A 55,461-nucleotide genomic window follows, 5' to 3' on the forward strand; every position below is an offset into this window, starting at 1 on the left:
TCGACGAGCTGGTGCCGGGGCGGGGGAGTCCGCCGTGATCCGCGCAGGCGGTGTCGCCCAGGGCGCCGCGCGAGCCGTCGGCCCCCGCGGGCGCCCGCTTCCGCAGCGTGCGTGCGTGCGATCGGTCGCTCGATGCCACCCTGAGGATCGGCGGCAGCAGCTCGCCGGCTACCACTGGCTTGCATCCGGGCGGAGGAGCAGCTCGCTCATCACGACGCGTGCAGGCCGCCTGACGACGTAGCCGACGGCGTCTGCGATGTCCTCTGGTACGAGTCAGGGGGAGGGAGCGTCACAGACGGCCTCGGAGTCGACGAGATGGACACGTGCCCCATCTGCACTCGGATCGACGTGCGTGTTCCGTTGCGCTCCGAGCGGGGGTGCGCTGACACCGCGCGGGCGCGATCATCAGAGTCGTGCGCCAGGCAGCCGCTGCCCAGGACCCTGCACCACGCGACGTCGCGGACCAGCCCCCCACCGCAGGTACCGCGCCCGGCCAGGCAGACGATGTCGCTGGTGGCAGTTCGACGCCGTGCTGGCGCCGCTGGCACGGGGCCGCTGGCACGGGGCCGCTGGCACGGGGCCGCTGGCACGGGGCCAACGTCTGCACGATCGTCGTGCTACCGGTGGACCTCGTCGCCGCGGCCGAGCAGCAGGGCAAGCACCGGCTCGAGGGGTGCGTGGAGGACGTCGGCGGTTGCTCGTCCCGATCGAGTCCGCCCGGACGGCGCGAACGCGAGCCAGGCGGATCGATGCCTCGTCCGGCAGCTGCTGTGACCGCCGCACGTGCCGCAGGTGTCGTTCTGCGCCCCCGCCGTTCGTCCTAGCAGTGACACCGGCGACCGGCGCCGGTGCGGGAAGGACACCATGACCCTGTACGCAGCCATCATCTACAGCACCGACGTCGACTGGTCCGCTCGGGAGCAGGCGGGCGAGATGGCCGAGTACGCCGCCTTCAGCACCACGGCCGCTGCCGTGCTGCGCGGCGGCGCCGCGCTCTACCCGACCGCGACCGCCACGACGGTCCGGGTCACCGGCGGCAAGGGCGGCGAAGTGCTCAGCACCGACGGCCCCTACGCGGAGACCAAGGAGGTCCTCACCGGCTTCTTCCTGCTCGAGTGCGCCGACCTCGACGCAGCGCTCGCGCTCGCCGCGCAGATCCCCGCCGCATGGAACGGTGCGGTCGAGGTCCGTCCCGTCATCCCGATGGGACAGCCGTCCTGACCGCCGACACGCACGCCGCCCTCGTCGCGCTCGTCCGCGACGAGGGCCGGCGCGTCATGGCCACCCTCGTGCGCACGACCGGGTCGTGGGAGCTGGCCGAGGACGCCGTCCAGGACGCTGCGCTCCGGGCGCTGGAGACGTGGTCCCGGGACGGCATCCCGGCAGAGCCACGCGCGTGGCTCACCCTCACAGCCCGCCGTCGAGCGCTGGACGTGCTGCGGCGCGAGGCGGCCCGCACCGGCAAGCAGCAGGAGGCGGTGACGCTCATGGACCAGCGCGGCACCGCGGAGGACCTGCCCGGCTCCGTCGTCCGCGACGACCTGCTGCGTCTGATCTTCACCTGCTGCCATCCGGCACTGTCGCCGCAGACGCAGGTCGCCCTCGCGCTGCGCACGCTCGCTGGTCTCAGCACCGCGGAGACCGCGCGGGCGCTCCTCGTGCCCGAGCAGGTCATGGCCAAGCGCCTGACCCGCGCCAAGCAGAAGATCCGCGACGCGGCCATCCCCTACCGCGTGCCCCCCGACGCCGAGCTGCCAGCCCGGCTCCGTGGCGTCGGGGCGACGGTCTACCTGATGTTCAACGAAGGCTGGGCACCGGGCGCCGGCGACACCGTCGTGCGGCCGGACCTGCTCGACGAGGCGGTGCGCCTGGCCCGGCTGCTGCACGAACTCATGCCCGACGAGCCCACCGCCACCGGGCTGCTGGCCCTGCTGCTCCTGCTCGACGCACGACGCGCCAGCCGCGCCGGACCGGACGGCTCCCCGCTGCTGCTGCGCGAGCAGGACCGCGCACTCTGGGACCGGGCGCTCGTGGACGAAGGCATGGCACTGCTCGGCGACGGGCTGCGTCGCACCCCGGAGCGTCCCGACCCCTACGTCGTGCAGGCAGCGATCGCAGCGTGCCACGTCCTGGCACCTCACCCGCAGGCGACGGACTGGCGGGCGATCTGCTCCTGGTACGACGTGCTGCTCACCGTGCAGGACGTACCCGCCGTGCGGCTGGCCCGGGCCGTCGCGCTCGCCGAGCGCGACGGTCCGGCAGCTGGGCTCGCGGCCCTCGAGCACGTGCGCGGCCTGGAGCGCACAGCCGCTCTGCACGCCGCACGCGCCGAGCTCCTGCTGCAGTGCGGGCACGGCCCGGCCGCCGTCGCGGCCTACGACCGCGCCCTCGCACTGCCGGCGTCCGGCCCCCAGGCCAAGCACCTCCAGGGCCGGCGCGCCGCCGCACAGGCGGCCTCGCAGTAGCGCAGGCACGAGCAGCCACGGCGCGCGTGCGCAGCGCGGCACCCCTGCAACACCCTGCAGTACCGCGGTGGGGGCGGCTACGCTCTCCCGTTCTGCAGGGGCCCGCGTCCGTCGCTAAGGATGGACGTCACGCGTGCGCGCGCCATGGCGCTTCCTTCAGGCGTCCGATGGTCCCAGCGCGCGAACGGGCGAGCACCAGGACCGCGCACGCGACGTACGCGAGGATCGCGGCGAGGCCGCCGACGTGAGCCTCCTGGTCGACCAGGACGGCGGTGCCGGTCAGGATCGAGAAGTCGAACAACCCGTGGATGACCGAGTTGGCCCAGTTGCCGCCTGCGACGCGCCGCACCAGGTAGAAGAAGTAGCCGGCGAAGCTGACGGCTATGGGCTGGGGGATGCCTTGCGCTCCGCGCGACCCGAGCGCATTGACGATGTGCACCGCGCCGGACAGGGCGCTGGACCACAGCGCCACTGAGCCTCCTGCCAGGCCGTGGTTGCGCAAGGTCGTCACACCGATGCCGCGGAACATCCCCTCCTCGCCCCAGCCGACCAGCTGGATGGCGACGAGCAGCGCGAGCACGGAGGCGACGGTCTTGTCCCTGAGCGAGGCGTCGTCGACCGCGAGGGCGGTGCAGGCCAGGAAGATCGCCGGGACAGCCCAGACCCACCGCCGCACCGGCCGGTCCCGCCGAGGCGATCTCCTCGGGGTCGACGTCGACCCCGACGCCGACGCGGGGCGCCTCGCCGCCCTCCTGCTGGCCGTCCACCGCGGGATCGAGGCCCTCCCCGAGGCGGGGCGTCGACGAGGACTCCCTGGCGGGGATCGCGCAGACCGCCCTGGCCGCTCTCCCGCGACCGTCAGGGCGGAGGCGCTCGCAGCGGGCCCGACCGGGCGCGTACGAGGCCGTCTCCCGGGAGTAGGCACGGGACGGCGCGAGCGGCCCCGGCGGGAGGGTCGCTCGTGCGGCTCCTCACAAGAACGGGCCGAAGATCAGCGTGACCTGGGCGGCCGCGCGCTCGGGGTCCTGGGCCGCGATCGCCTCGACGAGCTCGTGGTGGGCCTCGCGGCCGAGGTCCTCGTCGCCGCCCTCCTCGTCGCGCATGTGCTGGGCGAACACGTCGAGCATGCTCAAGTAGAGGTCCAGGTAGAGCGGGTTGCGCGTCGCGGCGACGACCGCGGCGTGCAGGGCCAGGTCCGCGCCGGCCCTGGCCCGGGGGTCCGGGGAGGACCAGCTCGCGGCGCGGCGGTCCCGCAGCTCGCGCAGGAGCTCGACGTCGGCCTCGGTGCGCCGGAGCGCCGCCAGCGAGGCCGCGGTGCGGTCCAGGGCGAGCCTCAGCTCGAGGTAGTGCTGGCGGGTGCCGCCGCCCAGCTGGCGCTCCAGCGGCCCGGCCAGCTCCGAGGCGGAGATGACGAAGGTCCCCCGGCCCTGCTCGCGCCGCAGCAGGCCGGCGTGGACCAGGGACTGCACGGCCTCGCGCACGGTGTTGCGGCCCGCGCCCGACAGGGTGACCAGCTCGGCCTCGACGGGGATCCGGCTGCCGACCGGCCACCGGCCCGAGACCACCTCGTCGCGGAAGCGGGCCGCCACCAGGTCGATCAGGCCTCCTCGACGCAGCGGCTCCGGCACGCTAGCCTCCCGATTCATCCCATCATCCGACCTATGTCATCGGAGTCTAGGTGCACGCTCCACCAGCGCAGGCCGTCCAGCCGGGGCTCCGCCGCCCGGCCGTCTGGGCCGGTATCGCCATCGCCCTCACCGCGGTGAACCTGCGGACGGCGGTGACCGGGTTCAGCCCGCTGCTGGAGACCATCGGGGCTGACCTCGGCTTCGGGGTGGCGGTGGCCGGACTCCTCGGGACCGTGCCGGCGGCCTCCTTCGCCGTCTTCGGCCTGCTCGCCCCGGTGGTGACGGGGCGGTTCGGGCTGGAGCGCACCGCCACCGCGGCGCTCGGCCTCACCGCCGTGTCCCTGCTGCTGCGCGCCCTGTCGTCCGGGGCGCCCGTGCTCGTGCTGTCCACCGTGCTGGCCCTGGCGGGCATCGGCGCGGTGAACGTGGTGATCGTGCCGCTGGTCAAGGCCTGGTTCCCGGACCGCATCGCCGTGTGGACCTCCGCGTACCTGCTCCTGCTGCAGACCGGCCAGTTCGTCGCCCCGCTCATGGCGGTGCCGGTCGCCGACGCCGGCGGGTGGCGCCTGTCCGTGGGCCTGTGGGCTGTCCCTGCTGCTCTCGCCGCCGCCGTCTGGCTCGTCCTGGCCGCGCGCACCTCCGCCGACCACCACGGGCCCACGGCGTCCCCGACCCGCAGCGCGAGGCGGCAGGTCCTGAGGTCGCCGGTCGTCTGGGGGCTCGTGGTCCTGTTCGCGATGATGGCGCTGTCCAACTACACGATCATCACCTGGCTGCCGGCCGTGCTCACCGACGCCGGTGGCAGCCCGGGGCTCGGCGGCACCATGGTCGCGCTGTACTCGGTCTGGGGCGTCGCCGCCGCGCTGGTGGTCCCGCAGGTGGCCGACCGGATGGCGAACCCGTTCCCCGCGGTCGTGCTGTGCTCGGCCGCCCTGGTGGCCGGCTACGTCGGTCTGGAGCGGGCGCCGATGAGCGCCACCTGGGTCTGGGTCTGCGCGCTCGGCATCGGCGTCAGCACCTTCCCGCTGTGCCTGACGTTGATCAACCGCCGTACGCGCAGCCCGCACTACGCGTCGGCGGTCTCGGGCTTCGTCCAGGGCACCGGCTACGGGCTGGCGTGCCTCGGCCCGATCGGCCTCGGCCTCCTGCGCGAGGCCACCGGGTCGTGGTCCGCGCCGCTGTGGACCCTCGTCGCGACCGTCGTGCCCACCCTGGTCGCAGGCTGGTACGCCTGCCGCCCGGGGCTCGTCGACGACGCCGTGGCCGACCCGGCCCGCACGCCCGCGGCCGCACCTCCGCCGGCGCCCTCGTCCTCGAGGTGACGGGACGGGTCGTGCGGTGGCGTCAGCCGCGGGCGCGCAGCATGCGCGGGTCGGGCACGTGCCGCGACCTCCCGAGCGACCTCCCGAGCAGGTAGCCGGCGGCGGTGAGCAGGGCCACCGCCGTCAGGAGCGCGTGCGCCTCGAGCCCGATCGCGTACGTCAGCAGCCAGTAGCAGGGCAGCAGGAGCACGGCCACCACGGCCGCGAAGCGCGCGTGCGCGGCCGCCCGGCGCAGGGCGTCGCGCGAGGTACGGCTGGCCGCCCGCCCCCGCGCCGGCCGGTGGCACCAGCCCGCGAGCAGGGCCAGGGTCGCCGTGAGCAGGCCCAGCAGGAGCAGCGACGGCTCGAGCGGCCCGCGCTCCACCCCCGCGCGGGGACCGGCACGGCGTCTCGCGCCAGCCCCGTCGCCAACCGCAGGTGCATCGCGGGCGATCCGTCGCCCGTGCTGCTCAGCACGGTCCGCGCCTGCCCCGGCTGCCACCGCAGGAGCGCGTCGCCGTCCGCGACGAGCAGGGAGCGGCCCTGCCAGGCCAGGGGCAGGGTGCCGTCCGGCGGACCCAGCAGCGACGGGACCCCCGCACCGCCGCCGTCGCGCAGCAGCGCGGGAGTGCCGGGCTCGCCCTGGGCGTACGGCGACGCCGGTGCGGCGGTCATCGCGAGCGTGCCACCGTCACGGGACCAGCCCGCCGGGGCGACCCGCCACCCCTCCGGCAGCCGAGCGCTCGCGAGCAGGGCGCCGTCGGGCGCGTGCACCGCCAACCGCCCTGCGCGGGACACGGCGATGCGGCCGTCCGCGGCGACGGCCGCCGAGCCCGCCCCGACCGCGAGCGCGGTCTGCGCGCCGGTCGCGGTGTCCACCACGCGCGTCGCGTCGGGCGACGCCACGACGAGGGCACGGCTGTCGGTCGACCAGGCCAGCAGCCGCGGTCCCCCGTCGTCGGGCAGGCGGACACCGGGGAGGCTGCCGACCGACCCGTCCCGCAGGTCGTGCACCCGTACCCCGCCGTCCGCGGTCAGCGCGAGCGAGGCCCCGTCGGGGGAGAGCAGCGGCGGCCATTCCGGGCGCAGGGCGCCCGGCAGCGGGACGCGCCGGGCGGTCGTCCCGTCCGCCCCCAGGACGACGGCGAACTCCTCCCCGTCCTCGTCCCCGTCGACGTACGAGACCAGCGCCGGCCCGGCCGGGCTGGCCGAGACGGCGGCGGGCCGGGGCTCCCAGCCGGGCAGGTCGGTGAGGAGGGCGGGCCGGCCGTCGGCGCTGGACGGGCCGCCGAGGAGGCCCCGCCGCTCGAGCACCGCCGCGCCGAGCAGCGTGGCGGCGAGCAGGAGCGCGACGGCGGCCAGGGCGCCGAGCCGGGCGACCGGGTCGGTCACGAGCAGGCCGCGGGCGCGCGAGCGGACCGCGGCACGGAGCAGGTCGGCGGTCTCCGCCGCGCTCGGGCGGGCCCGGCCCGGGGCGGCGCAGGCCAGCAGGACCCCGAGCATCTCCTCGCCGCGCACCGCGCGCTCCGGGGCCGGCAGCAGGCGCAGCAGCAGCCGGTAGCGCCGCTCCAGCCGGGCCGCCGCGTCCGGCCGGCCCGCCGGGCTCACGCGGCGCCCTCCGCGGCAGACCCCCGCCGCCGCAGCCTGCGCAGCGCCGCCTCCGCCTGCCGCCGTGACCGCAGGGCCTCGGCCTCGAGGCGCTCGGCCCCGAGCCCCGTCAGCCGGTAGTAGCGCCGGAGCCGCGAGTCGACGACCTCCTCGCGGTCCACCGCCACCAGGCCCTCACCGGCCAGGCGGTCCAGCGCGCCGTACAGCGTCCCCACCCGCAGCCGCACGCTCCCGCGGGACAGCTCGCCGACCTCCTGCAGCACGGCGTAGCCGTGCATCGGGCCCCCGGCCAGGGCGCTGAGGATGAGGAAGGACGGCTCCTGGAGCCGGTCGCTCGGCATGGTCGCGAACATACTCCGGTCACCGGAGCATCGGCAACGGCCATCGAGGCGAGCTCGACCCTGACGCGCCAGCGCCGTCCACGGAGCCCCTGCTCCCCACCGGGCGCGCCGGGCTCAGCGCCGGCGGCGGGGTGAGGCGGAGCGGGGCGGCAGCGAGCGCATGTGGTCGCGCACGGGCGTGAGCAGGTCGGACAGGGCCCGCGCGTCCTCCCGCGGCAGGGGCTCGAACAGCTGCCGGCGCACGACCTCGGTGTGCCCGGGGAGCACCTGCGCCAGGCGCTCGCGCCCCGCGTCGGTGATGGTCACCGTCACCCCGCGCTCGTCGTCGGCGGAGGGGGCGCGGGTGACGAGGCCGGCCCGCTCGAGCAGCCCCGCCTGGTACGTCAGCCCGCTGCGGCTGTAGACGACGCCGTCGGCCAGGTCGGTCATCCGGGCGCTCCCGTCGGGCGCGTCGAGGCCGAGGCGCGCGAGCAGCTGGAACTGCACCCAGCTCAGGTCGCCGGCCTCGCGCAGCTGCTGCTCGACCGCGTGCCGCAGCAGGCCCGCGACCTCCATGAGCGCGAAGTACGCGCCCAGCTGGACGGGGTCGAGGTCGGCGCGGCGCTCCGGCATGCGCCCACCCTACCCGGTGCTGCGACTTCGAAGGGCTTGCTCAGAGTTCGAAGTAGCGCTAAGGTCCGTAGTGCTTCGGATCCGAAGCAACGGTCCACGAGGAGAGGCACCAGCGATGAAGGCAGTGCGGTTCCACGAGTACGGCGACCCGGGCGTCCTGCGTTACGAGGACGTGGACGTCCCGGTCCCCGGACCCGGCCAGGTGCGGGTGCGCGTCGCCGGGACGTCCTTCAACGGCGTCGACGGCAACATCCGGGCCGGCCTCATGCAGGGGCCGATGCCCCTGACCCTCCCGCACGTCCCGGGCGTCGACGTGGCGGGGACGGTCGACGCGCTCGGCGAGGGGGTCACCGGCCTGACCGTGGGCGACGACGTGGTCGGCTTCCTCCCCTTCGTCGCCGACGGCGCCGCGGCGGAGCACGTGCTCGTCGCCGCCGACGGCCTGGCCCGGGCGCCCCGGAGCATCCCGCTCGCCGACGCCGCCGCGCTGCCCGTGGTGGGCCTCACCGCGTGGCAGGCCCTCGTCGACCACGCCCGGCTCCAGCCCGGGCAGCGGGTCCTCGTCAACGGCGCCGGTGGTGCCGTGGGCGGCTACGCCGTCCAGTTGGCGAAGGCGGCGGGTGCCCACGTGGTCGCCACCGCCAGCCCCCGCAGCGCCGACCGGGTCCGGGCCGCCGGCGCCGACGAGGTCGTGGACCGCACGGCCACCGACGTCGCGGCGGTCGTCGAGCCGGTCGACGTCCTGCTCAACCTCGCGCCGATCGACCCCGAGCGGTTCACCGAGCTCGCCGGGCTCGTGCGGGACGGCGGCGTCGTCGTCAGCACCACGGTGTGGATGCCCGCCCCGGGCGACGAGCGCCGCGGCGTCCGCGCCGTCGACCTCTACGTCCGCAGCGACGTCGACCAGCTCGACGAGCTCGTGGCGCGGGTCGACCGGGGGGAGCTGACCGTCGACGTCGCCGAGCGCGTCCCGCTGGCCGAGCTCGCCCGGCTCCACGAGCGCGCGGCGGCGGGGGAGGTCTCGGGCAAGGTGGTGGTCGTCGTCGAGGAGCGCTGAGCCGACGTGGGGAGCGCTACCCCGTGGCGCCCGCGGAGGCTCCCCGGGCGGTCTCCCGGTGGTGGGCCAGGTGCCCGCCCAGGAAGCCCGCACCCGCCACGACGAGGTTGCCGGCGACGGCCAGGGTCGTCCCGAGCCGGTGCCTCCGGCGCAGCCGCGCGACGAGCGAGCCCGTGAAGAGGAGGACCGCGGCGTCCATGCCGAGCCCGTGGACGGCGCCGAGGCGACGCGCCGCCCCGGTGGTCTCGGCCCAGTCGGCAGCACCCGCCAGAGCCGTGGGCACGGAAGCCAGCACGCCGACACCCGTGAGGAGTACCGCGCCGTGACGCGACGCGGGTCCGCCGGCGAGGTCGAGCAGCGACGTGCCGAGCCAGCACCCGGCGGTCACGTCGGTCAGCGACGGGTGCAGGGGGTGGCCGAGCGCGTCGGTGTGCAGCGGGCTGCGCCGCACCCGCGCGATCAGCGGGCCGTAGGCCAGATCCTGCGCGCGGGCGACGCGCTCGGACAGAGGGCTCTCGCCGACGGCGCGGACGGCGCGTCGGGGAAGCGTGCTCGACGTCACGGCGCTGACGGTACGCCCGACGCCGCGCGGCGGAAAGCGCTATCGGAGTCAGCGTGCCGGCTAGCCCGGTCCGGGCGACGGTGCAGGGGTGACGGTCTACCCGTACGGGTCCGTCACCTCCCGCAGCCGGGTGAGCGTGCGGCGCAGCTCGGCGGTCGCGGCCCGGCCCAGGTGGCGCGTCCACTCTGCCTCGACCTCCTCCTCGACCCGCTGCGCCACCTCGACGGCGGCGCGCCCGCGCTCGGCGACCACCACGAGGCGGGCGCGCGCGTCCGTGGGGTCGGGGACGCGCCGCACGTACCCGGCCCGCTCGAGCTGGTCGACGAGGAAGCCGGCGGTCTGCTTGGTGACCCGCGCCTGCTCGGCCAGCTCGGTGAGCCGCGTCCCCTGCGTCCCGACGCGGGCGAACACCCGCCCCTGGGCCGCGGTCACGTCGTCGTACCCCTCCGCGGCCAGGGCGTCGAGCACCCGCGCCTCCATCGCGCGGTGGGCGAGGAAGCAGAGCAACCCCAGGTTGGGCTGCCGCTCCTCGCCCTGCGCCGCCCGCTGCTCCTCTGCCACCCGCACCCCTTGACGTCGTCAGAGGGTCGAACCACTGTGGTACGAGGATCGTACTTCCCTGGCTCGACGGAGGAGGCGTCCCATGGACGTCGACGAGGTGTGGCGCACGACGTTCAAGCAGCGGCTGGCCCTGGCCGACCTGCTCGACGACCTGGCTCCCGGCGAGTGGGAGGAGGCGTCCCTGTGCCGGGGGTGGCGCGTGCGTGACGTGGCGGCCCACCTGACGCTGGCGCAGATGCGGCCGCTGCCCGCCGCGCTCGCCCTCCTGCGGGCACGCGGCAGCTTCGACCGGATGGTCCACGACACGGCGGTCGCGCGCGCGGCGCTCCCACCCGGGGAGCTGACCCGGCGCCTGCGCGCCACGACGGCCTCGCGCGCGAAAGCGCCCGGCATCAGCCACCTCGAGCCGATGCTCGACGCCCTCGTGCACGGCCAGGACGTCGCTGTCCCCCTGGGGCGCGAGCACCCCGTGCCCGCCCTCGCCGGCGCCGTCGCGGCCGAGCGGGTCTGGGCGATGGGCTGGCCCTTCCACGCCCGACGGCGGCTGCGGGGGTTCCGCCTGGCCGCGACCGACGCCCCGTGGGCGGCGGGGGAGGGGGAGCTCGTCGAGGGCCCGGTCGGCGCGCTCCTGCTCGTCCTCACCGGCCGCCCGGCGGGAGCGACCGGGCTGCGCGGCCCCGGCGCGGCGGAGCTGCGGGCGCGGCTCGCGCCGGTCGGGGCCGCCGCGGGGGGCTGACCCGGGCAGCCCGGTCCGTGAGCCGTCAGCCGCCCGTCGCCGGCCGCGGCCTCACGGACGAGCCGCGCGACGACGTCGCGCCGCGAGACCGTCACCGCGCGCGAGGCGTCCACCTCGACGACGCGGGGCTGGGCTCAGGGGGCGATGACGAGCTCGGCGACGCGGTCGCCGTCGAGGGTGAAGCGGAAGCCGAGGTCGACGACGCCGCCGGGGAAGTCGCCCTGCAGGCGCTGGGTCACGAGCCAGTGGGCGTCATCGCGCCGCGCGGCGAGGAGCCTGGTGGTGTAGGTGAACCCGGCCCCGGCGCGGGAGAGGAAGCGGCGCACCTCCTCGGTCCCCCGGTAGGTCGCGCCGTCGTCGACGACGACGGCGTCGGGCGCGAACGCGCGCAGGGCGGTGTCGGTGTCGCGGGCGGCGTGCGCGGCGAGGTATGCGCGGATCGCGGCCGGGAGCTCGTCGTGCGGGGTGCTGGTCGTCGAGGTCATGCCCCGAGGCTGCGCGCTGCGGGCGCGGGAGGGTCAAGCACAGGACCCTCCCCCGGGGGGAGGGGTGGAAGCATGGCCGCATGATGTCGATCGGTGAGTTCTCCCGAGTGACGCACCTGAGCGTGCGGACCCTGCGCCGCTACCACGACGCGGGCCTGCTGGAGCCGGCGCTCGTGGACGGCGCCAGCGGCTACCGCTACTACGGCGCGGAGCAAATCCCCACCGCGCAGGTGATCCACCGCCTGCGCGAGCTCGACGTACCGCTGGCCGACGTGCGGCGCATCCTCGGCTCGCCCGACCCGGGCAGGCGGGCCGCGCTCGTGGCGGAGCACCTGCAGCGGCTCGAGGCGGAGCTCGACCGCACCCGCGCCGCCGTGGCCTCCCTGCGCCGGCTCCTGGCGCCGGAGCCGCCGCCGCTCGAGGTCGAGCTGCGCGCGGTGCCCGCGGCGACGGTGGCCGCGGTCGAGGACGACGTGGCGCACGAGGACGTCCTCAGCTGGTACGCCGGCGCCATGGCCGAGCTCGATGCCGCGGTCGGGTCGGCGGGGGTGCCCGGCGGGCTCTACGACGGCGCGCTGTTCGAGGAGGGCCGCGGGCACGTCCTGGTGTACCGGCCGACGCCAGAGCCACCGCGCCGGGGCCGGGTCCACCCGGTGACCCTGCCGGCCGTCGAGCTCGCCGTCACCACGCACGCGGGCGAGCACGACGACATCGACGTCACGTACGGCCAGCTCGGCGCGTGGGTGAGCGCGAACGCCCTCGCGGTCGTGGGTCCCGTGCGGGAGCGCTACCTCGCGGGGCCGCGGGACACGGCGGACCCGGCCGCCTGGCGCACCGAGATCGGGTGGCCCGTCTTCCGCGTCGGCGGACCCGCCTGACCCCGCGTCAGCGGCCCCGGAACACCGGCCGCCGCTTCTCCTGGAACGCGGCGAACCCCTCGCGGTAGTCCTCCGTCGCGCCGGCGCGACGCTGCGCCTCCGCCTCCAGCGCCAGCACCTCGGCGAGCGAGGGCGAGTCGTCGCGGACCCGGGCCAGCAAGCGCTTGCTCGCGGTGTACGCCAGGGTCGGCCCGGCGGCGAGGGTCCGCGCGGTGGCGAGCGCTTCCCCGTACGCCGTCCCGGTCGGGACGACGCGGTTGGCCAGCCCCCACGCCGCGGCCTCGGTGCCGTCGAGCAGCCGGCCGGTGTAGACGAGCTCGAGGGTGCGCGGGCGGCCGATGCGCTCGGCGAGCAGGAGGTGCGCGCCGCTGTCCAGGACCGCGCCGATCCGGCCGAACGGTGAGCCGAACCGCGCCCCCTCCGCGGCCACGACGAGGTCGCAGGCCAGCGCGAGCCCCAGCCCCACGCCCAGCGCGGGCCCCTCGACCGCGGCGACGGTCGGCACCGGCAGCCCGGCCAGCCGCTCGACGACCGGGTTGACGACGTGGGCCAGCACGTCGCCGGCGTCCTCGGCGAGCGGGTCGACCCCGGCGATGTCGCGGCCGGCGCAGAAAGCGCCGCCGGAGCCGGTGAGGACCAGGGCGCGCACCTCGCCCGTACGGCCCGCGACCTCGTCGACGAGGCCGCGCAGCGCCGAGGTGGAGGCGTCGTCGAGCGCGCCACGGCGCTCGGGCCGGTCGATGGTGAGGACGGCGACCGCGCCGTCGACGTTCAGGGAGACGGTGCCCACCGGGCTCACGCAGCCTCGAGCAGGACCGCGATGCCCTGCCCCACGCCGATGCACATGGTCGCGACGGCCCGCCGCCCGCCCTGCCGGCGCAGCTGCCAGGCCGCGGTCAGCACGAGGCGCGCGCCGCTCGCGCCGAGCGGGTGGCCGAGGGCGATGCCGCCGCCCTGCGGGTTGACGTGCCCGGCGTCGTCGGGGATCCCGAGGCGGCGCAGCACGGCGAGCACCTGCGCGGCGAAGGCCTCGTTCAGCTCGAGGAGGTCCAGGTCCGCGACCTGCAGCCCCCGGCGGTCGAGGAGCTTGCGGGTCGCCGGCTCGGGCCCGAGGCCCATGAGGCGCGGCTCGACCCCGGCGACTGCCGCCCCGGAGACCCGGGCGAGGGGCTCGAGCCCGTACCGGCGCACCGCGTCCTCGGACGCGACGAGCAGGGCCGCGGCACCGTCGTTGATCCCGGAGGTGTTGCCCGCGGTGACGGTGCCGCCGGCCCGGAAGGCCGGGCGCAGCGCCGCGAGCGCCTCGAGGGACGTCTCGCGCGGCTGCTCGTCCCGGTCGACCACGACGTCGCCCCCCTTCCCGGGCACCTTCACCGGCACGATCTCCTCGGCGAGCAGGTCCCGGCTCGCCGCCGCGCGCTGCTGCGAGCGCAGGGCGTACGCGTCCTGGTCCTCGCGCGACACCCCGTCGAGCTCGGCGACGTTCTCCGCGGTCTCGCCCATGGAGTCGGTGCCGTACGCCGCCTCCATCGCCGGGTTCACGAAGCGCCAGCCGAGCGTCGTGTCGTGCACCTCGACCGCGCGGCCGTACGCCCGCTCCTGCTTGCCCATGACGAACGGGGCGCGGCTCATGCTCTCGACCCCGCCGGCGACGACGAGGTCGGCCTCGCCGGCGGCGACCGCGCGCGCGGCGGTGGCCACCGCGTCGGCGCCCGAGCCGCAGAGCCGGTTCACCGTGCTGCCCGGGACGGTGACGGGCAGCCCGGCGAGCAGGACCGCCATGCGCGCCACGTCGCGGTTGTCCTCGCCGGCCTGGTTGGCGCAGCCCAGCACCACGTCGTCCAGCGCTGCCGGGTCCAGCGACGGGTGCCGCTCCAGCAGGGCCCGCAGCGCGTGCGCCGCGAGGTCGTCGGGCCGCACCGCCGCCAGCGCGCCGCCGTAGCGGCCGATGGGGGTGCGGACCCCGTCCACCAGGTACGCCGTCCCGCTCATGCCCCGCCCTCCCGCCGCAGGGCGCGGCTGCGCCCGCGGAGCTCGGCGACCACGCGGCCGCCGCTCGTCACCCGCACGTCGTACAGCCCGCCGCGCCCGCGCAGCACCCGCTCCTGCGCCTCGGCGACCAGCTCGTCACCAGGCCGCGACGGCTCCAGGAACTCGATGTCGCCGCCGGAGGCCACCGTGTCGCGGCCCCCGCTGTTGCAGGCGTAGGCGAACGCGGTGTCGGCGAGCAGGAACACGTAGCCGCCGTGGGTCAGCCCGTGCCCGTTCGCCATCGTCGGCACGACGCGCATGCGGGTCGTCGCGGTGCCCGGCCCGACGGCCAGCAGCTCGATGCCGAGGTCGTGGGCGACCGCGTCGGCGTCGTGCAGGCGCTGCACGCTCGCCTCCGCCAGGGCCTGGTCCTCGGTGACCGGCACGCGCACCCCCTGCCCGGGCCGACGCGCGCCCGACCGTCCGTTCGGTCCGGTGTACCTGCCCGTCGCCCCCCGGGTCAAGGCGGGGCGTGCCATCCTCCCCGCCATGGCACCCGAGCGCCCCCGCACGCCGTACGACGCCGCGTCCCTCGTCGCGCTGGCGGCGGACGTCTTCACCCGGCGCGGGTACGACGGCACGAGCATCAGCGACCTCGCCCGCGCGGCCGGCCTCACCAAGTCGTCGATCTACCACCACGTCGAGGGCAAGGAGCACCTGCTCCGCCTCGCCCTGGAGCGCGCGCTCGACCCGCTCTTCGCGGTGCTCGACGAGCCGCAGGCCCGCGAGGGGGCCGCCCTCGCGCGGCTCGAGCACGTCCTGCGCCGGCAGGTCGAGGTCCTCGTGCGCGAGCTGCCGTACGTGACGCTGCTCCTGCGGGTCCGCGGCAACACCGAGACCGAGCGCTGGGCGCTGCAGCGCCGGCGCGAGTTCGACGCCGTCGTCGCCGGCCTCGCCCGCGAGGCGGCGGCCGAGGGCGACCTGCGCTCGGACCTGGACGCCGCCCTCGTCGCCCGGCTCGTCGCGGGCATGACCAACTCGGTCGTGGAGTGGTACCGCCCCGCCGGCCAGCGCGCCGAGCGCGGCACCCGTCCCGGCGTCCAGCACCTCGCCGACACCGTCGTGCACCTCGCCCTGGACGGCTGGCGGGCCCGGTAGCGCCCTCCGCGCACGATCGCGGCGGGGAGGGGGTGGTCGCGGCCGGGCAGGTGCGTGGTCGTGGCCGGGGAGGCGCGTGGTCGCGGCCGGGGAGGCGCATGATCACGGCGGAGGAGGGACACCCCGCGGCGATCATGCGCTCGTGGTGCTCCGGCGGCCCTCCCCGGCGCGGCGGCGGGTTGACGGCGGGCGGGGGTGGCGGCACCCTGGGACCGAACGATCGTTCGGTCGCTGAGGAGGGTCCGTGGACGACGCGCAGCGGGACGACGCGCAGCTGCTGGAGCGCTTCGAGGCGATGGTCGCGGCGGACGAGCGGGTCGAGCCCAGGGACTGGATGCCGGAGGCGTACCGCAGGACGCTGGTGCGTCAGATCGCCCAGCACGCGCACTCGGAGATCATCGGCATGCAGCCCGAGGGGAACTGGGTGACCCGCGCGCCGAGCCTGCGCCGCAAGGCGATCCTGCTGGCCAAGGTGCAGGACGAGGCGGGGCACGGGCTCTACCTCTACAGCGCCGCCGAGACCCTCGGCGTCGACCGCGCGGAGCTGCTCGACCTGCTGCACGCCGGGAGGCAGAAGTACTCCTCGATCTTCAACTACCCGACGCTCACGTGGGCCGACATGGGCGCCATCGGCTGGCTGGTGGACGGGGCGGCGATCGTCAACCAGGTGCCGATCACGCGGTGCTCGTACGGCCCCTACGCCCGCGCCATGGTCCGCATCTGCAAGGAGGAGTCCTTCCACCAGCGGCAGGGCTTCGAGGTCCTCCACCACCTGTCGCACGGCACGCCCGAGCAGCACGCGATGGCGCAGGACGCCGTCGACCGCTGGTGGTGGCCGTCGCTCATGATGTTCGGCCCGCCGGACGACCGGTCGCCGAACAGCGCGCGGTCGATGGCCTGGCGCATCAAGCGGTTCAGCAACGACGAGCTGCGCCAGCGGTTCGTGGACATGGCCGTGCCGCAGGCGCAGGCGCTCGGGCTCACGCTGCCCGACCCCGACCTGCGGTGGGACGAGGAGGCCGGCCACTGGCGGTACGGCCCCATCGACTGGGACGAGTTCGCCCGCGTCCTCACCGGCGACGGGCCGTGCAACGCCCAGCGGCTCGAGCACCGGGTGCGCGCGCACGAGGACGGTGCCTGGGTGCGCGAGGCCGCGACGGCGTACGCCCAGAAGCAGGCCGCGCGGGCCCGGGCGGCGGCATGAGCACCCCGGAGGTGCGGGCCGAGGGCGGGCACGGCGCGGTGCCGGTGGACGGCGTCGCGACGGGCGCGCAGGCGCCGACGCCGGCGTCGCGGCGCGACTGGCCGCTGTGGGAGGTCTTCGTGCGCGGGCGCCGCGGCCTGGCCCATACGCACGTCGGCAGCCTGCACGCCCCCGACGCGCCGATGGCGCTGCGCAACGCCCGCGACCTCTACACCCGGCGGCAGGAGGGCGTGTCGCTCTGGGTCGTCCCGTCCGCGTCGGTCACGGCGTCGAGCCCGGACGAGCGCGACCCGTTCTTCGCGCCGGCCGCGGACAAGCCGTACCGGCACCCGACCTTCTACGAGGTGCCAGACGGGGTGCAGCACCTGTGAGCGCGGCGGTGGTGACGGCCGAGGTCGCGTACGTCCTGCGCCTCGCCGACGACGCGCTCGTCCTCGCCCAGCGCCTGGCCGGCCAGCTCACCCGGGCGCCGCAGCTCGAGGAGGACGTCGCGCTGTCGAACATCGCGCTCGACCTGCTCGGGCAGGCGCGCCCCCTGCTCACCCGCGCGGGCGAGCTGGAGGGTGCCGGGCGGAGCGAGGACGACCTCGCGTACCTCCGCGAGGAGAGGGCTTTCCTCAACTGCCAGCTCGTCGAGGTGCCGGAGCGCGACTTCGCCGAGACCATCGCCCGGCAGCTGCTGTTCTCCTGCTACCAGCTCCCGCTCTACCGCGTCCTCGCGACGAGCACCGACGAGGTGGTGGCGGGCGTGGCGGAGAAGGGCGCGAAGGAGGTCGACTACCACCGCGACCACGCCGTGCAGTGGACGCTCCGGCTGGGCGACGGCACCGACGAGAGCCACCGGCGGATGCAGGCGGCCCTGGAGCGGCTGTGGCCGTACGCGGACGAGCTGTTCGAGAGCGACGACGTGACCCGCGCGGCGGCCGCGAGCGGCCTCGGCGTCGACCCGGCCGGGCTGCGCGCCGGCTGGGACGCCGACGTCGACGCCGTCCTCGCGGAGGCGACGCTGACCCGCCCGCAGCCGGTGCGCCGGGCGACGGGTGGCCGGCGGGGTGTGCACACCGAGGCGATGGGCTACCTGCTCGCGGAGATGCAGCACCTGCACCGCTCGCACCCGGGGGCGACGTGGTGACGGTCGCGGCGCTCGACGTCGAGCGTGCCCGCGCGGTCGCCGGCGGCGTGCCCGACCCCGAGGTGCCCGTGCTGACCATCGCCGACCTCGGCGTCCTGCGCGCCGTCGAGGAGGACGGCGGGCGCCTGCGGGTGACCGTGACGCCCACCTACTCCGGCTGCCCGGCCATGGACGCCATCCGCGACGACGTGGTGCGCGCGCTCGCCGCCGAGGGCTTCGGCGACGTCGAGGTCGTCACGGTGCTGAGCCCGGCCTGGACGACGGCGTGGATGAGCGACGAGGGGCGGCGCAAGCTGGCCGCGTACGGCATCGCCCCGCCGCAGCGGCGCGCGGACGGTCCCGTCCTCGTCGCGCTGTCCGTGCGCTGCCCCCAGTGCGGCTCCCCCCGCACCCGCGAGCTGGCCCGCTTCGGCTCGACCTCGTGCAAGGCGCTGCGGCAGTGCGAGGACTGCCGCGAGCCGTTCGACCACTTCAAGGACCACTGAGTGGGCGCCCCGACGACGACCGCCCGGCGCCCGCGCCTGGCGTTCCACCCGCTGCGGGTCTCCGAGGTCGAGCGGCTCACCGACGACGCCGTGGCGGTCTCCTTCGAGGTCCCCGAGGAGCTGAGGGGGGCGTACGACTTCGTGCCCGGCCAGCACCTGACGCTGCGGCGGGAGATCGACGGCGAGGAGGTGCGGCGCAGCTACTCGATCTGCGCCCCCGCGGGGCAGGGCCGGCTGCGGGTGGCGGTGCGGCGCCTCGACGGCGGCGCGTTCAGCGAGTGGGCCACCCGCGACCTGCGCGCCGGCGACGTGCTGGACGTCATGACGCCCGCGGGCCGCTTCGGGGTGCCGTTCGTGCCGGGGCGGGCCCGCCACTACGCCGCCGTGGCGGCGGGCAGCGGCATCACGCCCGTCATCAGCCTGGTCGAGACCGCGCTGGCGGTGGAGGCGGGCAGCCGCTTCACGCTGGTCTACGGCAACCGGACGACGGCCAGCGTGATGTTCCTCGAGGAGCTCGCGGACCTCAAGGACCGCCACCCGGACCGGCTCCAGGTCGTGCACGTGCTCTCGCGCGAGCCCCGGGACGCCCCGCTGCTGTCCGGCCGGGTCGACGCCGACAAGCTGCGGCTGCTGCTCGGCGAGGTCGTGGACCCGGCGGGCGTCGACGCGTGGTTCCTCTGCGGACCCGCCGGCATGGTGGAGCAGGCCCGCACGGCGCTGTCTGCGGCCGGCGTCCCGGACGGCGCCGTGCACCACGAGCTGTTCCACGTGGCCGGCGCGGGGCCCGCGACGCGCCGGGAGCGGTCCGACGCACCCGCGGGGGCGCGCAGCACCGTCACCGCGGTGCTCGACGGGCGCAGCACGACGCTGGAGCTGGCCGAGGAGGGCGAGCCGGTGCTCGACGCGGTCCTGCGCGTGCGGGCCGACGCCCCCTTCGCCTGCCGCGGCGGCGTCTGCGGCACCTGCCGGGCGCGGGTCGTCGAGGGCACGGTGCGGATGGAGCGCTCGTACGCGCTCGAGGAGTCCGAGGCGGCGGCCGGCTACGTGCTCACCTGCCAGTCCCACCCGACGAGCGAGCGGGTCGTCGTGGACTTCGACCAGTGAGCGGCGCGCTGCACGTCGACGTGCGCGAGGACCGCGTCGTCGCGACCATCGACCGGCCCGAGACCCGCAACGCCATCGACGCCGGGCTCGTGGCCGAGCTCCACGAGCTCTGCCGCCTGCTCGAGGACGAGCCGCGCCCGCTCGTCCTCGCCGGTGGCGACGGGGTCTTCGTGTCGGGCGCCGACATCCGCCAGCTGCGGGAGCGGCGGCGCGACGACGCCCTGCGCGGCATCAACTCGGGCCTGTTCGACCGGCTCGCCCGGCTGCCCCTGCCCACGGTGGCGGCGGTGGACGGCCACGCCCTCGGCGGCGGTGCGGAGCTCGCGTACGCCTGCGACTTCCGCGTCGCCACGCCCCGCACCCGCTTCGGCAACCCCGAGGCCGGGCTCGGCATCCTCGCCGCGGCGGGCGCGACCTGGCGGCTGCGCGACCTCGTCGGCGAGCCGCTGGCCAAGGAGGTGCTCCTCGCGGGCCGCGTGCTGGACGCGCAGGAGTGCCTGGCCGCGCACCTCGTCACCGAGGTCGTCGAGCCCGCCGACCTGCTCCCCGCGGCGCACCGCCTCGTCGACCGCGTGCTGCGCAGCGACCTGCTGGCCCTGCGCCTGACCAAGCTCGCCCTGCGGGTGCCCGCCGGGGCGCACCCCGCGTTCGACGACGTGGCGCAGGCCGTGCTCTTCGAGACCGAGGAGAAGGAGCGGCGGATGACGGCGTTCCTCGAGCGCAGGTCCCGCCCGTGAGCGGGCTGCCGGAGCGCACCGGGGTGCTCGGCGGCGGGCGGATGGGCTCGGGGATCGCCCACGCCCTGCTGCTCGCCGGCTCGCACGTCGTCGTCGCCGAGTCCGACGAGGCGCGGGCGGCCGCGGCGCGCGAGCGGGTGGCCGACGCCGTAGGGGCGAGCGAGCGCCGCGGCACCCTCCCGGAGCCGGTGGACGCCGTGCTCGCCCGCCTCACCACCGGCACGGGCGCCGCGGCGCTCGCGGGGTGCGGCCTCGTCGTCGAGGCCGTCCCGGAGGACCCCGCGCTCAAGGCGCAGGTCCTCGCGGCGCTGGACGCGGTCCTGGCGGACGACGCCGTCCTGGCGACCAACACGTCCTCCCTCGGCGTCGGCGAGCTGGCAGCCGCTCTCCGCCCGGACCGCGCTTTCCTCGGGCTGCACTTCTTCAACCCCGTGCCCGCCAGCGCCCTCGTCGAGGTCGTCGCGGGCCCCGGCACCGGCGACGCGCTCGTCGAGCGGGCCCGCGGGTGGGTCGAGGCCCTGGGCAAGACCGCCGTGGTGGTCCGCGACGCGCCCGGCTTCGCGAGCAGCCGGCTCGGCCTCGCCCTCGGGCTCGAGGCCGTGCGGATGGTCGAGGAGGGCGTCGCGAGCCCCGAGGACATCGACGCGGCGATGGTGCTGGGCTACCGGCACCCCGTCGGGCCGCTGCGCCTCACCGACCTCGTCGGGCTCGACGTGCGCCTCGGCATCGCCGAGCACCTCGAGCGCACGCTCGGCCCGCGCTTCGCCCCGCCCGCGCTGCTGCGCGACAAGGTGGCCCGGGGCGAGCTGGGCCGCAAGACCGGCAGGGGCTTCTACGAGTGGGAGGACCGATGAGCACCACCGCCGTCCGCGACGTCGCCGCCGTCGAGAGCTTCGTCGCCGGGCGCTGGACCGCGCCGCGGGGCGAGACGACGACGCTGCTCGACGCCGCGACGTCCGAGCCGGTCGCGCGGATCGCCGCCACGCCGGTCGACGCCGCCACCGCCGTCGAGCACGGCCGCGCCGTCGGGGGCCCGGCCCTGCGGGCCCTCACCTTCCACGAGCGGGCGCTGCTGCTCAAGCAGCTCGCGCAGCACCTGCAGGGGCGCAAGGACCTGTTCTACGAGCTCTCCGCGCGCACCGGCGCGACGCGCCGCGACTCGCTCGTCGACGTCGACGGCGGCATCGGGGTGCTCTTCACGTACGGCTCGAAGGGCCGGCGCGAGCTGCCCGGCGGGCACGTGCTCCTCGACGGGCCCGCCGAGCCGCTGGGCCGGGGCGGGCAGTTCGTCGGGCAGCACGTCTACACGCCGCGGCGCGGGGTGGCGCTGCAGGTCAACGCCTTCAACTTCCCGGTCTGGGGGATGCTCGAGAAGCTCGCCCCGGCGTTCCTCGCCGGCGTGCCGACCGTCGTGAAGCCGGCCCAGCAGACGGCGTACCTCACCGAGGCGGTCGTGCGGGAGGCGCTGGCCAGCGGCCTGCTCCCCGAGGGGAGCCTGCAGCTGCTCGCGGGAGGGGCGCGCGGGGTGCTCGACGTGCTCGGCGACCAGGACCTCGTCGCGTTCACGGGGTCGGCCGCGACCGCGCAGGCGCTGCGCACCCACGAGGCCGTCCTGCGCGGCGGCGTGCGCTTCACCTCCGAGGCCGACTCGCTGAACTTCTCGCTGCTCGGGCCCGACGCGGTGCCCGGCACCCCCGAGTTCGACCTCTTCGTGCGCCAGCTCGTCACCGAGATGACGGCCAAGGCGGGGCAGAAGTGCACCGCGATCCGCCGCGCCCTCGTGCCGAGCGCGCTCGTGGACGCGGTCGTGGGGGCGGTGGAGGCGCGGGTCGCCGAGAAGGTGCGGGTCGGCCACCCGCAGGCCGACGGGGTCACCATGGGGGCCCTCGTCAGCCTCCGGCAGCGCGACGAGGTCCGGTCGCGGGTCGGCGACCTGCAGCGCTCGGCCCGGCTGGCCGTCGGCGACCCCGCGCGCTTCGACGTCACGGGCGCGGACGCCGACCGCGGCGCGTTCCTGCCGCCGCTGCTCCTCGTGGCCGAGGACCCGTGGCGCCCGGAGGTGCACGAGGTCGAGGCGTTCGGGCCGGTGAGCACCGTGGTCGGCTACGCCAGCACCGCCGAGGCGGTCGAGCTCGCCGCCCGCGGCCGCGGCAGCCTCGTCGGCTCGGTCGTCTCGAACGACCCCGGGGTCGTCCGCGACGTCGTGCTCGGCGTCGCCCCCTGGCACGGGCGGGTGCTCGTGCTCGACCGCGACAGCGCCGGCGAGTCGACCGGCCACGGGTCGCCGCTGCCGCACCTCACCCACGGCGGGCCAGGCCGGGCCGGCGACGGCGAGGAGCTCGGCGGCGTACGGGCCGTGCGGCACTTCATGCAGCGCACCGCCCTGCAGGGCTCGCCGCGCGCTCTGTCCGCCGTCACCGGCACCTGGGTGCCGGGTGCGCCGCGCCGGACCCCGCAGCGGCACCCGTTCCAGCTCTCGCTCGCCGAGCTGCGGGTCGGCGACAGCGTCGAGTCCGGGCCGCGGACCGTCACGCTCGAGGACATCGACCGGTTCACCGAGCTGTCGGGGGACCGCTTCTACGCCCACACGGACGACGAGGCCGCACGCGCGAACCCCTTCTTCGAGGGGCGCGTCGCGCACGGCTACTTCCTCGTCTCGCTGGCCGCGGGGCTCTTCGTCGAGCCCTCGCCGGGCCCGGTGCTCGCGAACTACGGCCTGGAGGACCTGCGCTTCCTCACCCCGGTGAGCCCGGGCGACGCGGTGCGCGTCGTCCTCACCGCCAAGAGCATCGCCCCGCGGGTGGACGCCGACTACGGCGAGGTGCGCTGGGACGCGCGGCTGCTCAACCAGCGCGACGAGCTCGTGGCCACGTACGACGTGCTCACCCTCGTGGCCAAGCAGCGCTGAGCCTCAGCCGAACGAGCCGGTCGTCACCTCGCCCGCGGGCTCGTACGTCGCGAGGTGCACGCCGCCGGCCGTCGTGCGGCTCTCGACGACGCGCAGGACCTGCGCGGTGCCGGGGCCGAAGAGGCGCTTGCCCGTGCCCAGCACCACCGGGTACGTCACGAGGTGCAGGACGTCGACGAGCCGGTGCTGGAGCAGGGTCTGCAGCAGCTCGCCGCTGCCGTGCACCTGCAGCTCGGGGCCGTCGCCCTCCTTGAGCCGGCGCACGGCGGCGGGCACGTCGCCCTCGAGCAGCACCGACCGGTCCCAGGTCAGCTCGGGGCGCCCGCGGGAGGCGACGTGCTTCGTGGCCCGGTTGAGCGGCCCCGCGCCCTGCTCCTCGGACGCCTGCGGCCAGAACGCGGCGAAGATGTCGTACGTCCGGCGCCCAGCAGCAGGTCGAAGGGGCGTCCCATGACGCGCTCCATCGCCTCGCCGACCTCGTCGTCCCAGAGCGGCGCGGACCAGCCCCCGTACGGGAAGCCGCCGCTGGGGTCCTCCTCGGGGCCGCCCGGCGCCTGCAGGACGCCGTCGAGGCTCAGGAACGTGGTCGCGAGCAGCCTGCGCATGGTGGGTCCTCCCGTCGCCGTACGGCCGCCGCCCGGCGGCCGTACGGGGGAGACCCGGGGCGGGGCGGCCAGTCATCGCGGGCGTTTCCCCGGTCCCCGCGCCGGGCAGCAGGCGCTCCGTCGACGAGGCGACCAGAGGGGTGCCGTGACCGGTCCGCAGGCGGGGCGCCCCGGCGCGCCAGGCGAGCTCGACCTGGGCGGGATGCCCGTGGAGGGAGCGCTGGCGCTGTTCCTGGGCCTGCTCGGGCGCACCCACCTCAGCGCGCCGGCGGAGGTCGCGGCCGCGGTGGCCGAGACGGTGCGCTCCGCCGGGGGCGACGGCGCGGTCGCGTACCTCGTCGACTACGAGCAGCGGCACCTGGTGCCCGTCCCGGCCCGCCCGGCGCGCGGCGTCTCGGTCCTCGGCTGGCCGGGCGAGGGGGAGCCGGCCGCCGACGAGCTGGGGCGCGGCGGGGACGACGAGGCCCTCGTGGCCGCCCGCCGGGCGGAGGCGCTGGCCCTCGAGGGCACCATGGCCGGGCGCTGCTGGGTGGCCTCGGAGATCCTGCAGGCCCCGGAGGTCCCCGGGCGGCAGCGGCTGTGGCTGCCGCTGCTCGACGGCACCGAGCGGGTCGGCGTCCTCACCCTGACGGTGCCCTCGACGGGACCGCTGCCGCACGGGGCGCTCGTCGTGTGGGAGCGGTTCGCCCACCTCGCCGCGCAGGTGCTGGTGAGCAAGTCGGCCTACGGCGACACGTTGGAGCGGGTGCGGCGCCTCCGCCGGATGGGCCTGGCCGGGGAGCTGCAGTGGGGGCTGCTGCCGCCGCTGACCTTCGCCACCCGCGGGCTCGTGGTCTCGGCGATGCTCGAGCCCTGCTACGAGGACGGCGGGGACTCCTTCGACTACGCCGTCAACGAGTCGTCGGCGCACTTCGCGATCATCGACGCGATGGGGCACGGCCTCGCCGCGAGCGGTGCGGCGGCGTTCGCGCTGGCCGCGTACCGGCGGGCCCGGCGCAGCGGCCTCGACCTGGCCGCGACCTGCGCCGCGGTGGACGACGACCTCGCCGGGGTCCTCGGCGGCGAGCGCTACGCGACGGCGGTCCTCGCCGAGCTCGACCTGGCGTCGGGGGAGCTGTCGTGGGTGTCCGCCGGGCACCCCGAGCCGCTGCTGCTGCGGGCGGGGCGGCTGGTGAAGTCGCTCGAGGCCCCGCCCTCCACCCCGCTCGGCCTCGCCCTCGGCACGGGTGCGGTCCAGGTGCGCCGCGAGCAGCTGGAGCCCGGGGACCGGGTCCTGCTCTACACCGACGGGCTGCCCGAGGCCCGCCAGCCCGACGGCGGGTTCTTCGGCCTCGAGCGGCTCGTGGACTTCGTCGAGCGCGCGGGGCAGGACGGCTACCCGGCCCCGGAGACGCTGCGCCGGCTCCGGCACGCGGTGCTGCAGCACCAGCACGGGGCGCTCCAGGACGACGCGTCGGCCCTGCTCGTGGAGTGGCGGCGCGACACCGAGCGCGCGCTCCTGCCGCAGACCGTCGACCTCGGCGGCGGCCGGACCTGAGGCCCGCCGCCGCCGGGAGCCCGACCGCGCGGTCAGGCGCCGACGTACGCGGCGAGGTGCTCCCCGGTGAGGGTGGAGCGGGCGGCGACGAGGTCCGCGGGCGTGCCCTCGAAGACGACCCGCCCGCCGTCGTGCCCGGCGCCGGGGCCCAGGTCGATGATCCAGTCCGCGTGGGCCATGACCGCCTGGTGGTGCTCGATGACGACCACCGACGTGCCGGAATCGACGAGGCGGTCCAGCAGGGAGAGCAGCTGCTCGACGTCGGCGAGGTGCAGGCCGGTGGTCGGCTCGTCGAGGACGTAGAGGCCGCCCTCCTCGCCCATGTGGATGGCCAGCTTGAGCCGCTGGCGCTCGCCGCCGGACAGCGTGGTGAGCGGCTGGCCGAGGGTGAGGTAGCCCAGCCCCACGTCGGCCATGCGCGCGAGCACCTTGTGGGCCGCCGGGGTGCGCGCCTCGCCGGCGCCGAAGAACTCCTCGGCCTCGCGCACCGTCATGCCGAGCACCTCGCTGATGTCGCGCCCGCCGAGGCGGTGCTCGAGCACCGAGGCCTGGAACCGCCGGCCCTCGCACTCCTCGCAGGTCGTGGCGACGCCCGCCATCATCGCGAGGTCGGTGTAGACCACGCCGGCGCCGTTGCACGTCGGGCAGGCGCCGGCGCTGTTCGGGCTGAACAGGGCCGGCTTGACCCCGTTGGCCTTGGCGAACGCCTTGCGCACCGGCTCGAGCAGCCCCGTGTAGGTCGCCGGGTTGCTGCGCCGCGAGCCGCGGATCGCACCCTGGTCGACCGTCACGACGCCGTCGCGCCCGGACACCGACCCGTGGACGAGCGAGCTCTTGCCCGACCCCGCTACGCCCGTGACGACGACGAGCACCCCGAGCGGGACGTCGACGTCGACGTCCCGCAGGTTGTGCGTGCTCGCGCCGCGCACCTGCAGCGCGCCGGTGGGCGTGCGGACCGCGGGCTTGAGGGCCGCCCGGTCGTCGAGGTGCCGCCCCGTCAGGGTGCCGCTCGCGCGCAGCCCCTCGACGGTGCCCTCGTAGCAGACGGTCCCGCCCGCGGTGCCCGCCCCGGGGCCGAGGTCGACGACGTGGTCGGCGACGACGATGGTCTCCGGCTTGTGCTCCACGACGAGCACCGTGTTGCCCTTGTCGCGCAGCCGCAGCAGCAGGTCGTTCATGCGGGCGATGTCGTGCGGGTGCAGGCCCACGGTCGGCTCGTCGAAGACGTACGTGACGTCGGTCAGCGCCGAGCCGAGGTGCCGCACCATCTTGGTGCGCTGCGCCTCGCCTCCGGACAGCGTGCCGGTCGAGCGGTCGAGCGAGAGGTAGCCGAGCCCGATCTCGACGAACGAGTCGAGCGCGTCCCCCAGCGCCGCGAGCAGCGGCGCGACCGACGGCTCGTCCAGGTCGCGCACCCAGGCCGCGAGGTCGCTGATCTGCATCGCGCAGGCGTCGGCGATGCTCGTGCCGCGGATGGTGGAGGACCGGGCCAGCGCGCTGAGCCGCGTGCCCCCGCAGTCCGGGCACGCGCCGAACGCCACCGCGCGCTCGACGAAGCGCCGCACGTGCGGCTGCAGCGCGTCGACGTCCTTGGACAGGATCGACTTCTGGATCCGCGGGATCAGGCCCTCGTACGTGAGGTTGATGCCCTCGACCTTGATCTTGACCGGCTCGCTGTGCAGGAGGGTGCGGAGCTCCCCGTCGGTGAACTCGCCGAGGGGCTTGTCCATGGGCAGGCCGGCGCCGCTGAAGAGGCGGCCGTACCAGCCGTCCATGCTGTAGCCGGGGACCGTGAGGGCGCCCTCGGAGAGCGACTTGGAGGCGTCGTACAGGGCGGTCAGGTCGATGTCGGACACGCGCCCCATGCCCTCGCAGCGGGGGCACATCCCCCCGGTGATGGTGAACTCCCGGCGCTCCTTGACCTTCTCCCCGCCCCGCTCGAGAGTGACGGCGCCGGCCCCGCTGATCGAGGCGACGTTGAAGGAGAACGCCTGCGGCGAGCCGATGTGCGGCTCGCCGAGGCGGCTGAAGAGGATCCGCAGCATCGCGTTGGCGTCGGTGGCGGTGCCGACGGTGGAGCGCGGGTTGGCGCCCATCCGCTCCTGGTCGACGATGATCGCGGTGGTGAGCCCGTCGAGGAGGTCGACGTCGGGCCGGGCCAGCGTCGGCATGAACCCCTGGACGAACGTGCTGTACGTCTCGTTGATGAGCCGCTGGGACTCCGCCGCGACGGTGCCGAACACCAGCGAGCTCTTCCCCGAGCCCGACACCCCCGTGAACACCGTGAGCCTGCGCTTGGGGATCTCGACGCTGACGTCCTTGAGGTTGTTCTCCCGCGCGCCGTGCACCCGGATCAGGTCGTGGCTGTCCGCGGCGCGGGGTGCCGCGGGGCGCCCGGCAGTCGTGGTCGCGCTCGTCGTCGTGGTCGGGGTCGCCATCGTGCCTCCGTGGGGGCGTCCGTCAGCGCAGCTCCTGGATGCGGACCATCGTGCCCGCAGGGTCGCGCACCGCGCAGTCCCGCACACCGTACGGCTGCTCGGTCGGCTCCTGGACGACCTCGGCGTCACGGGCCTGCAGCCGCTCGAACGTGCCGTCGAGGTCCTTCGTCGCGAGCAGCAGCGAGGCGTACGTGCCCTTCGCCATCATCTCGGCGATCGTGCGCGCCTCGTCCTCGGTGACGCCCGGGTCGGCGCCCAGCGGGTAGAGGACGATCGACGTACCGGGCTGGTCGGCCGGCCCGACGGTCAGCCAGCGCATCCCGGCGTAGCCGACGTCGTTGCGGACCTCGAAGCCGAGCAGGTCGCGGTAGAAGGCCAGGGAGGCCTCGGGGTCCTGGTGCGGGAGGAAGCTGGCGTGGATGGTGACGTCCATGCCCGTCACGCTAGGCGCGCCACCGCACCCCGTGCTTCTCGATTCCTGACCGGCCGCGTGACCTGCCGGGCCAGGCACGGGGGCATGCCCGCGGTGTCGTCCGCGGACATCCGCCGGTAGGTGCTGGGCGGCACCCCGACGAGCTCGGTGAAGCGCGTGCTGAAGGTCCCGAGCGAGGAGCACCCGACGGCGAAGCAGACCTCGGTGACGCCGAGGTCGCCGCGGCGCAGCAGCGCCATGGCCCGCTCGATGCGGCGGGTCATGAGGTACGCGTAGGGCGACTCGCCGTAGGCCAGCCGGAACTCGCGGCTCAGGTGCCCGGCAGACATGTGCACGGACCGGGCGAGGGCCGGCACGTCGAGGGGCTGCGCGTAGTCGCGGTCGATGCGGTCGCGGACCCGGCGCAGCCGGGCGAGGTGGGCGGCACGCTCGGGCGTCATCAGGGCGCACTCCTCCCGCCGTCCTCAACGTATAGCGCACCGGGGGGCTTGCGGCAAGGCCCCGGGGCGGGTGCACGATCACCGGCCGAGGCCCGGTGACCGCGCCGGGCCCGCCCGCAGGAAAGCGTGTGCCTGAGGAGGCGGCCGTCGCGCCGCCCCGCACGCCACGGAGGGGGAGCCGAGGAGTGGGACCGCAGAGCCGGAGCGCGTTCGACCTGCCCGACCACCTGTCCGCCAAGGCGGACCCGTCGCTCGTCGCCGGGGACGAGCGGCACCTCGCCGCCGTCGCCGCGGCCCTCGCGGAGTCCGTCGCCGCCCTCGTCCGGCGCCTGGCCGCCGAGCGCCGCGCTCCGGCGCGGGCGGGCCAGGCGGCGCTGGACCGCGACCTCGAGGTGCACCGGCTCGCCGCGCGCCTGCGGCTGCTGCGCGGCGCGGGCGCCGACCTCTGCCTGGGCCGGATGGTGCGGGCCGAGGACCCCGAGCCCGTGTACGTCGGGCGGCTCGGGCTGGCGGACGCCGAAGGGCGGCGGCTGCTCGTCGACTGGCGCTCACCCGCCGCCGAGCCGTTCTTCGGCGCGACCCACGCCGACCCCATGGGCCTGCTCAGCCGGCGCCGGTACCGCTGGACCCGCGGCCGGGTCAGCGACTACTGGGACGAGGTGTTCACCGAGGACGGGCTCGAGGGGCACGCCGCCCTCGACGACCAGTCCGCGTTCGTCGCGAGCCTCGGCAGCAGCCGGTCCTCGCGGATGCGCGACGTGCTCGCGACGATCCAGGCCGACCAGGACGCGGTCGTCCGCGCGGGGTCGCGGGGGGCGCTCGTCGTCGACGGCGGCCCGGGGACCGGCAAGACCGTCGTCGCGCTGCACCGCACGGCGTACCTGCTCCACGCCGACCCGCGCCTCGGCCGGCGCCGCGGCGGCGTGCTGTTCGTCGGCCCGCACCAGCCGTACCTGGCCTACGTCGCGGACGTCCTGCCGAGCCTCGGGGAGGACGGCGTGCAGACCTGCACGCTGCGCGACCTGGTGCCCGAGGGCGCGTGCGCCGCGCCGGAGGCGGACCCCGCCGTCGCCCGCCTCAAGGCGTCCGGACGGCTGCTCGACGCCGTCGAGGAGGCCGTGCGGTTCTACGAGGAGCCACCCGACGGGGGCCTCGAGGTGAGCACGCCGTGGGGGGACCTGCGGGTGGGGCGCCGCGACTGGGCGGCGGCGTTCTCGGCCCCGGCGCCGGGGACGCCGCACCACGAGGCGCGCGGCCAGGTGGTCGAGGAGCTGCTGGACCTCCTCGTCGACCGGGCGGGCGAGGACGTGCCGCAGGAGCAGCTCCGCCGGTATCTGCGGCGCGACCGGGGGCTCATGACGGCGCTGGCGCGGGGATGGCCGCTGCTCGACGCGGCCGACCTGGTGGGGGACCTCTGGACCGTCCCCGCCTTCCTGCGCCGGTGCGCCCCGTGGCTGGGGGCGGACGACGTGCGGGCGCTGCAGCGGCGGGACCCGCACGCGTGGACGACCGCCGACCTGCCGTTCCTCGACGCGGCCCGCCGGCGGCTCGGGGACCGCGACGCGGGGCGGCGGGAGCGGCAGCACGCCGCGGCGGTCGCCGCGCAGCGCGAGCGGATGGCCGAGGTCGTCGACGACCTCGTGGCGGCGGACGACGACGGCGAGGGCCTCGTCACGAGCCTGCGCCAGCAGGACCTGCGCGACGCCCTCGTCGACGACGCGGGGCTCCCCGTCGCGGACCCGGACCTGCTCGCCGGGCCGTTCGCGCACGTCGTCGTCGACGAGGCCCAGGAGCTGACCGACGCGGAGTGGCGGATGGTGCTGGCGCGCTGCCCGTCCCGCAGCCTCACCGTCGTCGGGGACCGGGCCCAGGCCCGGCGCGGCTTCGACGGGACGTGGCCCGAGCGGCTCGCGCGGGTCGGGCTCGACCGCGTGCGGGTCGCGTCGTTGACGGTCGGCTACCGGACGCCGCGGGAGGTGATGGCGCAGGCCGAGCCCGTCATCCGCGCGGTCCTGCCGGACGCCAACGTGCCCCGGTCGGTGCGAAGCACGGGCGTCCCCGTCCTGCACGGGCGCACCGCGGACCTGCCCGCGGTCCTCGAGGGCTGGCTCGCCGAGGACGCCGAGGGGGTCGCGTGCGTCGTCGGCGCCCCGAGCCCCGTCGCGTCGCCGCGGGTCCGCTCGCTGGACCCGGCGCTGGTCAAGGGGCTCGAGTTCGACCTCGTCGTCCTCGTCGGCCCGGAGCGCTTCGGCGACGGGGCGGTCGGGGCGGTGGACCGCTACGTGGCGATGACGCGGGCGACGCAGCGGCTGGTGGTGCTGACGGGCTGACGTGCGGGAGGCGCGCGGGGGCCCCGCGGGGGCGTACGCTGACAGGCCTGTGGCCGCGTCCCTGCGGCAGCCATGGGGGCCCTCGGGCCCCCTCAGCTCCTGGTTGAGCGATCAGCCTCTCGCAGCACGGCTCCCCGTGGCACGACGGGGTCCGTGGTCCCGCGTCGAGAGGCCGCCCACGGCGCGCCCGCTCGACGCCTACCAGGGAGGCGTGAGCACGATGGCCGAGCACGACGGACCCGACGCGCAGCAGCAGCTGCTCGACCCCCAGACCGCCTTCCACGAGCTGTCGCAGATCCTCCTCGGCAGCCCGCTCGGGGAGGTGCTGGAGCGCGTCGCGAGCCTGGCGAAGCGCACCGTCCCCGGGGCCGACGAGGTCTCCGTGACGCTCCTCGACGGGGAGCAGGCCCGCAGCGTCGCCTTCACCGGCGACCTCGCGGTGCACCTCGACGAGCGGCAGTACGAGAAGGGCTTCGGCCCCTGCATGGACGCGGCCCTCAGCGGCGACACGGTCGACATCCCCGACACCGCGCACGAGGAGACGTACCCGGACTTCGCCCGGCAGGCGGCCCGGGCGGGCGTGACGAACACCTTGTCGGTCGGCCTGCCCATCCCGCAGCGCACCGTCGGCGCGCTCAACATCTACGGCATGCACGGCCGCGCGTTCGACGACGACTCCCAGGCGCTCGCCCTCACCTTCGCGTCGTACGCCGCGGTCGCCCTCGCCAACGCCGCGCTCTACACCAGCACCACCGAGCTCGCGCGGCAGATGGAGGCGGCCATGGCCTCGCGCGCCGTCATCGAGCAGGCCAAGGGCATGGTCATGGCCCGGCGCGACTGCTCCGCCGACGAGGCGTTCGCCCTGCTCGCCCGAGCGTCGCAGGCCGCCAACCGCAAGCTGCGCGACATCGCGCAGGAGGTCGTCGCGCAGCGGGCGCAGGGCCTGTAGGCGCCGTACCGCGCCGGCTCCGGCGTGCCCCCGGCGCCGCGCCGGGGGAGCATCGGGGCGTGACGCTGCTCCCCCGCGTGCCGGCCGACCGCGACGGCGTCGTCGGATGGGTCCGCGCGCACCTGGGCCACCTGGCCTGCGACGAGGTCCGCGCCTCGCCCGTGCGCGGCGGGCAGGCCGCCGCCGACGCGGCGCTCGCCGCGCTCGACGTCACCGGGTACGCCCGGCGCCGCAGCACGGTGCTCCCCGCCGAGCGCCGCGGCGCGACCCGCCTCTCGCCGTACGTCCGGCACGGCCTGCTCACCCTCCCGGTGGTGTGGCGGGCGGTCGCCGGGGCGCCGGGGGAGGACCGGCGCAAGTTCCGCGACGAGCTGCTGTGGCAGGAGTACGCCCGGCACCTGTACGCGCGGCTCGGGCGGGCGACCCTCGAGCCGCTGCGCGCCGGTCCGCCGGTCGGGACCGGCCCGTGGGAGGGCGACCCCTGGCCCACCGAGATGGCGTGCATGGACGCGACGACCACCGAGCTGCACGACGAGGGCTGGCTGGTGAACCAGACCCGCATGTGGCTGAGCTCGCAGTGGTCGGTGCGCGCCGGGCGGGACTGGCGGGACGGCGCGCTGGAGATGTACCGGCACCTGCTCGACGGCTCGCCGGCCGCCAACCGCCTCGGGTGGCAGTGGACGGTGGGCACGGGCAGCGGCAAGGCGTACGGCTTCAGCAGGTGGCAGGTCGAGAAGCGCGCGCCGGGCCTGTGCCGGCGCTGCCCGCTGCAGGACCGCTGCCCGGTGCAGGACTGGCCGACCGCCCAGGCCGGGCCGCGGGTGCAGCCGCCGGCGGGGCTGGCGGGCGGCCCGACCGACGCGGGGCCGACCTCGCCGCAGGTGACCGGCGAGCCGGAGGCGGTCTGGCTGACCGCCGAGTCGCTCGGCGCGCAGGACCCGGCGCTCGCCGCGAACCCGGGCCTGCCGGCGGTCTTCGTGTTCGACGGGCCGCTGCTCGCCCGGCTGCGGCTGTCGGGCAAGCGGCTCGTCTTCCTCGCCGAGGCGCTGGCCGAGCTCGACGCGGAGGTCCACCTCGGGGACCCCGTCGAGGTGCTGCGCGGGCGGCCGCTGGCCGCCACGTGGACGTACGTACCGGGATGGAAGCGCCGCGCGGCGCAGCTCGACCTCGTGGCGCTGCACCCGTGGCCGTGGCTGCGGCGGCCGGGCAGCGGGTCGCTCCGCTCGTACAGCGCCTGGGTGCGGCGCTAGCGCCGTGGCCCACCCGCGCCGGCGGGTCTACCGTCGGGCCGTGGAGACGTCCCCGAGCCGGCACCTGAGCGTCGTGGTCGCGGCGCCCGCGCACGTCGCCTACGCGTACGCGGCCGACCCGGAGCGCCTGCCGGAGTGGGCGGCCGGCCTCGCTGCGGGGGTGGAGCAGGTCGACGGCGCCTGGTACGCGGACTCGCCCATGGGCCGGGTCCGCGTCGACCTCGCGCCGGCGAACGACCTCGGCGTGCTCGACCACGTCGTCACGATGCCGGACGGCGAGCGGGTGCTGAACCCGGTGCGGGTGCTCCCGTGGGGGGAGGGCTGCGAGGTCGTCTTCACCGTCCGGCGCCGCGCGGGCGTGGACGACGCGGAGTTCGAGGCGGACTGCGCCGCCGTCGCGGCCGACCTCGAGGCGCTGCGCGACCGCCTCGAGCGGCGGGACTGAGCCGCCCCCGTCAGCGGAGCTCGCGCACCAGGGCCTCGATGCGCCTGGCCCGGGTCGCGCCCGTCGCCGCCGACTCGACGGGCACGAGCAGCCGCCGCTGCCGGGCCGCCGGCAGCGCGGCGAGCGCCGCCCCGGCGCCGGCGGCGGCGAGGGCCTCCCGGACGTCCTCCGGGACGGGGACGACGTCGGGGTCGACGGGGCGCAGCCGGCAGCGCACGAGGTCGCCCGGCCGCGCCTCCAGGCGCCGCAGCAGGGGCCGGCCGACGTAGAAGAAGGCCCCGGGCAGCACGTCGGCCCGGGCGATGCCGACGTTGACCGGCTGCGCCTCGACGTGGCCCTCCAGCCGGTGGGTGCCCTCGCGGCGCGCCGCCTCCACGAGGTCCCCCGGCAGCCGCACCACCGTGTACACGCTGCGGCCCCACGCGAGCGGCGCGAGCACGGCGTCGAACCCCGCCCACCCGCCGCCGGTGCCCGGGACGGCGTCGCCCTGCCCCATGCGCGACATCGTGGCAGCGGGCGGGCCGTGCCACACCTCGGCGCCACGGGCGCATGATCGCGGCGGGTGGGTCAGGGCTCGGGGTGGGCGCGCAGGGCGACGAGGGCGACGTCGTCCTCGGCGTCGGGGGCGAGCCGCGTGACCAGGCGCCGGCAGAGGTCCGGCAGGGGCAGGCCCGCCAGGGAGGAGGCCAGGGCGCTGGCGCGGGCGAGGCCGGTGTCGAGGAGCTCGCCGCGGCGCTCCACGAGCCCGTCGGTGTAGAGGACGACGGTGTCGCCCGGGTGCAGCTCGACCTCGTGGTCGGCCCGCGCGGTCTGCGGGAGCAGGCCGAGCAGGAGGTCGGCGGGCCGCTCCAGCACCTCCGCGCTGCCGTCGGCGCGCAGCAGCAGCGGCGGGGGGTGGCCCGCGTTGGACCAGCGCAGGGTGCGGCGGCCCGTGCCGCGCAGGGCGGGCGCCTGCTCGACGCGGGCGAGCACCGCGGTGGCGAGGGTGCGCACCCCGAGGTCGGCGACGGCGCGGTCCAGCGCCGACAGGACGTGCGCGGGCGTGCCGTCCACCGCGTGCGCGACCCCCCGCAGCATCCCGCGCAGCTGCCCCATCACGGCCGCGGCGTCCTGGTCGTGGCCGGTGACGTCCCCGATGACGAGGGTGGTGGCGCCCCCGGGGGCGACGAAGGCGTCGTACCAGTCGCCGCCCACGTGCGCGGCCTGCGCCGCCGCCTGGTACCGCACGTCGATCTCGAGGTGGTCGACCTGCGGCGGGCGGGTGAGCAGCGAGCGCTGCAGCGACTCCGCGAGCGACCGGGTGGCGCGCGCCTGCTCGCGCTCGGCCTCGAGCCGGCCCACCCGGTCCACGGCCTGGGCGCACTGCGCGGCCAGCGCCTCCAGCAGCGCGGTCTCGCCCTCGCCGAAGGCGTGCGGCTGGTCCCAGCCCACCGCGAGGGCGCCGTGCGCGCGCCCGCCCGCCCGCAGCGGGAGCAGGGCCCACGCGCGTCCGCCGGGGGGCAGGCCCGCCCCGTCGTCGGCCGGTGCGTCCGGCACGAGGATGCGCTGCCCGGCGGCCGCGGCCGCGAGCGCCGGGGGCGTGCCGGCGCAGGCGTCCGCGGGTGCGACGCGCAGGCCGCCGTCCTCGTGCAGGGCGACCGCGAGGCGGTCCGCGCCCACCGCGAGCCGGCCGTGGTGCAGGAGCCGGCCCACCAGGTCCCCGGTCGTCTCCGCCGCCGCCAGCGCGGCGGCGGTCGCCGCCAGGCCGGCCAGGTCGCGGGCCGCCCGGCGCGCGCTCTCGGTCGTGGCGCTCAGGGCGGCGTTCGCCGCCTCGAGCTCGCGCGTGCGGCTCCACAGGTCCGCCTCGACCTGCTCGGCCCGCTCCCGCCAGCGCTGTCCGCGCGCGGCCTCGAGCCGCGCCGCGTCGCGGTCCCGGACGTACTCCGTGATGTCGTCGGAGCGGTGCAGGAGCAGCACCACCCGGCCCGCGTCGTCGTGGACCGGGACGTTGCGGGGGCTCCACCACCGCTCGACGAACGTCCCGTCGGCCATCGGGATGTCGTACTTCTGCAGGGGCATCGTCTCCGGCCGGCCCGTGTCGCGGACCCGCGCGAGCGACGCGGAGAGGTTGCGCAGCCCGTCCGCCGCCGGGTCGTCGGGGTTCATGGGGAAGACGTCGAAGAGGTTGCGCCCCACGGTCGCCTCGAGCGTGGTGGCGGTCGCCTCGAGCCGGGCCTTGTTCGCGTGGACGATCGTGAAGTCGGGCGTCAGCAGCAGGAACGGCGCGGGGGCCTCGTCGAAGACGCGCGCGAAGTCGGGCTCGGGCAGCGGTCGCCCCTCCGCCCGCCCCCCTGCTGCGCCGCCCACCCGTGCTCCCTCCGACGGCCCCGATCCTGCCGCGTGCGGTACCGCTCAGGTACGCGGGGTGCCCTGCCGAGGGGTTGGTCATGCGGGCGGTGCCGGCCCGCCCACCGCCACCAGGAGGACCCGTGCCCGACGCCCCGACCGCCAGCAGCCCGCGCCACGGCGGGCCGGCCCGCTGGTGGTCCGACCGCTCCGTGGGCGCCAAGGTGCTCGCGGTCCTGGCCGTCGTCGTGCTCACCGCCGTGGGCGTGGGCGCCGTCGCGGTGGCCCGCATCGGCGAGGTGCGCGACACCGCGCAGGCGATCTACGCGCGCAACGTCGTCGCCCTCGACCGGGTCAACAACACCCAGCGCGACTTCCAGGCGATGCGCGGGCGCTGGGTCATGTACGGCGCCCTCACCCCCGCCGAGCGCCCCGCCCTGCTCGAGGAGCTGGCCGAGAAGACGGCGGCCTACGAGGCGGACGTCGCCGCGTACCGGCCGGTGGCGGCCTCGCCGGAGCGGCTCGACGCGTTCGTCGCCGGCGTGACGGGGCTGCAGGCGGCCTTCGAGCAGGAGCTGCGGCCCACCCTCGACGCCGGCGGCGCGTTCAAGCCCTCGTACGACGAGCACATGAAGGAGCAGCTGTCGGCGACCCTCGACGCGCTGCAGAGCGCCATCGACGCCGAGACCGCGGCCGCGCAGGCCGCGGCGGAGGCGTCCGGGGACACCGCGGGCTCCGCCGTGCGCACCGTCGTCGTGCTCCTCGTGCTCGGCATCGCCCTCGCCGTGGGGCTCGGCCTGCTCGTGGCCCGCACGATCAGCCGCGGCCTGCAGCGCGTCGTGGCCGCCGCCACCGCCCTCGCGGACGGCGACCTCACCGCGCGGTCCGGCGTGGCGGGCGCGGACGAGGTCGGCCGCACCGGCGCGGCCGTCGACGCCGCCCTCGGCAGCCTGCGCGGCATGCTCGGCACCATCGACGGCGCCGCCACGTCGCTCGCCGCCGCGTCCGAGGAGATCGCCAGCACCTCGGGCTCCATCGCCCGCTCCGCGCAGGACGCGGCCCAGCAGGCGCAGGTCGTCGCCGACGCCGCCTCGCAGGTGTCGGGGAACGTGGCGACCGTCGCGACGGGCTCGACCGAGATGGGCGCGAGCATCCGCGAGATCGCGCACAACGCCAACGAGGCCGCCCGCGTCGCCGCCCAGGCGGTCACCGTCGCGGGCGACGCCACCGGCACGGTCGAGAAGCTGGGCGCCTCGTCCACCGAGATCTCGGCCGTCGTCAAGGTCATCACGTCGATCGCGGAGCAGACGAACCTGCTCGCGCTCAACGCCACGATCGAGGCCGCGCGCGCCGGCGAGGCCGGCAAGGGCTTCGCCGTCGTCGCCAACGAGGTCAAGGAGCTCGCCCAGGAGACGGCGCGCGCCACCGAGGACATCGCCCGGCGGGTCGGCTCGATCCAGGAGGACAGCACGGGGGCCGTCGCGGCCATCGAGCAGATCAGCGCCGTCATCTCGCAGATCAACGACTTCTCGCTGACCATCGCGTCCGCCGTCGAGGAGCAGACGGCGACGACCACCGAGATGAGCCGCAACGTCGAGCAGGCCTCGCTCGGCGCCGCCGACATCGCCGGCACCATCGGTGGCGTCGCCACGGCCGCGGCGGTCACCACCGAGGGCGTGGCGCAGTCCGAGCAGGCCGTCGGCGAGCTCGCCCGCATGTCCAACGACCTGCAGGCGCTCGTGGGGCGCTTCCGCTACTGAGCACGCGGAAACGGTTCGCGAGGGCACGCGTCCCTCGCCTAGCCTCCCCGGGTCGCGCGGTCACCGGGACCGCGCCCGGCCCCGGGGAGGCTGCCGTGCAGGCGCTGACCGCCGACGAGGTGCGCGCCTCGTTCGCCAACTGTTCGCGGACGCGGGCCCGCCGCCTCGCCGTCCCGGCGGGGGTCGAGGGGGCGTACCGGGCGGACGCGGTGCTCATCGGCTGGCGGGACCAGCGCGCGCCGCGGGAGGCGTACCTCCTCGCCGAGCACGAGGGGCGCCCGGTCGGGGTGCTGCTGCGCGCGACGGGCAGCGGCCCGCGGCGCGGCTCGGGGCTCTGCGACCTGTGCCACGCCGCGCGGCCCGCGGGCGAGGTGGTGCTCCTGGTGGCGCGCCGCGCCGGCCCGGCGGGGCGGCGCGACGACACGGTCGGGCTCTACGCGTGCGCCGACCTCACGTGCGACCTCGCGGCCCGCGGGCTGACGCAGCCCGTGCTGCCGCAGCCGGAGCGGCCGGGCCCCGCGCGGGTCGAGGGGCTGCGCCGGCGCCTCGCGGCGTTCCTCGAGCGGGTGCTCGGCGACGGCGCCCTGCGCGCGACGGGCTGACGGGGCCGCCCGGCTCAGCGGGCGCGGATCTGCTCCAGCTGCATCCGCATCCACGGGCTCCACACCGCCGGGTCGCGCTCGACCTCGGCGACGAGCTCGTCCATGGCCATCCAGCGCAGCTCCGCGACCTCGTCCTGCGCGGGCCGCGGGTCGCCGAGCAGGCGGGCCGAGAAGACCGGGCACACCTCGTTCTCCACGGTCCCGTCGGCCATGACCGCGCGGTAGCGGAAGTCCGGCAGGAGGGCGCGCACGCCCCCGACCCGGGTGCCGAGCTCCTGCGGCGCCCGGCGCTCCACGGCCGCGGCCGGCTCCTCACCGGGGGCGGGGTGCCCGCAGAAGGAGTTGGTGAGGACGCCCGGCCAGGTGCGCTTGGACCAGGCGCGGCGCGAGACGAGGGTGCGCCCCTCGTCGTCGAAGAGCCAGCACGAGAAGGCGAGGTGCAGCGGGGTCTGCGCGTGGTGCACCTCGGCCTTGGGCGCCGTGCCGCACGGGCGGCCCCGGTCGTCGAGGAGCTGCACCAGCTCCACGGCGTCGGCGGTGGTGGTGTCGGGGGCCACAGGCTGCTCCAGGCGTCGGGCGGGCGTCGTCGTCCTGCGGGATCGTCGCACGGCGCGCGCCCCGCGGGGCGGCCGCGCCCGGGACCGTGCGGGCGCCCCGCCGCGGCCCGGGCCCGCCGGCGCGGGTTTCGGGCCCGGGGCCCCCGGGGAGCCAGGCGGGTGGACCCCGCACCCCCGCCAGGAGGCACGCGCATGATCGAGGTCGGCTACAAGCTCGCCACCGAGGCCCTGACGCCGGCGGAGGTGGTGGAGCAGACCGTCCTCGCCGAGCGCGCCGGCTTCGACTTCGTCGAGCTCAGCGACCACTACCACCCCTGGCTGGAGTCGCAGGGCCACAGCGGCTTCACCTGGACCATGCTCGGCGCGATGGCCGCGCGCACCGAGCGCATCGGCCTGGCGACCGGCGTCACCTGCCCGATCATCCGGTACCACCCCGCGATCATCGCGCAGGCCGCCGCCACGACGGCCCTGCTCTCCGACGGGCGGTTCACGCTCGGCATCGGCGCGGGGGAGCGGCTCAACGAGCACGTCGTGGGCACGGGCTGGCCGGCGGTGCGCACCCGGCACAAGATGCTCCGCGAGGCGCTGGAGATCATCCGGCTGCTCTGGCAGGGCGGCTACCAGTCGTACGACGGCGAGTTCCTCCAGCTCGAGGACGCACGGGTCTTCGACCTGCCCGAGCAGCTGCCCGTCATCGCCGTCGCGAGCGGCGGGCCGATGGCCTCGCGCCTGGCCGCGGAGCTCGGCGACGGCCTCTTCGCCACCGAGCCGCGCAGCGACCTCGTCGAGGCCTACACGGGGGCCGGCGGCTCCGGCCCGCGCTACGCGGAGGTGCCGTTGGCCTGGGCGCCGGACGTCGAGTCGGCGGCGGAGGCCGCGCACGAGACGAGCCGCTGGGCGCTCAGCGGCTGGAAGGTCATGAGCGAGCTGCCCAACCCCGTCAACTTCGACGCGGCGTCGAGCACCGTGACCCTCGAGGACGTCAAGGGCCAGTTCTCCTGCGGCCCGGACATGGACCAGCACGTGGCCAAGGCGCAGGGGTACGTCGACGCGGGCTTCGACCACATCGTCCTGCAGAACGCCGGCCCCGACCCCCGCGGCTTCATCGAGGCGGCCGGCGACGGGCTCGTCGACCGGGTGCGCGCCCTGGCCCCGTCGGCCTGAGGCCCGCCGCGAGGCCGGCCGCGACGAGGGCCGTGCCGAGCCAGACGAGCGGGCGCGGGGCCGGGCCGCCGAGCGCGGTGCCGGCAGCCGCGGCCACGACCGGTGCGACCCCGGTGAGCAGGCCGGCGCGCCCGGCCCCGAGGCGGGCCACGCAGCCGTACCAGAGCACGAACGCCAGGGCCGTGACGGCCACGGCGAGGTAGGCGAGGGCCGCGGCCTCGCGCGGCGCGATGCGCAGCGCGGCGCCGGGCCCCTCGAGGGCGGCGCCGAGCAGGGCGAGGGCGGCGGCGGCGAGCCACGTCGCGTGGACCGACACCCCCCACGGGCCGTGCCGGCGCAGCACCGGCAGCGCGAGCAGGGTGAACCCCGCCTCGCACCCCAGCACGACGAGCGCCCACGACAGCCCGGTCGCGTCGCTGCGCCCGGCCCCCTGCACGAGCGCGGCACCGGCGGTGACCGCCGCCGCGGCCGCGAGGACCCGCGCCGCGGGCCGGCGCCCCTCGAGCACGGGGCCCGCCGCGGCGAGCAGGAGGGGCACGCAGGCCACGGCCACCCCGAGCACCGCGGGCTCGGCGTGCTCCGCGCCGCGCACCAGCGCGACGTTGAAGAGCACCAGCCCCGAGCCCGCGACCCCCGCCAGCCAGGCCCACTCCCGCCCGGCCGGGCGGTGCAAGGGCCGGCCGGCGGCGCGGGCCAGGACGACGAGCAGCAGGCAGGCCGCCGCGTAGCGCAGGGCCTGCGCGGTGAGCAGCGGCGCGCCGGCCAGCTCGGCCGACGCGGCGACGCTGCCGCCCACGCAGGCCATGGCGAGCGAGCCGGCGAGCACGGCGCCGGTGGTGCGGACGGGGGCGGGGGCGGGGGCGGCCGTCGCCGGGGCTGGTGCGGTCTCGGTCACGGCTGCGATGCTCGCCCGCGGGTGGTCCTGCGGACAGGGCCAGCGGCGTGCGAGCGGGGTGGACCAGTGGCGGGCACCGACTTCCTGCACCTCGACCCGTCGGCGGCCCCGCCCGGCGGGCTCACCGCGTGGCTGTGCGACGCCGTGCGCGCGGCGGTCCAGGACGGGCGGCTCACCGCGGGGGACCACCTGCCGCCGACCCGGGCGCTCGCCGGCGAGCTGGGCGTCTCGCGCGGGGTCGTCGTGGAGGCCTACCGGCGGCTCGCCGACGAGGGGCTGGTGCTCGCCCGGCGCCGCACCGGAACCGTCGTCGCCGCCCTGCCGACCGGCGCCCGCCCGCTCCCGGCACCGCCGGCGGCGCGCCCCGCGCACGTGCCCCGCCCGGCCCTGCCGGTGCCCGCCGCGCTGCTGCCGCCGGACGTCGAGCTCGACCTGAGCCCGGGCGTGCCCGACCTGTCCGCCTTCCCCCGCGCCGCCTGGCTGCGGGCCGAGCGCGAGGTGCTGGCGGGCGCGGGGTCGCACGACCTCGGGTACGGCGACCCGCAGGGCAGCGCCCCGCTCCGGCGCGAGGTCGTCGGGTGGCTGGCCCGGCACCGGGGCGTGCGGGCCGACCCCGACGACGTGCTCGTCGTCGCGGGCGTCGCGCAGGCCATCGCCCTGGTGTGCCAGGTGCTGCGGGCCCGCGGCGCCCGCGCCATGGCCGTCGAGGACCCCGGCTCGCGCGGGGCCCGCGAGGAGGTGGCGCACTGGGGCCTGGACCCCGTCCCCGTGGCGGTCGACGCCGACGGGGTGGACGTCGCGGCGCTGGCCGCCTCGGGGGCGCGCGCCGCGCTGCTCACACCGGCGCACCAGTTCCCGACCGGGGTGCTGCTGGCGCCGCAGCGGCGGCGCGACCTGCTCGCCTGGGCGGCCGGCGGCGGGCTGGTGCTCGAGGACGACTACGACGCCGAGCACCGGTACGACCGCCCGCCGGTGCCGGCGCTGCAGCCCTCGGCGCCGGACCGCGTGGCGCACTGCGGCAGCACGTCGAAGACGCTCGCGCCGGGGATGCGGCTCGGCTGGCTCGTGCCGCCCCGGCACCTGCTCCCCGACCTCGTCGCCGCCCGGCACGCCAGCGACCTCGGCAGCCCCGCGCTCGCCCAGCTCGTGCTGGCCCGGCTGCTGGCGTCCGGGGCGTACGAGCGCCACCTGCGCCTGGTCCGCGGCCGCCAGCGCGCCCGGCGCGACGCCGTGGTCGCCGCCGCGCGCGAGCACCTCCCGGCGACGCGCGTCGAGGGCGTCGCCGCCGGGCTGCACGTGCTCCTGCTGCTGCCCGAGGGCGTGGACGACGTGGACGCCACGGACCGTGCCCGGCAGGAGGGCGTGCTCGTGCAACCGCTGTCCTGGCACCGGGTGCGACCCGGGCCGCCCGGTCTGGTGCTGGGCTACGCCGCCCAGCCGCCGGACCGGCTCCGCGAGGCGGTGCGCCGCCTCGCCCGCGCCCTGCCCGCAGCGGTCAGCCGCGGGGGAGGGCCTGCACCCGCACCGGCGTCGTGAGCACTCGGTCGTGCCCCACGTGGCGCAGCGGGCCCACGAGTTCGACGGTGCCCTCGAGGCGCACGTCCTCGCTCGACGCGCCGACCAGCACCCGCAGGGCCCCGGGCTCGACCCGGCGGCGCAGGTCGGGACCGGTGAACGAGGTGCGGTCCGCGTGGACCTCGAGCTCGACGCGCACGGCCTCGCCCGGGTCGAGCTCGACGCGGGCGAAGCCGACGAGCTCGCGCAGCGGGCGCGCGACCGAGGCCACGGGGTCGGACAGGTAGAGCTGCACGACCTCGGCGCCCCGCCGGCCGCCGGTGTTCCGGACCGTGCACGCGACCTGGAAAGCGCCGTCCGTGGAGGCCGTCCGGTCGACCTCGAGGTCCTCGTAGGCGAACGACGTGTAGGACAGGCCGTGGCCGAACGGGAAGAGCGGCGTCGGGTCGCTGGCGCTGACGTCGGTGCGCCCACCGTACACCGGGTGCAGGTAGGTGCCCGGCTGGCCGCCGGGGGTGCGGGGCACCTGCACGGGCAGGCGGCCGGACGGGTTCACCCGGCCCGAGAGCACGCCCGCGACGGCCGGCGCGCCCTCCTCGCCGGGGAAGAACGCCTGGACGACCGCGGCGAGGCGGTCCGCGTAGGCGCCGAGGGCGTAGGGGCGGCCGGTCAGCAGCACGAGCACCACGGGCCGCCCGGTCGCGAGCAGGGCGTCCAGCAGCTCGCCCTGCACGCCCGGCAGCGCGAGGTCGTCCGCGTCGCAGCCCTCGCCGGAGGTGCCGCGCCCGAAGAGCCCCGCCCGGTCGCCGAGCACCGCGAGCACCACGTCGCTGCCCTGCGCGGCCTCGACGGCGGCGGCGATGCCGGAGCGGTCGTCGCCGGCGTGCCCGCAGCCCGCCGCGTGCTCGACCCGCGCGCCCGGCAGCTCCGCGCGCACCGCCTCGAGCAGGGTCGGGACGTCGACCCCGAGCGGCACGTCGGGGTGCTGGACGCCGACGTGGTTCGGGAAGGCGTAGCAGCCCAGCAGCGAGTAGACGTCGTCGGCGCAGGGGCCCACGACCGCGACGCGCCCCGGCGCGTCCAGCGGCAGGACGCCGGCGCGGTCCTCCAGCAGCACGACCGAGCGCTCGGCCAGCGTGCGCGCGATCGCGCGCACCTGCGGCGGGTCGAGGTCGACCGGGGCGTCGCGCACCACCGCGGGCGCCTCGGGCGACCAGCCCTCGTCGAGCAGTCCCAGCTCCACCTTCTGGCGCAGCACCCGGGCGACCGCGCGGTCGACGAGGTGCTCGGGGACCTCGCCGCTGCGGACCCGCTCGGCGAGCGGGGCGCCGTACCCGCGCACCGTCGGCAGCTCGACGTCGACGCCGGCGGCCAGCGCGAGCGCGGCCGCCTCGCCGGTCGAGCCGGCGACGCCGTGCATCGACTCCAGGAAGCTCACCCCGAAGTAGTCGGCGACGACCGTGCCGGCGAAGCCCCACTGCTCGCGCAGCAGGCCGGTCAGCAGCCGCGGGTCGGCGTGGGGCGGGACGCCGTCGACGTCGGCGTACGACGCCATGACCGAGCGGGCGCCGCCCTCGCGCAGCGCCGCCTCGAACGGCGGCAGCACCACGTCGGCGTACTCGCGCGGGCCCATGGAGACCGGCGCGTGGTTGCGCCCGGCGCGCGAGGCGGCGTACCCGGCGAAGTGCTTGAGCGTCGCGACGATGCCGGCGGACTCCAGGCCCCGGACGTACGCGGAGCCCACCGCGGCGACGAGGTGCGGGTCCTCGGCGACGGTCTCCTCGCAGCGGCCCCAGCGGTAGTCGCGGACGACGTCGAGCACCGGCGAGAGGCCCTGGTGGACGCCGAGGTCGCGCATCTGGGCGCCGATGGCGGCGGCCATGCGCTCCACGGTCGCCGGGTCGAAGGCCGCGCCCCACGCGAGGGCGGTGGGGAAGACGGTCGCCTGCCAGGCGGTGAGGCCGGTGAGGCACTCCTCGTGCGACACCGCGGGGATGCCGAGGCGGGTGCGCTCCACGAGGTCGCGCTGGGTCTGGGCCAGGGTCCGGGCGGCCGTGAGCGGCTCCACCGGCGCCGTGCCGAAGACCCGGGTGAGCTGGCCGAGCCCGTGGCGGGTCAGCTCGTCCCACGGCGGCAGCGGCTCGGAGAACTCGTGCTGGTTCGGCGCGACCTCCTCGCCCTCGCCGATGCCCACCCACACGCCCCAGAGCTGCGCGAGCTTCTCCTCGAGCGTCATGGCGGCGAGGAGGGCGGCGACCCGCTCGTCGACGGGGCGCGCGGGGTCGCGCCACACGGCGCGCTCCGCCTCGCTGGGGGCGCCCTGGCCCTCGAGGGGGCGGCGGTCGGCGACGGTCACGGTGTCTCCTGGGTTCTGCGGGGAGCGGCGGTCGAGGACCGCACGACGAGGGACGTGGCGAGCTCGACGCGCCGGCTGTCCAGCTCGCGGCGCTCGACGAGCGCGCGGAGCATCTGGGCGGCCGTGCGGCCCATCTCGGCCAGGGGCTGGCGGACGGTGGTGAGCGGCGGCGCGGACCAGCGCGCCACCGGGAGGTCGTCGAAGCCGACGACGCTGAGGTCGCGCGGCACCGACAGGCCGAGCGAGCGGGCGGCCTCGAGCACCCCGAGCGCCTGCTCGTCGCTGCCCGCGAAGATCCCCGTCGGGGGGTCGGGCAGGGCGAGCAGCTCCAGGGCCCGCGCGTGCCCGCCCTCGTGGTGGAAGTCGCCGTGGCGCACCAGCGCCGGGTCGACGGGCAGGCCCGCGCGCTCCAGCGCCGCGCGGTAGCCGTCGACCCGCGCCCGGCTGCACCAGTGCGCCTGCGGCCCCCCGATGACGGCGACCCGCCGGTGCCCCAGCCCGACGAGGTGCTCCGTGGCGGCGAGCCCGCCGGCCCAGTTCGTGGCGCCGACGCTCGGCAGCCCGGGGTCGGGCAGGTCCACCGGGTCGATGACGACGAGCGGCAGCCCGGCGCGCTGGACGGCGCGGCGGTCCTCGGGGCCCAGCTGCGAGGTGACCGCGATGGCCCCGCTGCGCCCCCGGGCGAGCAGCGAGCGCGCCCAGCGCCCGGGGTCGGGGGCGCCGGCGACCGAGGACACGACGACGTCGAGGTCGCTGTCGGTGACCCCGCGCAGGACCTCGACCGCCCAGGGGCTGTCCAGGGCGGTGAAGACGAGGTCGACGAGCGGGCGCGCGGCGGGGCGGCGCCCGCCGACGGGGACGTACGCGAGGTCGTCGAGCGCCCGCTGCACCCGGGCGCGGGTCGCGGGCGCGACGTCGTCCTTGCCGTTGAGCACCTTGGAGACGGTGGGCAGGGACACCCCGGCGGCCGCGGCGACGCGCGCCAGCGTCGGGCGCCGGGCGGGCGCCGCGGGCGTCGTCGTCATCGGTGCCTCCTCCCGCGCCGGCCGGGGTGGTGGGTGTGCGTCGAGGGGACGACGGGGGCGTCGTCCGGCGGCGGCGGGGCCGTCGCCTTGCGGAACCTTATCGAAAGAACTCCGGAAGTCCAGGGGCTGCCGTCACCCTGCGTCCACCTGCGGCGAGCCCGGAAACGGCTCGGCAACGAAGCGGTCTCGACCCGTTGACAGGGGTGGCGGGGGGCCTCTAGCGTCCCGAGCCACCGAGAACTTATCGAGAAGTTCCGACAAGCATTCGAAGGACGGCGGTGTCATGACAGGCGGACCGAGGAAGCGCCTCCTGCTCGCCACCGGCAGCGCGGCCCTGGCGGTCGCCCTCGCCGCGTGCGGCTCGTCCGGCCCGGCCGGGGCCGGCGGCGGGGAGGGCGGCGGCGACGCGATCCAGGTGTGGGCGCTGCAGGACACGGTGCTGAACCCCATCGAGCAGTCGTCGGTGGAGCGCTTCAGCGAGGGCGACGGCGGCGACGCCTCGCTCGAGACCTTCGGCAACGACCCGTACAAGCAGCGCCTGCGCGTGGCGCTGGGCTCGCCGAACGCCCCCGACGTGTTCTTCAACTGGGGCGGCGGCAACCTCAAGGAGTACGTCGACGCCGGCCAGGTCGCGGACCTCACGGCGACGGTCGAGGAGGAGGGGCTCGACGAGGCCTTCATCCCCAGCGTCCTCGAGGCGGCCCAGCTCGACGGCAAGTACTACGGCGTCCCGATGCGCGGCGTGCAGCCCGTCGCGCTCTACTACAACAAGGCGGTCTTCGAGGAGGCCGGCGTCCAGCCGCCGGAGACGTACGAGGAGCTCCTGACCCTCGTCGACACCTTCAAGGCCCAGGGCATCACCCCCATCGCGCTCGCCGGGTCGCAGTCCTGGACCGAGCTCATGTGGGCGGAGTACCTCCTCGACCGCATCGGCGGCCCCGAGGTCTTCCAGGCCATACGCGACGGCGAGCCCGGCGCGTGGGAGGACCCCGCGGTCCTCGAGGCCATGACCCGCATCCGCGAGCTCGTCGACCGCGGCGCCTTCGGCTCGGACTTCGCGAGCGTCGGCTACGACGTCGGCGGCGCGTCGACGCTCCTGGCGCAGGGCCGCGCGGCCATGCACCTCATGGGCTCGTGGGAGTACGTGAACCAGCTCGGCCAGAGCCCCGAGTTCGTCGAGCGCGGCGACCTCGGCTACGTGGCCTTCCCGGCCGTCGAGGGCGGCGAGGGCGACCCCGCCAACGTCGTCGGCAACCCGACGAACTTCTACTCGGTGGCCGAGTCCTCGGACGCCAAGGAGACCGCGCAGCAGTTCGTCGCCACGGCCCTCGACGACGAGCAGTACGTCGACGACCTCATCGCCGCCGGCGACGTGCCCGCGGTGCAGGGCGTGCGCGAGAAGCTCGAGCAGGCCGACAACGCGGACTACACGACGTGGGTCTACGACCTCGTCGAGGGCGCGCCGAGCTTCCAGCTCTCCTGGGACCAGGACCTCCCCGCGGCCCAGGCGACGGAGATGCTCACCGAGCTGCAGAAGCTCTTCCTCGGCGACCAGACGCCGGAGGGCTTCGTCCAGGCGATGTCGAGCTGACGACGCGGCTCCCCAGCAGCACCTGACGTCCGTACGGGAGGACACCTCGATGGCGAGCACCACCTCGGCGCTGCGCCGCCCGGGCAGCGGGGCGACCGACCGGTCGCGCCGCGGCCGCCCGGGCGGGCGCCGCCCGGCCCTGCAGGGGCACCAGCCCTCCGCGTGGTACGCGGTCCCGGCCTTCGGCTTCTTCGCGGCGTTCGCGCTGCTGCCGATGCTGCTGGTCGTGTACCTGAGCTTCACCGACTGGGGCGGCTTCGGCACCCCCGCGGTGAGCGGCGCGGGCAACTGGTCCCGGCTCGTCGAGGACCCGGAGGTGCGCGCGTCGCTGCTGCGCACGCTCGCCCTCACCGTGCTGTCGTGGGCCGTCCAGACCCCGATCGCCCTGCTGATCGGGGTCTGGGCGGCCGGCCCGCAGCGCAACCGGGCCGTGCTGTCCTCGCTCTTCTTCCTGCCCCTGCTCCTGTCCACCGCGGCCATCGCGCTGCTGTGGCAGGCGCTGCTCGACCCGAACTTCGGCGTGCTGCGGACCCTGCCGGAGCTGCTCGGCGGCGGGCTCAACCCGCTGGGCGACGCCTCGCTCGCGATCTACGCCGTGGTGTTCGTCCTCACCTGGCAGTACGTCCCGTTCCACACGCTGCTCTACCAGTCGGCGGCCCGGGGCATCCCCGCCTCGCTCTACGAGGCCGCCACGATCGACGGCGCCGGGCGCGTGCAGCAGTTCCTCACCATCACGCTGCCGCAGCTGCGCTACACGGTCATCACGTCGTCGATCCTCATGCTCGTCGGCTCGCTGACGACCTTCGACACCGTCCTCATCCTCACCAACGGCGGACCGGGCACGGCGACGCGCATCGCGCCGCTGTACATGTACACGACGGGCTTCAGCGGCTTCGAGTTCGGCTACGCCAGCGCCATCGCGGTGCTGCTGCTCGTCCTCGGCGCCATCCTCTCCCTCGTCGTCACCCGGGCCACCGGCTTCCGCGACATGAGCAGCCAGCAGGAGGGCGCATGACCGTCCCGAACGTCGGGATGCCCCCGGCGGCCACCGCGGCCGTCGGCGACGCCCCCCGCCGCCGGCGCCGCGTCACCCGCCAGCGCCCCAACGTCGTCGCCGGGCTCTTCGCCGCGCTGTGGTTCCTGCTCGTGGCGGTGCCGCTCTACTACCTCGTCTCCTCGAGCCTGCGCCGGCGCTCGGACTACCTGGCCGAGAGCCCGCTGTCGATCCCGGACGCGCCGACGCTGGAGAACTACCGCACGGTGCTCGAGGGCGGCTTCGGCCGCTACCTCTTCAACAACATCGTCGTCACCGGCGGGACGGTCGCCCTCGTCGTCGCGCTGGCCCTGCCGGCGGCGTACGCGGTCGCGCGCAGCGCCAGCCCCTTCGTCCAGCGCGGCTTCTCGATGCTGCTCATCGGCCTGGCCATCCCGGCGCAGGCGACGATCATCCCGGTGTACCTGATGATCACGCAGCTGCGGCTCTACGACACCCTGCTCGCGATCATCCTGCCGACGGCCGCGTTCGCCCTGCCCGTGGCGACGCTGGTGCTGACCAACAGCCTGCGCGACGTGCCGCGCGAGCTCTACGAGGCGCAGGCGGTCGACGGGGCCGGCCCGTTCCGGGTGCTCGTCAGCCTCGTGCTGCCGCTGGCCCGCCCCGCCGTCGTCACCGTGTCGGTCTTCACCGCCCTCACCGCGTGGAACGGCTTCCTCTTCCCGCTCGTGCTCACCCAGTCCCAGTCGACCCGCGTGCTGACGCTCGGCCTGTGGAACTTCCAGGGGCAGTTCGGCACCAACGTGCCGGGCCTGCTCGCGGCGGTGACGCTGTCGGTGCTGCCGATCTTCGCGGTCTACCTCCTCGGGCGGCGCTTCCTGCTCGGCGGCCTCACCGCGGGCTTCGGCAAGTGAGCGGCCCCGTCCTCGTCGCGGGCGTCGACTCCTCGACCCAGTCCTGCAAGGTCGTCGTCCGCGACGCGGCCACCGGCGCCCTGGTCCGTGAGGGCCGCGCGCCGCACCCCGACGGCACCGAGGTGCACCCCGGGGCGTGGGGCGAGGCGCTCGACGCCGCGGTCGCCGCCGCCGGCGGCCTGGACGACGTCGCGGCGGTGGCCGTCGGCGGGCAGCAGCACGGGATGGTCTGCCTCGACGAGGCCGGCGAGGTCGTGCGCCCCGCCCTGCTGTGGAACGACACCCGCTCGGCCGGCGCGGCCCGCGACCTCGTGGCCGAGCTCGGGGGCGGCGCGGCCTGGGCCGACGCGGTCGGCGTCGTGCCCGTCGCGTCGATCACGGTGACCAAGCTGCGCTGGCTCGCCGAGCACGAGCCCGCGGCGGCGGCCCGCACGGCCGCGGTCTGCCTCCCGCACGACTGGCTCACCCACCGCCTCGCCGGCGCCCCGGGCCTCGACGCGCTCGTCACGGACCGCGGCGACGCCAGCGGGACGGGCTACTGGTCCGCCGCGAGCGGGTCGTACCGGACGGACCTGGTCGAGCGCGCCCTGGGGCACGGGGCCGTGCTGCCGCGGGTCCTCGGGCCCGCCGAGCGCGCCGGCACCACCCCCGGCGGCGCCGTCCTCGGGCCCGGCTCGGGCGACAACGCCGCCGCGGCGCTCGGCCTCGGGGCCGGGCCGGGCGACGTCGTCGTGTCCATCGGCACCTCAGGCGTGGTCAGCGCCGTCGCCGACGTGCCGGCCGCCGACCCGTCGGGCGCGGTCGCCGGCTTCGCCGACGCCACCGGTCGCTTCCTGCCGCTCGTCTGCACCCTCAACGCGGCGCGCGTGCTCGACGCGACCGCGCGCCTGCTCGGCGTCGACCACGCGGAGCTGTCCCGGCTGGCGCTGGCGGCGCCCGCCGGCGCGGACGGGCTGGTCGTCGTGCCGTACCTCGAGGGGGAGCGCACGCCGGACCGGCCGGACGCCACAGGCGCCGTGCACGGGCTCCAGCTCGGCACGTCCACCCCCGCGCACCTCGCCCGGGCCGCCGTCGAGGGTCTGCTCTGCGGGCTGGCCGACGGCCTCGACGCGCTCGTCGCGCAGGGCGCCACGGTCGGGCGCGTGCTGCTCGTCGGCGGCGGCGCCCGCTCCGAGGCCGTGCGGCGCATCGCGCCGTCCGTGCTCGGCGTGCCCGTCGTCGTGCCCGAGCCGGGCGAGTACGTCGCCGACGGCGCGGCCCGCCAGGCGGCCTGGGCGCTCTCCGGCGCCGGGGCGCCGCCGGCGTGGGCGTCCACCGCCGAGCAGCGGTACGAGGCCGACCCGGCACCGTCCGTGCGCGCGCGCTACGCGGGGGTGCGCGACCTCGTGGCGCCCCGCCCCGGCGCGTGACGGACCTCCCCGCACCGCGCGGCGGCACCTCGCCCGCCCGGCCACGGCCGGGCGCGACCGGCCGTAGGGTGGTCCGGTCGAGAGGAGGGGCCGTGGCCGACGAGCGCTCGCGCGGCGTGACGATCACCGAGATCGCGCGCGTGGCGGGGGTCTCCGTGCCCACCGTGTCGCGCGTCGTCAACGGGCGCGCCGACGTCGCGCCGGGCACCCGGGAGCGCATCGAGGAGCTGCTGCGCGAGCACGGCTACCGCAAGCGCCTGCCCCGCCCCGACGGCCCCGCCGGCTCCGGCCTCGTCGACCTCGTCTTCAACGACCTCGACAGCCCCTGGGCGGTCGAGATCATCCGCGGCGTCGAGGACGTGGCGCACGCCGCGGGCAACGGCGTCGTGGTGAGCGCCATCCACCGGCGCACCAGCTCCGCCCGCCAGTGGCTCGACAACGTCAGCGCCCGCGCCACCGACGGCGTCATCATCGTCACCTCCGAGCTCGCCCCGTCGGTGCACGCCGACCTGCGGCGCATCCACGTGCCCGCCGTCGTCGTCGACCCCGCCGGGCTCCCGCCGCTCGACGTGCCCACCATCGGTGCCACCAACTGGGCCGGCGGGCTCTCGGCCACCCAGCACCTCGTCGGGCTCGGGCACCGGCGCATCGGCTTCGTCACCGGGCCGATGCAGGTGCTCTGCAGCCGGGCCCGCCTCGACGGCTACCGCGCGGGGCTCGAGTCGGCGGGCGTGGCCGTCGACCCGGCGCTCGTGCGCGACGGCGACTTCTACCAGGACTCGGGGTTCCGCGCGGGCGAGGAGCTGCTCGACCTCGCCGACCCGCCCACCGCGGTGTTCGCCTCGAGCGACCAGATGGCCTTCGGCGTGTACGAGGCCGTGCGCCGGCGCGGGCTGCGGGTGCCCGAGGACGTCAGCGTCGTCGGCTTCGACGACCTCGCCCTCGCCGCCTGGGCCTCGCCCCCGCTCACCACCGTCCGCCAGCCCCTCGCCGAGATGGGCGCCCTCGCCGCGCGCACCGTCCTCGGCCTCGCGCGCGGCGAGCAGGCCGACAACCCCCGCGTCGAGCTCGCCACCGAGCTCGTGGTGCGCGAGAGCACCGCGCCGCCGCGGGGCTGAGCGCGCGTCGCTCGTGCCCGCCGCTGCGGCTCCCGGGGAACCGCAGAAGGCGCCCTTCTGACGATCTAGTGGCCACAGGGGCGCCTTCTGCGGGACCCGGGGGTCCCGGTGGCGCCGCCCGTTCGCGCACAAGGCGCCCTTCTGGCGATCTAGCCGCTAGAAGGGCGCCTTCTGCGGGACCCGGGGGTCCCGGTGGGGGTCCGCGGGGCGCGATGGGAAGCGCTGTCTCGCGGCACGGTGGCCGGGCCGGCGGCACCGGTGACTCTGCGCGAGGGCAGTGGTCGGGGGCGGTGACGGGCGTATCAGCGGGCGGGCCCGGTGGCTCGACGGGAGGAGGAGCGCGCCCCGGCCGGACCGGTACCGGGGTCGGTCCCGGGGGGTCTCAGGGTCCTCCCGGAGATGTCCCTGGACCCGCCTCACGACCGATGTTCCGCTGCCCCCCGCGGGCCTAGCGTCGAGGCGCCGACCCGAGGAGGACCCCGTGAGCACGAGCTGCCCGCCCGCCGCCCTGCCGGTCGCCGAGCTGCCGGCCGCGCGGACCCGTCCGGTCCTCACGGCGCCCGCCGCGCCCGCCGCGCGCCGGCGGGCCCCGGCCCGGGGTGCGGTCGAGCTGCTGCTGCTCGTCGCGCTGTGGGGGGCGTACTCGCTCGCGCGCCTCGCCGCCCCCGACGACGTCGGCGAGGCGGACGCGACCGCCCAGCGGCTGCTCGCGTGGGAGCGGGCGGTCGGCCTGGACGTCGAGGCGGCCGCCAACGCCTGGCTCGGCGCGCGGCCCGCGCTCGAGGTCGCCGCGGCGGGGGTCTACGCGAGCGCTCACTACGTGGTCACCGCGGCCGTCCTGGCGCTGCTGTGGTGGCGGCGGCCGGAGCACTACCGGCGGGCGCGGCGCGCCCTGCTCGGGGCGACCCTCGTCGCCCTCGCCTGCTACGTGGCCGTGCCGACGACGCCGCCGCGGCTGCTCCCCGGCTACACGGACAGCCTCGCGGCCACGGCCGACGTCGGCTGGTGGGGGTCCGCCGCGAGCGCCCCGGCCGGCATGGGCGAGCTCACCAACCAGTACGCGGCGCTGCCCTCGATGCACGTCGGGTGGGCGCTGTGGTGCGCCCTCGCCGTGGCGCCGCTGCTGCGCCGGCGGTGGCAGCGCACCGTCGCGCTCGGCTACCCGCTGCTCGTCACCGCCGTCGTCGTCGCCACGGCGAACCACTGGGTCCTCGACGCCGTCGGGGGCGTCGTGCTCGTCCTCGCGGCCTGGGCGCTCGCCGGGCGGCGCCCGGGCCGGGCGGCCGCCGCGGTGCGGGCGGGGGCCGGGGGAGCGCCCCTGCGGGGGCGCGCGCGGTCAGCCGGGGCCTGAGGCCCGTACGGGGGTCGGGCCGGGGCCCGCGCTGGGGCCGGCGCCCGGCGGGAGGGTGGCAGCACCGCCGGGCGCCGACGCTCGGCCGCTCAGAGGTCGGCCGGCCGCAGCACCAGCGAGATGGCGTGCGCGGCCTGCCGACCGCGCGGGGCGACGTCGGGGTCGACGACCCAGGCGTCGCGGTCCGTGGGGTCGGCGTCGACGAGGCGCACGAGGTCGACGCCCCGGTACGGCACGCGCACGCCGAGCGTCGCTCCGGGCAGCGCCGTCTCGAGCGTCGCCCCGTCGGCCTGCAGGGCCTGGCGCCCGCGGATCGTCGCGCCGGGCACCACGTGGTAGAGCAGGACCTGCTCGACGGTGTCGATGCCGAGGGCGGCGACGGACTCGAAGGTGCGCTCCTCGGTGCCCGCGCGCCCGCCGAGGTCGCGCACGAGGGCCTTGAAGGCCTGGTCGTCGGGCAGGAACGCGGTGAGGCGCACGGAGTCGTCGGCGAGCACGCCGACGGGAGAGTCCGGCTTGGCCTCGAGCACGGCGAGCACCGCCTCGGTGAGCACGTCGAAGTCGTGCCCGTCGCGGTCGAAGCGGTCGCCGTCGCTCGTGAGGAGCGCGGCCAGGGAGCGGTCCGGGGCGGCCGACGCGGCGGGGGCGGCGGCGAGCGCGGACGCGGTAAGGGCGGCGCCGGCGGCCAGCGCGGCGGCGGTGCGGGCCAGGGGGCGGGTCAGGGGCATCGACGGGCCTCTTCCTCGAGGGACGGTGCGGTGCGGCGGGGCGGTACCGCCCTGCCACCCCTCCTTCCGCCGCAGGGGCCCCCGTGGATGCGTCGCGCCCGCCGCAGCGGGCAGCGGGACCCCATGAGCGCCCCGCCGCCCGCCCCGACGCCCACCCCGGCGCGCACCGCCGGCCCGCCGGCCGGCCCGAGCCGGGAGCCGTACGCGCCCGGGGAGCTGCCGCCCGGCCCCCGTGCACCGGCGGCCGTGCAGACCGTCGCGTTCCACCGCGACCCGCTCGGCACGCTGCAGCGGGCCCGTGACCGGTACGGCGACCTGGTCACCGTGCGCCTGCTCCTCGCGGGGACGCTCGTGGAGTGCTGCGACCCGCAGGACGCGCGGCGGGTCCTCGACGCCGACCCCGGCACGGGGCAGGCCGGCCGCGCCCGCCAGGGCCTGCTCGGCATGGTGTCCGAGCGCTCCGTGCTCGGCGGGGACGGGGCCGCGCACCGCGAGGCGCGGGCGCGCGTGGCCGCCGCGTTCGTCCCGGCCGCGCTCGAGGGGCTGGCCCCGCGGGTCGCCGCGCTCGCCGCGGAGCACGCCGCGTCCTGGCCGACGGGGCGCCCGACCCGCCTGCTGCCCCGGGTGCGGGCGCTCTGCGACGACGTCTTCGTCCGCCTCGTGCTCGGCGTCGAGGACCCGGGGCGGGCGCGGGCCCTGGCCGGGGCGGTGCAGCGCATGCTGTGGACGCCCGGCAACCCGCCGACGCCGGTCCCCGGCCAGCAGGCCGGGCCCCTCGTGCAGGCCGCGGCCCGGGCCGCCTTCGCGCAGCGCAGCGCGGCCGCCCGCAGGCTGCTCGCCGACGAGGTGCGCGCGCGGCGCGCCGCCGGTCGTGCGGGCGGCGGCGCCGTGGGGGCCCTGCTCGCCGACGACGCGCTCGGGGTCGGGGACGCCGTCGACCAGCTCCTGCCGCTGACCATGGCCGGGCAGGAGCCGCCCGCCGCCGGCCTGGCCTGGGTGCTCGAGCGGTCCTCGCGGCTGCCCGCGCTCGACGCGGGCCTGCGGGGGTCCGCGCCGGGGGGCGCGTGGTGGCGCGCGGCCGTGAGCGAGGTGCTGCGGGTGCGCCCGCCGGTGCACACCGCGGCCCGGGTGCTCGTGCGCGACCTCCCGCTGGCCTCGCGCACCCTGCCGGCCGGGGTGGTCGCCGCGGCGCCGATCGTCCTGCTGCACCGCGACCCACGCGCGTGGGAGGCGCCGGAGGAGGTGCGTCCCGAGCGCTTCCTGCGCGACGGGCGGCACGTGGTCGACGAGGTGCCCGCGGCCGCGTACCTGCCCTTCGGCGGCGGCGCGCGCCGCTGCCTGGGGGAGCCCCTCACGTGGCTGCTCGCCGACGCCGCGCTGCCCGCGGTGCTCGCCCGGATCCGGGTGGCCCCGGCGCTGGCGCGGGCCGAGCGCCAGGTGGTGCGCGGCACGGTGCTCGTGCCGCACCGCGGCGCGCTCAGCGTCCTGCACCCGGCCTGAGCCGGGGCGCCGCGGCTAGCCCGTGGCGCCCTCGGCGACGCGGCCGCGCTTGGCGCGGTACATCGCGGCGTCGGCCTCGGCCAGCAGGTCGGCGGCCGCCGCCTCGCCGGTGAGCCGGGCGACGCCGACGCTGAGGGTCACCCGCTCCGGCAGCCCCTCGAGCGGCTGGGCCACGGCCGAGCGCAGGCGCGCGACGACGCGCGCGACGCCCTCGTCGTCGAGGTCCTCGGCCACGACGACGAACTCGTCGCCGCCGAGCCGGGCCACGGTGTCGTGGGCGCGCACCTCGCCGAGCAG

The 55,461-nt window shown here is 77.0% G+C and carries 55 protein-coding genes and 1 pseudogene (2 of these 56 cut by a window edge); 32 read left to right on the forward strand and 24 right to left on the reverse strand.

Going from position 1 to position 55,461, the window contains the following annotated elements:
- From D5H78_RS10405 to D5H78_RS10415, 3 genes are all read left to right on the forward strand, one after another.
- Positions 1–38 carry the final stretch of an Lrp/AsnC family transcriptional regulator gene (locus tag D5H78_RS10405; RefSeq protein WP_119950408.1) on the forward strand. The gene continues 412 nt to the left of window position 1, outside the view, so the window shows 38 of its 450 coding nt (coding positions 413–450); its start codon lies beyond the left edge, outside the window; it ends in the stop codon at positions 36–38.
- A gap of 826 nt (positions 39–864) precedes the next feature.
- Positions 865–1,221: a YciI family protein gene (locus tag D5H78_RS10410; protein WP_119950409.1), complete on the forward strand. Its 357-nt coding sequence runs from the start codon at positions 865–867 to the stop codon at positions 1,219–1,221.
- A complete protein-coding gene (locus D5H78_RS10415) occupies positions 1,218–2,465 on the forward strand; it encodes an RNA polymerase sigma factor (RefSeq protein WP_342782449.1) in 1,248 nt (415 codons plus the stop codon). The genes D5H78_RS10410 and D5H78_RS10415 overlap by 4 nt, the downstream gene beginning before the upstream one ends.
- 127 nt (positions 2,466–2,592) lie before the next feature.
- Here D5H78_RS10415 and D5H78_RS19765 read toward each other — a convergent pair whose 3' ends face one another.
- Complete coding sequence (locus D5H78_RS19765) at positions 2,593–3,045, reverse strand: CPBP family glutamic-type intramembrane protease (protein ID WP_218566472.1); 453 nt, start codon at positions 3,043–3,045, stop codon at positions 2,593–2,595.
- 391 nt (positions 3,046–3,436) lie between these two features.
- Complete coding sequence (locus D5H78_RS10425) at positions 3,437–4,093, reverse strand: FadR/GntR family transcriptional regulator (RefSeq protein ID WP_165865697.1); 657 nt, start codon at positions 4,091–4,093, stop codon at positions 3,437–3,439.
- A 50-nt stretch (positions 4,094–4,143) separates the two neighbouring features.
- Here D5H78_RS10425 and D5H78_RS10430 point away from each other — a divergent pair, with 50 nt between their 5' ends.
- Positions 4,144–5,415, forward strand: a complete 1,272-nt coding sequence (locus D5H78_RS10430; RefSeq protein WP_119950412.1) for an MFS transporter — start codon at positions 4,144–4,146, stop codon at positions 5,413–5,415.
- A gap of 22 nt (positions 5,416–5,437) precedes the next feature.
- Here D5H78_RS10430 and D5H78_RS19325 read toward each other — a convergent pair whose 3' ends face one another.
- The 4 genes from D5H78_RS19325 to D5H78_RS10445 all read right to left on the reverse strand — a co-directional run bounded on the left by D5H78_RS19325 (position 5,438) and on the right by D5H78_RS10445 (position 7,955).
- The gene (locus D5H78_RS19325; RefSeq protein ID WP_165865699.1) at positions 5,438–5,605 is read right to left on the reverse strand and encodes a hypothetical protein; all 168 of its coding nucleotides are present in this window, start codon (positions 5,603–5,605) and stop codon (positions 5,438–5,440) included.
- On the reverse strand, positions 5,575–7,002 hold the full coding sequence (locus tag D5H78_RS10435; RefSeq protein ID WP_119950413.1) for a hypothetical protein: 1,428 nt from the start codon (positions 7,000–7,002) through the stop codon (positions 5,575–5,577). The genes D5H78_RS19325 and D5H78_RS10435 overlap by 31 nt, the downstream gene beginning before the upstream one ends.
- On the reverse strand, positions 6,999–7,343 hold the full coding sequence (locus tag D5H78_RS10440; protein ID WP_119950563.1) for a PadR family transcriptional regulator: 345 nt from the start codon (positions 7,341–7,343) through the stop codon (positions 6,999–7,001). The genes D5H78_RS10435 and D5H78_RS10440 overlap by 4 nt, the downstream gene beginning before the upstream one ends.
- 114 nt (positions 7,344–7,457) lie before the next feature.
- Positions 7,458–7,955: a MarR family winged helix-turn-helix transcriptional regulator gene (locus D5H78_RS10445; protein WP_119950414.1), complete on the reverse strand. Its 498-nt coding sequence runs from the start codon at positions 7,953–7,955 to the stop codon at positions 7,458–7,460.
- A 115-nt stretch (positions 7,956–8,070) separates the two neighbouring features.
- On the opposite strand from D5H78_RS10445, the gene D5H78_RS10450 reads away from it, so the two are divergent.
- A complete protein-coding gene (locus tag D5H78_RS10450; RefSeq protein ID WP_119950415.1) occupies positions 8,071–9,012 on the forward strand; it encodes an NADP-dependent oxidoreductase in 942 nt (313 codons plus the stop codon).
- Positions 9,013–9,028: 16 nt separating this feature from the next.
- Here D5H78_RS10450 and D5H78_RS10455 read toward each other — a convergent pair whose 3' ends face one another.
- Both D5H78_RS10455 and D5H78_RS10460 read right to left on the reverse strand, forming a co-directional pair.
- On the reverse strand, positions 9,029–9,574 hold the full coding sequence (locus D5H78_RS10455) for a DUF2231 domain-containing protein (protein ID WP_119950416.1): 546 nt from the start codon (positions 9,572–9,574) through the stop codon (positions 9,029–9,031).
- Between the two features lie 96 nt (positions 9,575–9,670).
- Positions 9,671–10,054, reverse strand: coding sequence for a MarR family winged helix-turn-helix transcriptional regulator (locus D5H78_RS10460; RefSeq protein ID WP_119950564.1), 384 nt, complete (start codon positions 10,052–10,054; stop codon positions 9,671–9,673).
- A gap of 163 nt (positions 10,055–10,217) precedes the next feature.
- Here D5H78_RS10460 and D5H78_RS10465 point away from each other — a divergent pair, with 163 nt between their 5' ends.
- Positions 10,218–10,871, forward strand: a complete 654-nt coding sequence (locus D5H78_RS10465) for a maleylpyruvate isomerase family mycothiol-dependent enzyme (RefSeq protein ID WP_119950417.1) — start codon at positions 10,218–10,220, stop codon at positions 10,869–10,871.
- 134 nt (positions 10,872–11,005) lie between these two features.
- Here D5H78_RS10465 and D5H78_RS10470 read toward each other — a convergent pair whose 3' ends face one another.
- The gene (locus D5H78_RS10470) at positions 11,006–11,356 is read right to left on the reverse strand and encodes a nuclear transport factor 2 family protein (RefSeq protein WP_119950418.1); all 351 of its coding nucleotides are present in this window, start codon (positions 11,354–11,356) and stop codon (positions 11,006–11,008) included.
- A gap of 80 nt (positions 11,357–11,436) precedes the next feature.
- On the opposite strand from D5H78_RS10470, the gene D5H78_RS10475 reads away from it, so the two are divergent.
- Positions 11,437–12,234, forward strand: a complete 798-nt coding sequence (locus D5H78_RS10475) for a MerR family transcriptional regulator (RefSeq protein ID WP_119950419.1) — start codon at positions 11,437–11,439, stop codon at positions 12,232–12,234.
- Between the two features lie 7 nt (positions 12,235–12,241).
- Here D5H78_RS10475 and D5H78_RS10480 read toward each other — a convergent pair whose 3' ends face one another.
- The 3 genes from D5H78_RS10480 to paaI are packed head-to-tail and all read right to left on the reverse strand — an operon-like array spanning position 12,242 to position 14,651.
- The gene (locus tag D5H78_RS10480; RefSeq protein WP_119950565.1) at positions 12,242–13,024 is read right to left on the reverse strand and encodes an enoyl-CoA hydratase/isomerase family protein; all 783 of its coding nucleotides are present in this window, start codon (positions 13,022–13,024) and stop codon (positions 12,242–12,244) included.
- 5 nt (positions 13,025–13,029) lie between these two features.
- A complete protein-coding gene (pcaF, locus tag D5H78_RS10485; protein ID WP_119950420.1) occupies positions 13,030–14,226 on the reverse strand; it encodes a 3-oxoadipyl-CoA thiolase in 1,197 nt (398 codons plus the stop codon).
- Positions 14,223–14,651 (reverse strand): hydroxyphenylacetyl-CoA thioesterase PaaI, encoded by a 429-nt coding sequence (gene paaI, locus D5H78_RS10490; protein ID WP_218566474.1) that lies wholly within the window; start codon positions 14,649–14,651, stop codon positions 14,223–14,225. The genes pcaF and paaI overlap by 4 nt, the downstream gene beginning before the upstream one ends.
- Positions 14,652–14,754: 103 nt before the next feature.
- On the opposite strand from paaI, the gene D5H78_RS10495 reads away from it, so the two are divergent.
- The 9 genes from D5H78_RS10495 (at position 14,755) to paaZ (ending at position 22,933) form a co-directional block, all read left to right on the forward strand.
- Positions 14,755–15,363 carry a TetR/AcrR family transcriptional regulator gene (locus tag D5H78_RS10495; protein ID WP_119950566.1) on the forward strand — a complete coding sequence of 203 codons (609 nt, stop codon included), beginning with the start codon at positions 14,755–14,757 and terminating at the stop codon, positions 15,361–15,363.
- 295 nt (positions 15,364–15,658) lie between these two features.
- Positions 15,659–16,567 (forward strand): 1,2-phenylacetyl-CoA epoxidase subunit PaaA, encoded by a 909-nt coding sequence (gene paaA, locus D5H78_RS10500; protein ID WP_119950567.1) that lies wholly within the window; start codon positions 15,659–15,661, stop codon positions 16,565–16,567.
- The gene (paaB, locus tag D5H78_RS10505) at positions 16,564–16,938 is read left to right on the forward strand and encodes a 1,2-phenylacetyl-CoA epoxidase subunit PaaB (protein ID WP_119950422.1); all 375 of its coding nucleotides are present in this window, start codon (positions 16,564–16,566) and stop codon (positions 16,936–16,938) included. The genes paaA and paaB overlap by 4 nt, the downstream gene beginning before the upstream one ends.
- Positions 16,935–17,699 carry a 1,2-phenylacetyl-CoA epoxidase subunit PaaC gene (gene paaC, locus D5H78_RS10510; RefSeq protein ID WP_119950423.1) on the forward strand — a complete coding sequence of 255 codons (765 nt, stop codon included), beginning with the start codon at positions 16,935–16,937 and terminating at the stop codon, positions 17,697–17,699. Before paaB ends, paaC begins: the two co-directional genes overlap by 4 nt.
- Positions 17,696–18,184: a 1,2-phenylacetyl-CoA epoxidase subunit PaaD gene (paaD, locus tag D5H78_RS10515; RefSeq protein WP_218566476.1), complete on the forward strand. Its 489-nt coding sequence runs from the start codon at positions 17,696–17,698 to the stop codon at positions 18,182–18,184. Before paaC ends, paaD begins: the two co-directional genes overlap by 4 nt.
- Entirely contained in the window at positions 18,185–19,288 is a 1,104-nt protein-coding gene (gene paaE / locus D5H78_RS10520; RefSeq protein WP_218566477.1) for a 1,2-phenylacetyl-CoA epoxidase subunit PaaE, read from the forward strand.
- The gene (locus D5H78_RS10525) at positions 19,285–20,025 is read left to right on the forward strand and encodes an enoyl-CoA hydratase/isomerase family protein (RefSeq protein WP_165865700.1); all 741 of its coding nucleotides are present in this window, start codon (positions 19,285–19,287) and stop codon (positions 20,023–20,025) included. The genes paaE and D5H78_RS10525 overlap by 4 nt, the downstream gene beginning before the upstream one ends.
- Positions 20,022–20,879, forward strand: coding sequence for a 3-hydroxyacyl-CoA dehydrogenase family protein (locus tag D5H78_RS10530; protein WP_165865701.1), 858 nt, complete (start codon positions 20,022–20,024; stop codon positions 20,877–20,879). Before D5H78_RS10525 ends, D5H78_RS10530 begins: the two co-directional genes overlap by 4 nt.
- Positions 20,876–22,933, forward strand: a complete 2,058-nt coding sequence (gene paaZ / locus D5H78_RS10535; RefSeq protein WP_119950425.1) for a phenylacetic acid degradation bifunctional protein PaaZ — start codon at positions 20,876–20,878, stop codon at positions 22,931–22,933. Before D5H78_RS10530 ends, paaZ begins: the two co-directional genes overlap by 4 nt.
- Positions 22,934–22,936: 3 nt before the next feature.
- Here paaZ and D5H78_RS20280 read toward each other — a convergent pair.
- Positions 22,937–23,538 (reverse strand): annotated as a pseudogene (locus D5H78_RS20280) (dihydrofolate reductase family protein).
- Positions 23,539–23,683: 145 nt separating this feature from the next.
- On the opposite strand from D5H78_RS20280, the gene D5H78_RS10545 reads away from it, so the two are divergent.
- Positions 23,684–25,075, forward strand: coding sequence for a PP2C family protein-serine/threonine phosphatase (locus D5H78_RS10545; protein WP_119950426.1), 1,392 nt, complete (start codon positions 23,684–23,686; stop codon positions 25,073–25,075).
- A gap of 32 nt (positions 25,076–25,107) precedes the next feature.
- Here the strand turns inward: D5H78_RS10545 and D5H78_RS10550 are convergent, their stop codons facing one another.
- From D5H78_RS10550 to D5H78_RS10560, 3 genes are read right to left on the reverse strand one after another with little or no spacing between them, the layout of a single operon-like run.
- A complete protein-coding gene (locus D5H78_RS10550; protein ID WP_119950427.1) occupies positions 25,108–27,513 on the reverse strand; it encodes an ATP-binding cassette domain-containing protein in 2,406 nt (801 codons plus the stop codon).
- A gap of 22 nt (positions 27,514–27,535) precedes the next feature.
- Positions 27,536–27,946 (reverse strand): VOC family protein, encoded by a 411-nt coding sequence (locus D5H78_RS10555; protein WP_119950428.1) that lies wholly within the window; start codon positions 27,944–27,946, stop codon positions 27,536–27,538.
- Positions 27,947–27,951: 5 nt separating this feature from the next.
- The gene (locus D5H78_RS10560) at positions 27,952–28,386 is read right to left on the reverse strand and encodes a helix-turn-helix transcriptional regulator (protein WP_119950429.1); all 435 of its coding nucleotides are present in this window, start codon (positions 28,384–28,386) and stop codon (positions 27,952–27,954) included.
- Positions 28,387–28,571: 185 nt separating this feature from the next.
- Here D5H78_RS10560 and helR point away from each other — a divergent pair, with 185 nt between their 5' ends.
- The 4 genes from helR to D5H78_RS10580 all read left to right on the forward strand — a co-directional run bounded on the left by helR (position 28,572) and on the right by D5H78_RS10580 (position 33,360).
- Positions 28,572–30,716, forward strand: coding sequence for an RNA polymerase recycling motor ATPase HelR (gene helR / locus D5H78_RS10565; RefSeq protein ID WP_119950430.1), 2,145 nt, complete (start codon positions 28,572–28,574; stop codon positions 30,714–30,716).
- Between the two features lie 220 nt (positions 30,717–30,936).
- On the forward strand, positions 30,937–31,665 hold the full coding sequence (locus tag D5H78_RS10570) for a GAF and ANTAR domain-containing protein (RefSeq protein WP_119950570.1): 729 nt from the start codon (positions 30,937–30,939) through the stop codon (positions 31,663–31,665).
- A gap of 59 nt (positions 31,666–31,724) precedes the next feature.
- Positions 31,725–32,915: an FAD-binding domain-containing protein gene (locus D5H78_RS10575; protein ID WP_119950431.1), complete on the forward strand. Its 1,191-nt coding sequence runs from the start codon at positions 31,725–31,727 to the stop codon at positions 32,913–32,915.
- A 40-nt stretch (positions 32,916–32,955) separates the two neighbouring features.
- Positions 32,956–33,360 (forward strand): SRPBCC family protein, encoded by a 405-nt coding sequence (locus D5H78_RS10580; protein WP_119950432.1) that lies wholly within the window; start codon positions 32,956–32,958, stop codon positions 33,358–33,360.
- A 10-nt stretch (positions 33,361–33,370) separates the two neighbouring features.
- Here the strand turns inward: D5H78_RS10580 and D5H78_RS10585 are convergent, their stop codons facing one another.
- Positions 33,371–33,856, reverse strand: coding sequence for a YdeI/OmpD-associated family protein (locus D5H78_RS10585; protein ID WP_119950433.1), 486 nt, complete (start codon positions 33,854–33,856; stop codon positions 33,371–33,373).
- Between the two features lie 71 nt (positions 33,857–33,927).
- A complete protein-coding gene (locus tag D5H78_RS10590; RefSeq protein WP_218566480.1) occupies positions 33,928–35,706 on the reverse strand; it encodes a SpoIIE family protein phosphatase in 1,779 nt (592 codons plus the stop codon).
- A 122-nt stretch (positions 35,707–35,828) separates the two neighbouring features.
- Between D5H78_RS10590 and D5H78_RS10595 the strand changes: the two genes are divergently transcribed.
- Both D5H78_RS10595 and D5H78_RS10600 read left to right on the forward strand, forming a co-directional pair.
- Positions 35,829–37,445, forward strand: a complete 1,617-nt coding sequence (locus D5H78_RS10595) for a methyl-accepting chemotaxis protein (RefSeq protein WP_218566481.1) — start codon at positions 35,829–35,831, stop codon at positions 37,443–37,445.
- Positions 37,446–37,540: 95 nt separating this feature from the next.
- Positions 37,541–38,047, forward strand: coding sequence for an FBP domain-containing protein (locus tag D5H78_RS10600; protein WP_119950435.1), 507 nt, complete (start codon positions 37,541–37,543; stop codon positions 38,045–38,047).
- Positions 38,048–38,061: 14 nt separating this feature from the next.
- On the opposite strand, the gene idi is transcribed toward D5H78_RS10600, so the two are convergent.
- Complete coding sequence (gene idi, locus D5H78_RS10605) at positions 38,062–38,604, reverse strand: isopentenyl-diphosphate Delta-isomerase (RefSeq protein WP_218566482.1); 543 nt, start codon at positions 38,602–38,604, stop codon at positions 38,062–38,064.
- 195 nt (positions 38,605–38,799) lie between these two features.
- Between idi and D5H78_RS10610 the strand changes: the two genes are divergently transcribed.
- Positions 38,800–39,768, forward strand: a complete 969-nt coding sequence (locus D5H78_RS10610; RefSeq protein ID WP_119950573.1) for a TIGR03557 family F420-dependent LLM class oxidoreductase — start codon at positions 38,800–38,802, stop codon at positions 39,766–39,768.
- Here D5H78_RS10610 and D5H78_RS10615 read toward each other — a convergent pair.
- Positions 39,707–40,573: an EamA family transporter gene (locus D5H78_RS10615; RefSeq protein WP_119950574.1), complete on the reverse strand. Its 867-nt coding sequence runs from the start codon at positions 40,571–40,573 to the stop codon at positions 39,707–39,709. The two genes, D5H78_RS10610 and D5H78_RS10615, sit on opposite strands and share 62 nt — an antisense overlap.
- Positions 40,574–40,729: 156 nt before the next feature.
- Here D5H78_RS10615 and pdxR point away from each other — a divergent pair, with 156 nt between their 5' ends.
- On the forward strand, positions 40,730–42,199 hold the full coding sequence (gene pdxR, locus D5H78_RS10620; protein ID WP_119950436.1) for a MocR-like pyridoxine biosynthesis transcription factor PdxR: 1,470 nt from the start codon (positions 40,730–40,732) through the stop codon (positions 42,197–42,199).
- On the opposite strand, the gene D5H78_RS10625 is transcribed toward pdxR, so the two are convergent.
- Both D5H78_RS10625 and D5H78_RS10630 read right to left on the reverse strand, forming a co-directional pair.
- Positions 42,159–44,534, reverse strand: a complete 2,376-nt coding sequence (locus D5H78_RS10625) for a beta-xylosidase/alpha-l-arabinosidase (protein WP_218566485.1) — start codon at positions 44,532–44,534, stop codon at positions 42,159–42,161. The two genes, pdxR and D5H78_RS10625, sit on opposite strands and share 41 nt — an antisense overlap.
- Positions 44,531–45,559 carry a LacI family DNA-binding transcriptional regulator gene (locus D5H78_RS10630; protein ID WP_119950437.1) on the reverse strand — a complete coding sequence of 343 codons (1,029 nt, stop codon included), beginning with the start codon at positions 45,557–45,559 and terminating at the stop codon, positions 44,531–44,533. The genes D5H78_RS10625 and D5H78_RS10630 overlap by 4 nt, the downstream gene beginning before the upstream one ends.
- A 283-nt stretch (positions 45,560–45,842) precedes the next feature.
- On the opposite strand from D5H78_RS10630, the gene D5H78_RS10635 reads away from it, so the two are divergent.
- From D5H78_RS10635 to D5H78_RS10660, 6 genes are all read left to right on the forward strand, one after another.
- Positions 45,843–47,150 (forward strand): extracellular solute-binding protein, encoded by a 1,308-nt coding sequence (locus tag D5H78_RS10635; RefSeq protein ID WP_119950438.1) that lies wholly within the window; start codon positions 45,843–45,845, stop codon positions 47,148–47,150.
- Positions 47,151–47,199: 49 nt separating this feature from the next.
- Complete coding sequence (locus tag D5H78_RS10640) at positions 47,200–48,165, forward strand: carbohydrate ABC transporter permease (RefSeq protein WP_119950439.1); 966 nt, start codon at positions 47,200–47,202, stop codon at positions 48,163–48,165.
- Positions 48,162–49,058, forward strand: coding sequence for a carbohydrate ABC transporter permease (locus tag D5H78_RS10645; RefSeq protein WP_119950440.1), 897 nt, complete (start codon positions 48,162–48,164; stop codon positions 49,056–49,058). The genes D5H78_RS10640 and D5H78_RS10645 overlap by 4 nt, the downstream gene beginning before the upstream one ends.
- Positions 49,055–50,467 carry a xylulokinase gene (gene xylB, locus D5H78_RS10650; protein WP_119950441.1) on the forward strand — a complete coding sequence of 471 codons (1,413 nt, stop codon included), beginning with the start codon at positions 49,055–49,057 and terminating at the stop codon, positions 50,465–50,467. Before D5H78_RS10645 ends, xylB begins: the two co-directional genes overlap by 4 nt.
- Before the next feature lie 92 nt (positions 50,468–50,559).
- Entirely contained in the window at positions 50,560–51,585 is a 1,026-nt protein-coding gene (locus tag D5H78_RS10655; protein ID WP_119950442.1) for a LacI family DNA-binding transcriptional regulator, read from the forward strand.
- A 481-nt stretch (positions 51,586–52,066) separates the two neighbouring features.
- The gene (locus D5H78_RS10660) at positions 52,067–52,936 is read left to right on the forward strand and encodes a phosphatase PAP2 family protein (protein WP_165865702.1); all 870 of its coding nucleotides are present in this window, start codon (positions 52,067–52,069) and stop codon (positions 52,934–52,936) included.
- Between the two features lie 89 nt (positions 52,937–53,025).
- Here the strand turns inward: D5H78_RS10660 and D5H78_RS10665 are convergent, their stop codons facing one another.
- Complete coding sequence (locus D5H78_RS10665; protein ID WP_119950444.1) at positions 53,026–53,664, reverse strand: fasciclin domain-containing protein; 639 nt, start codon at positions 53,662–53,664, stop codon at positions 53,026–53,028.
- Positions 53,665–53,787: 123 nt separating this feature from the next.
- On the opposite strand from D5H78_RS10665, the gene D5H78_RS20285 reads away from it, so the two are divergent.
- Positions 53,788–55,164, forward strand: a complete 1,377-nt coding sequence (locus D5H78_RS20285; protein ID WP_119950445.1) for a cytochrome P450 — start codon at positions 53,788–53,790, stop codon at positions 55,162–55,164.
- A 15-nt stretch (positions 55,165–55,179) separates the two neighbouring features.
- On the opposite strand, the gene D5H78_RS10675 is transcribed toward D5H78_RS20285, so the two are convergent.
- Positions 55,180–55,461, reverse strand: partial view of a diguanylate cyclase domain-containing protein gene (locus tag D5H78_RS10675; RefSeq protein WP_218566486.1) — the final stretch only. Its footprint extends 1,200 nt past the window's final position; the window shows 282 of its 1,482 coding nt (coding positions 1,201–1,482); its start codon lies off the right edge, out of view; it ends in the stop codon at positions 55,180–55,182.

This window comes from Vallicoccus soli, from assembly GCF_003594885.1.
Taxonomy (GTDB): domain Bacteria; phylum Actinomycetota; class Actinomycetes; order Motilibacterales; family Motilibacteraceae; genus Vallicoccus; species Vallicoccus soli.

What these genes read in the sequence shown, in the direction of transcription:
- D5H78_RS10410 (WP_119950409.1), top strand. Translation starts at nt 865, where the DNA reads ATGACCCTGTACGCAGCCATCATCTACAGCACCGACGTCGACTGGTCC.
- D5H78_RS10440 (WP_119950563.1), bottom strand. Translation starts at nt 7,343, where the DNA reads ATGCCGAGCGACCGGCTCCAGGAGCCGTCCTTCCTCATCCTCAGCGCC.
- D5H78_RS10445 (WP_119950414.1), bottom strand. Translation starts at nt 7,955, where the DNA reads ATGCCGGAGCGCCGCGCCGACCTCGACCCCGTCCAGCTGGGCGCGTAC.
- D5H78_RS10450 (WP_119950415.1), top strand. Translation starts at nt 8,071, where the DNA reads ATGAAGGCAGTGCGGTTCCACGAGTACGGCGACCCGGGCGTCCTGCGT.
- D5H78_RS10460 (WP_119950564.1), bottom strand. Translation starts at nt 10,054, where the DNA reads ATGGAGGCGCGGGTGCTCGACGCCCTGGCCGCGGAGGGGTACGACGAC.
- D5H78_RS10465 (WP_119950417.1), top strand. Translation starts at nt 10,218, where the DNA reads ATGGACGTCGACGAGGTGTGGCGCACGACGTTCAAGCAGCGGCTGGCC.
- D5H78_RS10470 (WP_119950418.1), bottom strand. Translation starts at nt 11,356, where the DNA reads ATGACCTCGACGACCAGCACCCCGCACGACGAGCTCCCGGCCGCGATC.
- D5H78_RS10475 (WP_119950419.1), top strand. Translation starts at nt 11,437, where the DNA reads ATGATGTCGATCGGTGAGTTCTCCCGAGTGACGCACCTGAGCGTGCGG.
- pcaF (WP_119950420.1), bottom strand. Translation starts at nt 14,226, where the DNA reads ATGAGCGGGACGGCGTACCTGGTGGACGGGGTCCGCACCCCCATCGGC.
- D5H78_RS10495 (WP_119950566.1), top strand. Translation starts at nt 14,755, where the DNA reads ATGGCACCCGAGCGCCCCCGCACGCCGTACGACGCCGCGTCCCTCGTC.
- paaA (WP_119950567.1), top strand. Translation starts at nt 15,659, where the DNA reads ATGGTCGCGGCGGACGAGCGGGTCGAGCCCAGGGACTGGATGCCGGAG.
- paaB (WP_119950422.1), top strand. Translation starts at nt 16,564, where the DNA reads ATGAGCACCCCGGAGGTGCGGGCCGAGGGCGGGCACGGCGCGGTGCCG.
- paaZ (WP_119950425.1), top strand. Translation starts at nt 20,876, where the DNA reads ATGAGCACCACCGCCGTCCGCGACGTCGCCGCCGTCGAGAGCTTCGTC.
- D5H78_RS10550 (WP_119950427.1), bottom strand. Translation starts at nt 27,513, where the DNA reads ATGGCGACCCCGACCACGACGACGAGCGCGACCACGACTGCCGGGCGC.
- D5H78_RS10555 (WP_119950428.1), bottom strand. Translation starts at nt 27,946, where the DNA reads ATGGACGTCACCATCCACGCCAGCTTCCTCCCGCACCAGGACCCCGAG.
- D5H78_RS10560 (WP_119950429.1), bottom strand. Translation starts at nt 28,386, where the DNA reads ATGACGCCCGAGCGTGCCGCCCACCTCGCCCGGCTGCGCCGGGTCCGC.
- D5H78_RS10570 (WP_119950570.1), top strand. Translation starts at nt 30,937, where the DNA reads ATGGCCGAGCACGACGGACCCGACGCGCAGCAGCAGCTGCTCGACCCC.
- D5H78_RS10585 (WP_119950433.1), bottom strand. Translation starts at nt 33,856, where the DNA reads ATGGGGCAGGGCGACGCCGTCCCGGGCACCGGCGGCGGGTGGGCGGGG.
- D5H78_RS10615 (WP_119950574.1), bottom strand. Translation starts at nt 40,573, where the DNA reads ATGGCCTGCGTGGGCGGCAGCGTCGCCGCGTCGGCCGAGCTGGCCGGC.
- D5H78_RS10630 (WP_119950437.1), bottom strand. Translation starts at nt 45,559, where the DNA reads ATGACGACGACGCCCGCGGCGCCCGCCCGGCGCCCGACGCTGGCGCGC.
- D5H78_RS10635 (WP_119950438.1), top strand. Translation starts at nt 45,843, where the DNA reads ATGACAGGCGGACCGAGGAAGCGCCTCCTGCTCGCCACCGGCAGCGCG.
- D5H78_RS10640 (WP_119950439.1), top strand. Translation starts at nt 47,200, where the DNA reads ATGGCGAGCACCACCTCGGCGCTGCGCCGCCCGGGCAGCGGGGCGACC.
- D5H78_RS10645 (WP_119950440.1), top strand. Translation starts at nt 48,162, where the DNA reads ATGACCGTCCCGAACGTCGGGATGCCCCCGGCGGCCACCGCGGCCGTC.
- D5H78_RS10665 (WP_119950444.1), bottom strand. Translation starts at nt 53,664, where the DNA reads ATGCCCCTGACCCGCCCCCTGGCCCGCACCGCCGCCGCGCTGGCCGCC.
- D5H78_RS20285 (WP_119950445.1), top strand. Translation starts at nt 53,788, where the DNA reads ATGAGCGCCCCGCCGCCCGCCCCGACGCCCACCCCGGCGCGCACCGCC.